We start from the raw sequence: 41,949 nt of genomic DNA on the forward strand, positions 1-41,949 counted from the left end.
AGGAGCGTAACGACGTTCATGCTCATTTACGCACCCTCCTTCGAACCACCGGGACCCGCAATCTTCTTCGGCTCCTTCTTCTTGAACATCTCCAGCATTCGCCGTGTCACGAGGAATCCGCCGAACACGTTCACGGCCGCGAGCGCCACGGCAATCGTGCCGAAGAACTTGCCCGCGCCGCCGACCGTGAGACCGGCCGCAAGCATCGCACCGACGATGACGATCGCCGAAATCGCGTTCGTCACGGCCATCAGCGGCGTATGCAGCGCCGGCGTTACGTTCCACACGACGTGGTAGCCGACGTAGATCGCCAGCACAAATATGATCAGGTTGATCACGGTATGGTTGATGACTTCCATCACCCGTCTCCTTCTTATGCCTTGCGCGTGACTTCGCCGTCGCGTGCCAGCAGCGTGGCCGCGACGATGTCGTCCGCGAGATCGATATTGAGTGCGCCTTCCTTCGTGACGATCAGCTTCATGAAGTCGAGCAGATTGCGCGCGTACAGTGCGGACGCATCCGACGCGACCATCGACGCGAGATTCGTATAGCCCGCGATCGTCACGCCGTGCTTGACGACGACTTTGTCGGCTTCCGTCAGCGGACAGTTGCCGCCGCGGTTGCCTTCATACTCGGCGCCACGTCCGGCCGCGAGGTCGATCAGCACGGAGCCCGGCTTCATCGCCTGCACGGTTTCGACGGAAAGCAGCGTCGGCGCGGGACGGCCGGGAATCAGCGCGGTCGAGATGATGACGTCGGCCTGCTTCGCGCGCTCGTGAACGAGCGCCGACTGGCGCGTGAGCCACGAAGGCGGCATCGGCCGCGCGTAGCCGCCGACACCTTCGGCTGCTTCGCGTTCCTCAGCGGTTTCGTAGGGCACGTCGAGGAATTTCGCGCCGAGCGACTCGATCTGCTCCTTCACGGCGGGCCGCACGTCCGACGCTTCGATCACGGCGCCGAGGCGCTTCGCGGTCGCAATTGCCTGCAGGCCCGCGACACCCGCGCCCAGAATCAGCACGCGCGCGGCCTTCACGGTACCGGCGGCCGTCATCAGCATCGGCATGAAGCGCGGGTAAAGGTCGGCTGCTAGCAGCACCGCCTTGTAGCCCGCGATGTTGGCTTGAGACGACAATACGTCGAGACTTTGCGCGCGCGTCGTGCGCGGCGCGGCTTCCAGCGAGAAGGCAGTAATGCCCGCTGCTGCAAGCTTTGATGAATTCTCCGTATTAAAAGGCTCGAGCATGCCGATCAGCACTGCGCCGCGTTTAAGTAGCGGGAGTTCTGAATCGGTGGGCGTCTGGACCTTGAGAACGATCTCCGCGCCGAACGCTGTCGGCGCATCGGCGATCTCCGCCCCTGCTGCTGAATAGGCATCGTCCAGATAACTGGCTCCCGTTCCGGCGCCGCTCTGTACGGTGACTTTGTGACCCTGCGACACGTACTTCTTGACCGTCTCGGGCGTCGCGGCGACGCGTGTTTCATACGGCCGCGTCTCGGCTGGCACTCCGATGTGCATCGTTAAACCTCCTCGACCATCTTCTGTTATGAAAATCTGGAATCGCCGACGAGGGGCAACGCCGGCAATGCAATAGGGCAAGTGCAACGGCAACGCACGGCTGGGGCTTCAGCCAACGCTGCAACTTTAACCGAAGTCAGGTGACGGATTGAAATCTGTAACGATCCCAGTCTTCAGGAACGCGATCCTTCGTGCTTTTTTTACCGACCTGTGCTAGGTGCGCAGCGTGCTATCTCGCGCGCACCGGCAGGCCCAGCCCATAACCGGTAAAATGCCGTCCCATGAAACCGGAAACTTGGGCCCCGCATGTGACGGTGGCGGCCGTCGTCGAATGCGACGGGCGCTTTCTGCTGGTCGAAGAGCACACGCCCGCTGGACTGCGCCTCAACCAGCCCGCCGGACATCTGGAAGCAGGCGAGACGCTGACGCAAGCTGTCGTCCGCGAAACGCTCGAAGAAACGGCGCAAGCGTTCGCGCCCGAGGCGCTTGTCGGCGTGTACATGACGCACTTCAGCCGCCCGGAAACCGTCGATGGTCCCGCCGATGGCGTCACGTATCTGCGCTTCACGTATTGCGGCTCGACGGAAGGCTTGCCCACCGCGGGCCGCGCGCTCGATCCCGACATCGTCCGCACGGTGTGGATGAGCGCCGACGAATTGCGCGCGTGCCCCGAGCGGCATCGCACGCCGCTCGTGATGCAATGTATCGACGACTACCTCGCAGGCCGGCGTTTCCCGCTCGACTTCGTGCAAACGCATTCAGTCGGGCCCTCCCGATAGAACGCGTGCTTCGGCACGAGAAAGAGCAGTCAGGCAGAACCAGATGAGCAAACAGAAAGTGGTGGTAGGCATGTCGGGCGGCGTCGATTCGTCGGTCACGGCATGGCTGCTGAAGGAACAGGGCTACGAAGTCGTCGGCCTCTTCATGAAGAACTGGGAAGACGATGACGACAGCGAATACTGTTCGACGCGTCAGGACTGGATCGATGTCGTATCGGTCGCGGACCTGATCGGCATCGACGTCGAGGCCGTCAACTTTGCGGCCGAATACAAGGACCGCGTGTTCGCCGAATTCCTGCGCGAATACTCGGCCGGCCGCACGCCGAACCCCGACGTGCTGTGCAACGCGGAAATCAAGTTCAAGGCATTCCTCGATCACGCGATGTCGCTCGGCGCGGAAACCATCGCGACGGGCCACTACGCGCGCGTGCGTGAAGTCGACGGCCGTTTCGAACTGCTGAAGGCGAAGGATCACACGAAGGACCAGTCGTACTTCCTGCATCGGCTGAACCAGGCGCAACTGTCGAAGACGCTGTTTCCGCTCGGCGAAATTCCGAAGACGAAGGTCCGTGAGATCGCCGAACAGATCGGTCTGCCGAACGCGAAGAAGAAGGACTCGACGGGCATCTGCTTCATCGGCGAGCGGCCGTTTCGCGACTTCCTGAACCGCTATCTGCCGACCAAGCCGGGCCCGATGAAAACCACGGAAGGCAAGACGGTCGGCGAGCACATCGGCCTCGCGTTCTATACGTTCGGACAACGCAAGGGCATTGGCCTCGGCGGCAGCAAGGACGGCAGCGGCGAGCCGTGGTTCGTCGCGGGCAAGGACATTCCGTCCAACACGCTGTACGTCGCGCAAGGCCACGATCATCCGTGGCTGCTGAGCCATATGCTGACGGCGGGCAACACGAGCTGGGTCGCGGGCCATGCGCCCGAGGAAGGCCACGCGTGCGCGGCGAAGACGCGCTATCGCCAGGCCGATGCGGCGTGCACGTTCGGTGCCGCCGACGGCGGCAACAGCAAGAACACTCTCTTCTCCCTCCATTTCGCCGACGCCCAATGGGCTGTAACACCGGGGCAATCGGCCGTGCTCTACGATGGCGACGTCTGCCTCGGCGGCGGCATCATCGAGCACGCGGCGACCGCCCAACCGGTCGAACGCCAGCCACAGAAAGCGGCGCTGCTGACGGCGCGCTGAGTGTCGCCGTGACCGGTTCGCGTGAACGATCCGCGAGCCGGTCCGCACCGGCATCGCTGCATCAAGTTCCCGTTCGTTGTATCTTCCGGGCGACGGTTGTCCCGCCGCCGCCATTGCCTGTCGACCGCCGGCTTCGCTCGCGTGATCGTCGGGCCCCGGCACATGCGAGCGCCTGGACAACCCGCCGTATCCGCCGTACCGATCCGCAGCGCGATCCATCCGCGCAAACGCCCGCCGACTTCGCGCAAGGCAAGGCCGATGCAACGGACGCCCAATGCATCGGCGGCAGCGAAATCACTGCAATGGAGTTGTCATGTTCTCTCGACGTTATCTGGCGATGTGGAGTGCCCTTCTGCTGCTCGCGGCCTGCGCGGCGCTCGCCGCAGCCGGTCACATCGCATGGCCGTGGATCATCGTGCCTGTGCTGCTCGTCGCGCTCGGCATCTACGATCTGACGCAGGAGCGCCATGCGATCCTGCGCAACTATCCGCTGTGGGGCCATTTGCGCTTCCTGTTCGAATTCATCCGGCCGGAGATCCGCCAGTACTTCGTCGAAGACGACACGGAAGAAAGACCGTTCTCGCGCGCGCAACGCAGCATCGTCTATCAGCGCGCGAAAAACGAAGTGGACAGCCGCCCGTACGGCACGGAAGTCGACGTGAAGGCGACGGGCCACGAATGGATCAGCCATTCGCTCGTGCCGACGAAGCTCGACGGTCACGACTTTCGCATCGTGGTCGGCGCGGACCGCGCGCAGCCGTATTCGATGTCGATCTTCAACATCTCGGCGATGAGCTTCGGCTCGCTGTCGGCGAACGCGATTCGCGCGCTGAACCTCGGCGCGAAGAAAGGCAACTTCGCGCACGACACGGGCGAAGGCTCGATGTCGAAGTATCACCGCGAGCATGGCGGCGACATCATCTGGGAAATCGCGTCGGGCTACTTCGGCTGCCGCAACGACGACGGCACGTTCAACGCCGAGAGGTTCGCGAAGCAGGCGCGCGAACCGCAAGTGAAGATGATCGAGGTGAAGCTGTCGCAAGGCGCGAAGCCGGGCCACGGCGGCGTGCTGCCCGCCGCTAAGATCACGCCGGAAATCGCCGAAACGCGCGGCGTGCCGATGGGCCGCGACTGCATCTCGCCCGCGACACACTCCGAGTTTTCGACGCCGCGCGGGCTGCTTGAATTCGTCGGGCGTCTGCGCGATCTGTCGGGCGGCAAGCCGACGGGCTTCAAGCTGTGCATCGGCCATCCGTGGGAATTCTTCGGCATCGCGAAGGCGATGCTGGAAACGGGCATCCTGCCGGACTTCATCGTCGTCGACGGCGCGGAAGGCGGCACGGGCGCGGCGCCGCTCGAATTCACCGATCACATCGGCGTGCCGCTGCAAGAGGGGCTGCTGCTCGTGCACAACACGCTGGTCGGCATCGGGCTGCGCGACCGGATTCGCATCGGCGCAAGCGGCAAGATGATCACCGCTTTCGACATCGCGAAGACGCTCGCGATCGGCGCCGACTGGGTGAACGCCGCGCGCGGCTTCATGTTCGCGGTCGGCTGCATCCAGGCGCAGACCTGCCACACGGGCCGCTGCCCGACGGGCGTCGCGACGCAAGACCCCGTGCGCCAGCGTGCGCTGATCGTCACCGACAAGTCGGACCGCGTGTTCAACTTCCATCACAACACGCTGCATGCGTTGCAGGAAATCGTGCAGGCGGCCGGTCTGCGTCATCCGTCCGATCTGCGCGCGCATCACATCGTGCGGCGCGTGTCGTCGTATGAGGTTCGGCTGATGTCGGACCTGCTGAAGTATCTCGAGCCGAACGATCTGATCAACGGCAACTATCGCTATACGCTGTACGAGAAGTGGTGGCCCATCGCGCGCAGCGATTCGTTTTCGCCGAATCTCGAGGCGGCCTTGGCGTAAGCGTTGGTGTCTTTGAAGCGTCAATTAAAAACGCGCGCTGGATGCGAATCGAGCGCGCGTTTTCTATTCGGGAATCGTCGGCTTACTTGTTCGACGCGATCCGCTGCTGGATATGCTGCGCGCGCGCCGCCGACGCCGGATGCGAATCGAGCATGCTCGACTTGCCGCCGTCGAGCTTCGCGAGCTTGTTGAACGACGTGACGAGGCCGGACGGATCAAGGCCTTTCTTCTTCTGGAGATCGAACGAATAGTCGTCGGCAGCCGATTCCTGCGATTGCGAGAACTGTGCGTTGATCAGCTTCTCGGAGAAATCGCCGAGCTGCGACGCCGAGATCGCACCCGTGATGCCGCCCGCCGACGTCGCCACCGACCGCAGCGCCGACGTCGCATACGCGACCTGCATCGCCTTCTTCGTGTGACCGAGCGCGACGTGCCCCATCTCGTGACCGACGACGCCGCGCACTTCGTCGTCCGTCATCATGTCCATCAGGCCGCTATAGACGCGCACACAGCCGTTCGCCATCGCCCACGCGTTGACGTCCTTCGTGATGTAGACCTTGTAGTTGACGGGCACGCTGTTGATGTTGTCGCCGAGCTGCGCGGCGATCTTGTTCAGGCGCTTCGTGTATGGGCTGCCGGCACCCGCGATCTTGTTTTCAGCGTCGAGCTGCGCGCACGACTTGTCGGACAGCGTGCGCACGTCGCCATCGGAGAGCGACGCGGCCTGAAACGCCTGTGAGCCGGATTGAACGAGAGTATTGGGATCGAGGCTCATCCCCGAACAGGCGGCGAGCACGCCGCACGCGGCGGCAGCGAGAGCTACGCGAATCGTTTTCATGCCGAAGGTCTCTTGACGGTTGTTATCGATGGTCATGCGTCATCCAGACAGGCGCCCAAAAGCAAAAACGCCTGACAGGCAGGCGTTTTTAACATGCTGAAAGGCGCTTTCGTGGAAAACGAAAGATTCCTTAACATTCCATCAGTGTGGCTCGACAACGGCACGCGGCATCGATGTTTGCCGGCTCGCCGGGTGCGGTTCAGGTCAATGCCGTATCGATGAACGACTGACGCTGCGACAGCTTCTGATAATGCTTGTCGAGGTTCGGATGCTGCTCGCGCCAGTCCAGTTGCGGCATGCGGAAGTCCAGATAGCTCAGCGCGCAGCCCACGGCCACATCCGCGAGCGTGTACTGATTGCCCGCGCACCACGTCTTCGAGCCGAGCCCTCGCGCCATCGCCTTCAGGCCGTCGTCGATCTTGTGACGCTGGCGCGCGACCCACGCTTCGCTGCGCTGCGCTTCGTCGCGCAGCACGCCTTCAAGACGGATCAGCACGGCGGCATCCATCATGCCGTCGGCGAGCGCTTCCCAGCAGCGCACTTCGACGCGCTCGCGGCCCGACTGCGGCACGAGCTTGCACACGGGCGACAGCGTATCGACGTATTCGCAGATCACGCGCGAATCGAACACAGCCGCGCCGTCTTCCATCACGAGACACGGCACCTTGCCGAGCGGGTTGTAGTCGTGGATGGCCGTATCCGCGGCCCAGACGTTTTCGAGTTCCAGCTTGTAGTCGATTTTCTTTTCGGCGAGCACGATCCGCGCCTTGCGGACGAACGGGCTCGACAGCGAACCGATGAGTTTCATCACATCCTGCCTCGTTTGAAATTGGCCGAAAGTATACGTGCGTTGGCGAGCGTTGGCAGATTTTCAGCGCAGCGCGCGTGGCAGGCGCGTTGCCTGCTTCAAGGCTGTAGACAGATTGCAACAATGCCTGCTTGGCGTCCGTCCGTCTACCAGGCCTGACGGCCAGGCGTTCGCGCATCGATGTCGGATGGCCGCCGCCGCGGATGGCTGAGGCGTGGTTGCCGTTTCGAACCATGGGGGCACGTGGGCGCGACCCGCGATCGTCGAGACGATGGCTGCGCCCGAGGATGCGGGCCACCCGCGCGCGGGCCCGACGGAAGCGATTCCAGTTGGGCGATACAATCGCAGCATTGCGCTGCGGCGTCGAGAGATTGCCTCGCGCGCCGCCATCCAACCCGCACGATGAACCCGCCGACCGAACTCATGACCGACCTGACTCCGGCTATCGACATCTACCGTCAGCGCCGCGCGCGCGTGCTCGATGCGCTGCGCGCGACGGGCGGCGGCGTCGCGATCGTTCCGACCGCGCCCGAAGTCCTGCGCAACCGCGACGCCGACTATCCGTACCGGCACGACAGCTACTTCTATTACCTGACCGGCTTCACCGAGCCCGAAGCGATGCTCGTGCTCGACGCCCGCGCGAAGCAGAACGAGCCCGCGGCAATCCTCTTTTGCCGCGCGAAGAGCGCCGAGCGCGAGACGTGGGAAGGCTTTCGCTTCGGCCCCGACGCGGCGCGCGAAGCATTCGGCTTCGACGCCGCGTTCTCCTTCGACGAGATCGACGCGCAATTGCCGCGCATCATCGCGGACAAGCCGGCGCTGCACTACGCGCTTGGCTCGTCGGAAGCGCTCGACGGCAAGGTGCGCCACTGGCTCGACGCCGTGCGCGCGCAGGGCAGGAGCGGGATCGTCGCGCCGGCGGCCGTACACGACCTGATGCCGCTGCTCGACGACATGCGCCTCGTCAAGGACGAACACGAACTGTCGATCATGCGCCGCGCCGCCGCGATCTCCGCGCAGGCGCACCGGCGCGCGATGGCCGCGTGCCGCCCCGGCGTGCGCGAATACGAACTCGAAGCAGAACTGCTGTACACGTTCCGCAAGCACGGCGCGCAGGCGCCCGCGTATGGCTCGATCGTCGCGGCGGGCGCGAACGCGTGCGTGCTGCACTACCCCGCCGGCGATGCCGTAGCGCAGGACGGCGATCTGATCCTGATCGACGCGGCGTGCGAGCTGGACGGCTACGCGTCGGACATCACGCGCACGTTCCCCGCGAACGGCCGCTTCACGCCCGCGCAGCGCGAGATCTACGACATCGTGCTGGCCGCGCAGCAGGCGGCCATCGACGCGACGCGCGCAGGCGTGAGCTTCGACGCGCCGCATCAGGCCGCCGTGCGCGTGCTCGCGCAAGGGCTGCTCGATACGGGCATTCTCAAGCGCGATCTGTTCGCGGGCGTCGAGGACGTGATCGCGGAGCGCGCGTACACGCGCTTTTACATGCACCGCACGGGCCATTGGCTCGGCATGGACGTGCACGATGCGGGCGACTATCGCGAGCGGGGCGTGAGCGCCGATGAAAGCGGCGCGCAGCCCTGGCGCACGCTGAAGCCGGGCATGACGCTGACGATCGAGCCGGGCCTCTATATCCGCGCCGCCGACGATGTGCCCGAAAAGTATTGGAACATCGGCATTCGCATCGAAGACGACGCGATTGTCACGGCGACGGGCTGCGAGCTGATCACGCGCGACGTGCCCGTCGACGCGGACCAGATCGAAGCGCTGATGCAACAGGCGCAACCTGGGCAACAGGCGCAGCCGGCACACGAGGCGGGCGCCGCCTGAGTGCAAGGAACAGACAAGAAGATGAACGATGTCCATCAGGCGGCGGCCGCGAGCGCGCCGCTCGTCCCCTCGAACACGCAGCCATTCGACTACGACGTGACGATCGTCGGCGCGGGGCCTGTCGGTCTCGCGCTCGCGGGCTGGCTCGCGCGGCGCAGCGCGACGCAGCAACTGTCGGTCGCGCTGATCGACGCGCGCGAGCCGGAAGACTCGATCGCCGATCCGCGCGCGATTGCCGTGTCGCATGGCAGCCGGATGATCCTCGAGCCACTGCGCTGGCCCTCCGACGCCACCGCGATCCAGCGCATCCACGTGTCGCAGCGCGGCCACTTCGGGCGTACGCTGATCGATCACGCGGAACACGGCCTGCCCGCGCTCGGCTACGTGCTGCGCTACGGGTCGATCGTCCACGCGCTCGCCGAGACCGTGCGTACGACGCATGTGCACTGGTTCAAGTCGACGAAGGCCCAGCCGCCGCAACAACTCGAAGACGACGGCGTGCTGCTGCCGATCGAAAGCGCGCATGTGACGCGCACGCTGCGCACGCGCATCCTCGTGAACGCCGAAGGTGGTCTCTTCGGCGAGCAGCAGGCCGGATCGGGCACAACGCGCGACTACGGGCAGACGGCGCTGGTCGGCACGGTGACGCTGTCGGCGCCGCAACCGCACGTCGCGTGGGAGCGCTTCACGCCGCAAGGCCCGATTGCGCTTTTGCCGATGGGCGGCGTGCGCGGCGCGGACTACGCGCTCGTCTGGTGCTGCGCGCCGGAACAGGCGGCGCGCCGCGCGCAATTGTCCGACGAAGATTTCCTGCGCGAACTCGGCGCGGAGTTCGGCGACCGGATGGGCCGCTTCACGCAAATCAAAGGGCGCGCCGCGTTCCCGCTCGGCCTCAATACCGCCGATACGCTCGTCAAGGGCAATGTCGCCGCGATCGGCAATGCGGCGCAGACGCTTCATCCCGTCGCCGGACAGGGGTTGAATCTCGGGCTGCGCGACGCCCATGCGCTCGCCGACGCGCTGTCGCATCACGGCGCGACGCGCGTCGCGCTCGCGGCCTTCGCGCGTCGACGCGCGCTCGACCGGCGCATGACGATCGGCGCCACCGACACGCTCGCCCGTCTCTTCACGATCGACTTCCCGCCGCTCGCGACGCTGCGCGGACTCGCCCTCACCGCGCTCGAATTCGTGCCGCCTGTGAAGACGGCCCTCGCCCGGCAGATGATGTTCGGACAGCGCCGCTAGGCGTCGCGAAAAACGTGTGGCAGTGGCCGCCGTTCTATGACCGCGGCCACTTTCATAGAAGATTTAATGAGTTGCCTCACGGGCCGTTGCGTCTGGCTCTAGCGCGTTAACGCTAAAATAACGGTTTTCCCTCGTATTTTCCGGTACGCGACATGCGCTATTTTGAGCGCATTGGATGCTCGCCGCCGATGTCCGCCATGCCCACTCTCGGCTCCCACACACTGCGCAACAACCTGTTCGTCGCCCCGATGGCGGGCGTGACGGACCGGCCGTTCCGCCAGCTCTGCAAGCGCATGGGCGCGGGCTATGCGGTGTCGGAGATGGTGGCGTCGAACGCGCAGTTGTGGAAGAGCGAAAAGACGATGCGCCGCGCGAATCACGCGGGCGAGGTCGAGCCGATCGCGGTGCAGATCGCGGGCGCGGACCCGCAGATGATGGCCGAGGCCGCGCGCTACAACGTCGCGAACGGCGCGCAGATCATCGATATCAACATGGGCTGCCCGGCCAAGAAGGTCTGCAACGTCGCGGCGGGGTCGGCCCTGCTGCAGAACGAGCCGCTCGTGCAGCGGATCGTCGAGGCGGTGATGGGCGCCGTCGGTGTCGGCCCGGGCGCCGTGCCCGTCACGCTGAAAATCCGCACTGGCTGGAACCGCGAAAACCGGAACGCGCTGAACGTCGCGCGGCTCGCCGAGAACGCGGGCATTTCGATGCTGACGGTCCACGGCCGCACGCGCGCCGACCTGTACCACGGCGAAGCGGAATACGAAACGATTGCTGCCGTGAAGGCCGCGGTGAAGATTCCCGTGGTGGCGAACGGCGACATCACGTCGCCGCAGAAGGCACGCGACGTGCTGGCCGCGACGGGCGCGGACGCGATCATGATCGGCCGCGCGGCACAGGGACGCCCGTGGCTCTTCCGTGAGATCGAATATTTCCTGCGCACGGGCGAGCTGATGGAAGCGCCGCGCATCGACGAAATCCAGCAGGTGATGAACGAACACCTGGAAGATCACTACGCGTTCTATGGCGAATTCACGGGCGTTCGGACTGCGCGCAAGCACATCGGCTGGTACACTCGCGGCCTTTCCGGTGCCAATGTGTTCCGCCATCGCATGAATACGCTGGACACGACGCGCGAACAACTGCTCGCCGTCAACGAATTCTTCGACGCGCAAAAGGCGATTTCGGACCGCCTCGTGTACGTCGGCGACGAAGTCAACAACAACGGCGAGCCGGACCAAACCGACCGACTAGCAGCATGAGCAAGCACAATATCGAACAATGTGTCCGCGATAGCCTGGGGATGTACTTCCAGGATCTCGACGGCTCCAATCCGCACGATGTCTACGACATGGTGATTTCGTGTGTCGAAAAACCGATGCTCGAGGTGGTGCTCGAGCAGGCCGGCGGCAATCAGTCGCTGGCAGCCGAGTATCTCGGCATCAACCGCAATACGCTGCGCAAGAAACTGCAACAGCACGGCCTGCTGTAGTTTCAGCGCCCTGCCACGCCTTTCATCGGCTTTTGTTCCCATCATGATCAAGCAAGCGCTCATCTCCGTTTCCGACAAGTCCGGCATCGTCGATTTCGCGAAATCGCTGTCGGACCTCGGCGTCAAGATCCTGTCGACGGGCGGCACCGCGAAACTTCTCGCGGATGCCGGCCTTTCCGTTACCGAAGTGGCCGATTACACCGGCTTTCCGGAAATGCTGGATGGGCGCGTGAAGACGCTGCATCCGAAAGTGCACGGCGGCATCCTCGCCCGCCGTGATCTGCCGGAGCACATGGCCGCGCTCGAAAAGCACAGCATTCCGACCATCGACCTGCTCGTCGTGAACCTGTATCCGTTCGTGCAGACCGTGTCGAAGGAAGAATGCACGCTGGAGGACGCGATCGAGAACATCGACATCGGCGGCCCGACGATGCTGCGCTCGGCGGCGAAGAACCACCGCGACGTGACGGTCGTCGTCGACCCGGCCGACTACGCGAGCGTGCTCGAAGAAATGCGCGCGAACGGCAACAAGGTCGGCTACAAGACCAACTTCCGTCTCGCGACCAAGGTGTTCGCGCACACCGCGCAGTACGACGGTGCGATCACGAACTATCTGACGAGCCTCACGGAAGAACTACAGCACCGCGATCGGAACACGTACCCGGCCACGCTCAACATGGCGTTCGACAAGGTTCAGGACCTGCGCTACGGCGAGAACCCGCATCAGAGCGCCGCGTTCTACCGCGACATCGCGGTGCCCGCTGGCGCGCTCGCGAACTATCGCCAGTTGCAGGGCAAGGAACTGTCGTACAACAACATCGCCGACTCGGATGCCGCGTGGGAATGCGTGAAGACCTTCGACGCGCCCGCCTGCGTTATCATCAAGCACGCGAATCCGTGCGGTGTGGCCATCGGCGCGAACGCACACGAAGCGTATTCGAAGGCGTTCCAGACCGATCCGACTTCGGCGTTCGGCGGCATCATCGCGTTCAATCGCGAAGTGGATGAAACGGCCGCTCAGGCGGTCGCGAAGCAGTTCGTCGAAGTGCTGATCGCGCCGTCGTTTAGCGAAGCGGCCAAGCAGGTGTTCGCGGCCAAGCAGAACGTGCGCCTGCTCGAAATCGCGTTGGGCGAAGGCCACAACACGTTCGATCTGAAGCGCGTGGGCGGCGGCCTGCTGGTGCAGTCGCTCGACGCCAAGAACGTTCAGCCGCACGAACTGCGCGTCGTCACGAAGCGCCACCCGACGCCGAAGGAAATGGACGATCTGCTGTTCGCATGGCGCGTCGCGAAGTTCGTGAAGTCGAACGCCATCGTGTTCTGCTCGAACGGCATGACGATGGGCGTCGGCGCGGGCCAGATGAGCCGCGTGGATTCGGCGCGCATCGCGAGCATCAAGGCGCAGAACGCGGGCCTGACGCTGTCGGGTACGGCCGTGGCGTCGGATGCGTTCTTCCCGTTCCGCGACGGTCTCGACGTGGTCGTCGCGGCGGGCGCAACCTGCGTGATCCAGCCGGGCGGCTCGATGCGCGACGACGAAGTGATCGCCGCCGCCGACGAGCACAACATCGCGATGGTCGTGACGGGCGTCCGCCACTTCCGCCACTGATCGGCTGACTCGCTTCTTCTGGAACGGCCCGGCGGTTTGCAACTGCCGGGCCGTTTTGCATTTGATTCGTTGTAGTATCGCAGGCACTGAACACGCACGGCACCTATGAGAATTCTCGGCATCGACCCAGGCTTGCGCGTCACCGGCTTCGGCGTGATCGATCAGTCCGGCCACCAGCTCACCTACGTGACGAGCGGCGTCATCAAGACGGCCGATGCCGATTTGCCGACGCGCCTGGGCACCATCTTCGACGGAATCTCGACGCTGATCCGTCAGCATGGGCCGGATCAGGCGGCAATCGAAAAGGTGTTCGTGAACGTCAATCCGCAATCGACGCTATTGCTCGGCCAGGCGCGCGGCGCGGCGATTTGCGGGCTGGTGTCGGGTGGCGTGCCCGTCGCCGAGTACACGGCGCTGCAGTTGAAGCAAGCCGTGGTCGGCTACGGACGCGCGACCAAGGAGCAGATGCAGCAGATGGTCGTGCGGCTGCTGAGCCTCTCGGGCATCCCCTCCACCGATGCCGCCGATGCCCTCGGCATGGCGATCTGCCATGCGCACGGCGGCGGCACGCTGAACACGCTGGGCGGCATCGCGCCTGCGCTGGCGAAGAAGGGTTTGCGGGTGCGGCGCGGACGGCTGGTGGGTTGATCCTCTCGACGCACGACGCTTGAAGCAACACGCTCGACGCAGGGTTTGACGGTCAGCCCGGCCCGGCTCGCGAAAGCTGTTCACGCTGCGCTACACTCGCGCTTTCCCTCACGATAGAACCTGCCATGATCGGTCGCATCGCCGGCGTCCTGCTGGAAAAGAATCCGCCTCACCTTCTGATCGACTGCAACGGTGTCGGCTACGAAGTCGATGTGCCGATGAGCACGTTCTACAACCTGCCCTCCACAGGCGAAAAGGTCGTGCTGCTCACGCAGATGATCGTGCGCGAGGACGCGCATCTGCTGTATGGCTTCCTCACGCCGCAAGAGCGTTCGACGTTTCGCGAGTTGTTAAAGATCACGGGCATCGGCGCGCGCATGGCGCTTGCCGTGCTGTCTGGCATGAGCGTGCAGGAACTGTCGCAGACGGTGACGATGCAGGACGCCGCGCGCCTCACGCGCGTGCCCGGCATCGGCAAGAAGACGGCGGAGCGGCTCCTGCTCGAACTGAAGGGCAAGCTCGGCGCCGACATTGGCGCGGTGGCGGGCGCGGCATCGCCGTCCGATCATGCGTCCGACATCCTGAATGCATTGCTCGCATTGGGCTACTCCGAAAAGGAAGCGTTGGCTGCTATCAAGAATGTGCCGGCCGGCACCGGCGTTTCAGAAGGCATCAAGCTCGCGTTGAAGGCACTGTCGAAGGGCTGAGCGGGCTTTCCACAGCGGAGATGGATGAAGCTTCGCACGCCGCTTGTCTGCGCGCACCCTGGCCGTTCGGCCAGGTCGTCGAACGGGCCGCGCGCGGTACAATGCCCGCATGATCGAACACGACAAACTCGCCGCCGAACGCATCATCGCCGCCACGCCCGTGTCGCCGAATGAAGAAGCATTCGAGCGCGCGTTGCGCCCGCGCCAGCTCGACGAATACGTCGGCCAGGAAAAGGTGCGCGGCCAGCTGGAAATCTTCATCGAGGCGGCGAGGCGCCGCTCGGAATCGCTGGATCACGTGCTGCTGTTCGGGCCGCCGGGTCTCGGCAAGACGACGCTCGCGCATATCATCGCGCGCGAAATGGGCGTCAATCTGCGGCAGACGTCCGGGCCCGTGCTCGAACGCGCGGGCGACCTCGCCGCGCTGCTGACCAATCTCGAAGCCAACGACGTTCTCTTTATCGACGAGATTCACCGGCTGTCGCCCGTCGTCGAGGAAATCCTGTACCCGGCGCTCGAGGATTATCAGATCGACATCATGATCGGTGAGGGCCCGGCCGCGCGCAGCGTGAAGCTCGATCTGCAACCGTTCACGCTGGTCGGCGCGACGACGCGCGCGGGCATGCTGACCAACCCGTTGCGTGACCGCTTTGGAATCGTCGCGCGGCTGGAGTTCTACAACGCAGAGGAACTGGCGCGCATCGTCAGCCGCTCGGCATCGCTGCTGGGCGCGCACATTCATCCCGATGGCGCGCTGGAAATCGCGAAACGCTCGCGTGGCACGCCGCGTATCGCGAACCGGCTGCTGCGGCGCGTGCGCGACTTCGCCGAGGTCAAGGCAGACGGCAAGATCACTGCCGAGGTCGCGGATGCGGCGCTGAAGATGCTCGACGTCGACCCGGTCGGCTTCGATCTGATGGACCGCAAGCTGCTCGAAGCGATCCTGCACAAGTTCGACGGCGGGCCAGTCGGCGTCGACAATCTGGCGGCCGCCATCGGAGAAGAGCGCGACACGATCGAAGACGTGCTCGAACCGTATCTGATCCAGCAAGGCTTTCTGCAACGCACGCCGCGCGGACGCGTCGCGACGCTGCTTACTTATCGGCACTTCGGCCTCGCTGCGCCGGACTCGGCGAGCCCGGTGAGCGGTCTATGGGATTCGGAGCCGACCTAAGCGGCTCCTCGATGAGAAGCACGGCGCGCGATGTCGTGCATGGTTCTTATGTTCGCCGCCGTGTCGATCAGATTCAGCGCGCCGCTGCGGGCGCCTTCTTGAAGCTGTCGTCTTCGCTGCGTCCGTCGAGATGCGCGATGTCGGCCCATGACGCGACCGTCGCGCGCCCGTCTGCGTAATCGACCACATTCACGCTCGTGTTCAGCAGCGCGTAGTTGCGCGGCGCATCCAGCGGCAGGCCGTTCGCGAAGCGATACACGCAGTCCAGCACGCCGCCATGCGCGACACACGCGATACGTCCGTTCGGATGCGCGGCGACGATCGGTTCGATCGCGTGCAACACACGGTGATAGAACACGCGCTGCGACTCGCCCTCGGGCGGCGAGAAACCCGGATCACGCGTCTGCCATTGCGCATACTCGTCGGGAAAGCGCCGCGCGATCTCTTCGCTGTCGTGCCCCTGGAACGCGCCGTAGTTGCGCTCGCGCAGCCCTTCGCTCAGTTGCAACGACAGCCCGAGCACGTCGGCAAAAGGCCGCGCCGTTTGCTGCGCGCGCAACAGATCGCTCGAATAGACGGCATCGAGCCGCGCGCCGCGATCCGCCTCGCGTGCGAAACGTTCGGCGAGACGCTCAGCCTGTTCGACACCGCTCGTCGCGAGCGGAATATCGATGTGCCCTTGAATCCGCTTGATGCGGTTCCAGTCGGTTTCGCCGTGTCGGATGAAGAGGATTTGTGTGGCCATGGAATCGTCGTCGTTGAACGATGTGAAGCGGGGCGAAAAAGAACGCGCGCTCAGGCACGCGTCTGCAGCCAGAACGTGACGGGGCCGTCGTTGACGAGCGACACCTGCATTTCCGCGCCGAATTCGCCCGTTTCAACGACGGGATGCTTCGCACGCGCCGCCGCGACGAAGTAGTCGAACAGGCGCTTGCCCTCGTCGGGCGGCGCGGCGGGCGTGAAGCTGGGACGCAGGCCGCTGTTCGTGTCGGCCGCAAGCGTGAACTGCGAAACGAGCAGCAGGCCGCCCGCGCGACCCGCGCCGTCGATGCTCTGCACGGGCAGATTCATCTTGCCCGCGGCGTCGCTAAACACGCGGTAGCCGAGCACTTTCGCCAGCAGCTTGTCGGCGACGGCGTCCGTGTCGCCGCGTTCGGCGCACACCAGCGCAAGCAGGCCCGCGTCGATTGCGCCCGTCACGCGGTCGCCGACGCGCACTTCCGCGCGCCGCACGCGTTGAATCAGCGCGATCATGTGGCGGGCCTCCGCTGCGGAAGGCCGAGAGCTGCGCGGATCATCACGCCGACAGCGTCACGCGCGCAAAGCGGCGCTTGCCGACCTGCACTACGAATTCACCTGCTTCGACCTTCAGCGCCTTGTCCGACACGGTCGCGCCGTCGATCTTCACGCCGCCTTGCTCGATGTTGCGCAGCGCTTCGCTCGTCGACGGCACGAGGCCCGCCTGCTTCAGCAGTTGGCCGATTGCAAGCGGCGCGCCCGCGAGCGACACGGACGGAATATCGTCCGGCACGCCGCCTTTCGCACGGTGATTAAAGTCTTCCAATGCGCGCTCGGCGTCGGCCTGCGAGTGAAAGCGCGCGACGATTTCCTGCGCGAGCATCACCTTGAAGTCACGCGGATTGCGCCCGCCTTCTGCGTCGCGCCTGAACCCTTCGATTTCCGTCATCGGCCGGAACGACAGCAATTCGAAGTAGCGCCACATCAGCACGTCGGAGATGCTCATCAGCTTGCCGAACATCTCGTTCGGCTTTTCGCTGATGCCGACGTAGTTGCCCTTCGATTTCGACATCTTCTCGACGCCGTCCAGCCCTTCGAGCAGCGGCATCGTCAGAATGCACTGCTGTTCCTGGCCGTACTGCTTCTGCAGTTCGCGGCCGACGAGCAGATTGAACTTCTGATCCGTGCCGCCGAGTTCGAGGTCCGCGTTCAACGCAACGGAGTCGTACCCCTGCATCAGCGGATACAGGAATTCGTGGATCGAAATGGGAACGCCGCTCTGGAACCGCTTCGTGAAGTCTTCGCGCTCCAGAATGCGCGCGACGGTGTAGCGCGACGCGAGCTTGATCATGCCGTCGGCGCCGAGCGGCATCGACCATTCGCTGTTGTAGCGGATTTCCGTCTTTGCGCGGTCGAGCACGAGCGCGGCCTGCTCGAAGTACGTCTTCGCATTCGATTCGATCTGCTCGCGCGTGAGCGGCGGGCGCGTCGCGTTGCGGCCTGACGGATCGCCGATCAGCGACGTGAAATCGCCGATCAGGAAAATCACCGTATGGCCGAGGTCCTGCAACTGGCGCATCTTGTTCAGAACGACGGTGTGGCCGATGTGGATGTCGGGCGCCGTCGGATCGAGACCGAGCTTGATGCGCAGCGGCGTGCCCGTGGCCGCGCTCTTCGCGAGCTTCTGCGCGAACTCCTCTTCGATCAGCAGTTCGTCGATGCCGCGCCTGGTGACTTCGAGCGCGTGGCGGACTTCGTCGGTGATCGGATAGGCGGAATTGGGCTTGTCGTTGGACTCGGTGCTCATGCTGGAACGGGAGATCGCAAAAAGGGAAATTGTCCCATAGTTGCGGGACATTGCGCCCTCATCTCACGCGAAACGCATCCAACTCACGTCGCCATACGGAGCGAACGGAGACGTCACGCGCTCGTGCGCAACCGGCCCGGTTGTTTCGCGGCGCAGCATTGAGCGACAATCGTCGTGAAGGGCGCGCCCGAAGCGCCCGTGATGCGCGACGAACGACGATGGGAGGAGCACAGCGTGGCGAAAGACGCAGCAGACGGCGTGTATTTCGGATTGATGTCGGGCACGAGCATGGACGGTGTCGATGGCATCGCGGTCGAGTTCGCGAAGGGCAAGGCGCCCGTCGTGCGGTCCCAGGCTTTTGTGGGCTTTTCGGAGGGCCTGCGCGACGCACTGTTCGCGCTTCAGCAGCCCGGCGACAACGAAATCGAGCGCGAGGCGCTGGCCGCGAATGCGTTGGCCGCACGCTACACGGTGTGCTGCCACGAGTTGCTGCGCGCGGGCAACCTGTCTGCCGCCGACGTCCGCGCGATCGGCGTGCACGGACAGACAGTGCGGCACCGCCCCGAAAAGGGCTATACGCGGCAGATCAACAACCCGTCGCTGCTGGCGGAAATGACGCATATCGACGTAATCGCCGATTTCCGCAGCCGGGACGTCGCGGCGGGCGGTCAGGGCGCGCCGCTCGTGCCCGCGTTCCACGCGACGGTTTTCGGCGCGCAGAATGAGACACGGGTGGTCTGCAATCTGGGGGGGATCAGCAATATCACGATCCTGTCGGCGAACGGTGCCGTGCGCGGCTTCGATTGCGGCCCCGCGAACGCGCTGCTCGACGAATGGGCGCACCGGCACCTGCACAAGCCATACGACGAGAACGGCCAGTTCGCGGCGAAGGGCCAGGTGCATCGTCCGTTGCTCAATGCGTTTCTCGACGAGCCGTTTTTCGAGGCGCAGCCGCCGAAAAGCACGGGCCGTGACCTGTTTAACGCCGGATGGCTCGACGCCAAGCTCCAGGAATTCGCCAACGTGAGCCCCGCTGACATCCAGGCTACGCTGGTCGCGCTGACGGCCGTGACCGTCGCGCGCGAAATCGAGCGTCATGCGCCCGATTGCAAGGCCGTGTACGTCTGCGGCGGCGGCGCGCGCAATCCGGAAGTGATGAAAGCACTGGAGGGCGCGCTGGCCGAGAGCGGCTGCAGCGGCGTGCCCGTGCTGACGACGGACGCGCTTGGCGTGCCGCCACATCAGGTGGAGCCGCTGGCTTTTGCGTGGCTGGCGATGCGCTGCGTGGCGCGCGAGCCGGGAAATCTGTCGTCGGTGACGGGCGCGGCCGGCGAGCGCGTGCTGGGAGCGATTTATCCGCGGTGATCCGCTATTTTCCATGGCGCGCCGAAGCGGGAAATGAAAAACGGGGCCGAGGCCCCGTTTCCTGTGCAACTTGCGCGAAGTACGGTGTCGATTACACCGAGAACGACGAACCGCAGCCGCAGGTAGTGGTCGCGTTCGGGTTCTTGATGACGAACTGGGCGCCGTTGATGTCGTCCTTATAGTCGATTTCCGCGCCGACCAGATACTGGTAGCTCATCGAGTCGATCAGCAACTGGACGCCGCTCTTGTTCATCACGGTGTCGTCTTCGTTGATCGCTTCGTCGAACGTAAAGCCGTACTGGAAGCCCGAGCAGCCGCCACCCTGCACGAACACGCGCAGTTTGAGGTCCGGGTTGCCTTCTTCGTCGATCAGTTGCTTGACCTTTTCTGCCGCTGCGTCGGTAAAGACGAACGGGGCCGGCATCTCGGTCACAGGGGTGTCGGTCACTGCGTTCATACGAACTCTCCAAAATAGCTTCTAGCCGGTATTGTATTGCTGATCTCGATATCGTGCTAAAGCCCATGAAATCAATAGGTTCTTAGGCGGAAAGAAGCAGGGGCGAGAAAGCGTGAGCCGCGCCGTCGCACGGCCGCATGCGATGGGAGCCATCCGCACCGCGAAAAACAAAAAAGCCGCCTTCGCATGCGCGTTGGCGGCTTTTTGTTGCAGGCTCTGCCCGAAAACAGAGCCGGCGCGAAACGATTAACGCTTCGAGAACTGCTTGCGGCGACGTGCCTTGTGGAAACCGACCTTCTTACGCTCGACTTCACGTGCGTCACGCGTCACGAAGCCTGCGTTCGACAGAGCCGGCTTCAGCGTCGCGTCGTAGTCCATCAGCGCGCGCGTGATGCCGTGGCGAACTGCGCCTGCCTGACCCGTTTCGCCGCCGCCCGACACGTTCACCTTGATGTCGAACGTCGAAGCGTGGTTCGTCAGTTCCAGCGGCTGACGCACGATCATCAGCGAGGTTTCGCGCGAGAAGTACTCGGAGATGGGCTTGCCGTTGACGACGATGTCGCCCTTGCCTGCCTTGATGAAGACACGAGCAACGGCGCTCTTGCGGCGGCCCGTACCGTAATTCCAGTTACCGATCATGTGGGCTCCCCTTAGATCTCGAGCGCCTTCGGCTGTTGTGCCGAGTGCGGATGCGTTGCGTCTGCGTAGACCTTCAGCTTCTTGATCATCGCGTAGCCGAGCGGGCCCTTCGGCAGCATGCCCTTGACCGCCTTCTCGAGCGCGCGGCCCGGGAAGCGTTCCTGCATCTTGCCGAACGTCGTTTCATATATACCGCCCGGGTAGCCCGAGTGGCGATAGTACTTCTTGTCCGTGGTCTTGTTGCCCGTGACCTTCAGCTTGCCGGCGTTGATAACGATGATGAAATCACCGGTGTCGACGTGCGGGGTGAACTCAGGCTTGTGCTTGCCGCGAAGACGGTGTGCCACTTCGCTGGCGACACGGCCGAGAACTTTATCCGTCGCGTCAATCACGTACCATTCGCGCGTCACCTCATGGGCTTTTGCGGAAAACGTCTTCATGATCGATCCAAAAAATAGTGCTGCGCCCTGTTTTTTTCCTGCTTGTAAGTGCGCATCGAGGCGCGTGCAGGCTCTCCCTGTTCTTCCTCCGCGGGCACGAATGCGGAAAAGCTATGAATTATAAAGGAATTTGCGTTGAGGAGTCAAAGCGTCCGAAGCAATCGGAAAACCAGGGACGAAAAAAAGCCCGAACTGGCAGTTCGGGCTTAATCCACCTTAGGAGGAGGGTGGAGGAGACATGCGGAGGTTGCCGAACTTCGACAACCAATGAACAGATTATATGGCCAACGCTTGTGCGACGCAAGAGTATTTGCAATGTGAAATTGAATTTCATGATTTGGAATTCACACACCGATGCATGCGTCCAAGATTAATTCTTTCAAAACAGTCCGTTAGCGATCAACAGCGGAAAACGCACCAAGACAGAGCTAGAGCAGATCGCCTGATTTTGTCCGTGCTATCCCCTACGCGCGCAGCATGATGCAGCGCAACATACAACCCCCATGCGACATAAGTCGCTGCCGATGTCGCTCCGGGCGAGCCATCATCCGTCGGGCTACAATGACGCGTTTCTCAAATTCTAGGCAAGCGAGCCGGAGTACACGCATGGAATGCAAAGTCAGCTGGATGGGTCAGGACGGCATGGCATTCGCCGCCGAAACGGGTAGCGGCCACCTCGTCGCCATGGATGGCGCGCCCGAAGGCGGCGGCCGCAATCTGGCGCCGCGCCCGATGGAAATGGTGCTGCTCGGCACGGGCGGCTGTACGGCGTACGACGTCGTGATGATCCTGAAGAAGAGCCGTCAGGAAATCATCGGATGCTCGGTGACGCTGAAAGCCGAGCGCGCCAGCGAAGACCCGAAGGTCTTCACCAAGGTCCACTTCCATTTCACGGTGACGGGCAAGAACCTGAATCCGGCCACTGTCGAACGCGCGATCAACCTGTCGCACGACAAGTACTGCTCGGCGTCGATCATGATCGCGAAGACGGCCGAACTGTCGCATTCGTTCGATATCGTCGCGGCCTGAGTCTGAGCCGACGGCCGGACGTACCGAAGCAACGCGCAAAAAGAAAAATGCCGGCGTCCCAACGGACGCCGGCATTTGTCGTGTGAGCGGCAAAGCAGGCCGATAAGCCGGATTCTGTGCACGCGATGCGCCCGAAGATGCCTCACGCGTGGCAGCCATTCCTCTAGGCGCGCCATTGCTGACGCGCTCAAGCTTCCTACCCGCAGACGAGACGGGGGCCCCGTCCTGCATCGCGAAGATGCGCGCCTGCCTACTTGGAATTGCTCCGGGTGGAGGTTACCGTGCCGGTCTGCGTCGCCGCAGCCGCGGTGCGCTCTTACCGCACCGTTTCACCCTTGCCTGATCCCGGCTTGCGCCGGGCCATCGGCGGTTTGCTTTCTGTTGCCCTGTTCCGCGTGTCGCCACGGATGGCTGTTAGCCATCACCCTGCCCTGTGGAGTCCGGACTTTCCTCGCCCTCGCCGGCCGAAACCGTCGAGGCCGCGACTGCCTGACCTGCTTTGCAACCGCGCATTTTACCATCCGGCGTCACGTTGGACCGCCTTCCGCTGCGAAACACGGCGGCATCGTCATAAAACGACGGGGTCTCGTTCCCCGCCCACCAGCCCGGAACGCCAAGCACCGGGAGCGGCGCGAACATCCTGCCGCTGAACTCGCTGCCTTCGATCAGCGCATCGGCGATGCTCTCGTCCAGAAACGCGTCGCGGGCAGCGCGCGTCCACGAGAAATACGCCAAAGGCACGTCGACGATCCACGCGTGCGCCGTACACGCCTTGTACGGCGTGACGAGCTTTTCCAGCAGCGCATGCCCGAAACAGCGCACCTCGCAGCGCTCGCCCCACGCCGCGCGGTTGTCGATGAACAGCGTTTTCCAGTCGAATGCCCGCAGTGCCGTGCACAGTTCGCGCTCGGCGCACGCGAACAGCACGGCGTTCTCGTCGAACAGCGTCAGCGCGTCGCGCATGCCGCCACGCGTCGGGCCGACACCCAGCGCATCGACGGCGGCCGATCCGCGCGCGCTCAGCGCGGCCTTGATGCGCGGATACTGGAACCACATCAGCGCGTTAAAAAAATCGTGCAGATTGTGTCGCGTGGGCACGCAGCCTGTCGCGGCGATATGAGCTTCGTACGCCGTGTCGGAAGGCAGATCCTCTTGCGGGATGAACGCGAGACGCCTTCCGCGCCCCGTTGTCTGTACTGTCGACGCGGCGTCGGCGTTCATCTCTCGCAGCAGGTCCGCCGCGCTGAGCAGCGCGGCCTGTTGCCAGCGCACGCCGCGCGCGGCGACCTGCGCGAACCATGGCCGCGACCAGTCGATATCCGCAAAACCCGGCGCGGCGCGTTTCAGCGCGCCGCCCGGCGAAACGACATCACGCGACATTCCGTCAGTCAGCCTTCAAACGAACCGTCAAACGAGCCGTCAAACGAGCCGCCAGCCGATCGCCTCGCCGCCCCGCAGCGGCACGACGGGCGTATCGCCGGCAGCCACTTCCGCCGGCAGCGTCCATTGCTCGCGGCGCAGCGTCACCTTCTCCTCGCTGCGCGGCAGACGGTAGAAGTCCGCGCCGTGGAAGCTGGCAAAACCTTCGAGCTTGTTGAGCGCGCCGGCCTTGTCGAAGGCTTCCGCGTACAGTTCGAGCGCGTGCAACGCCGTATAGCAACCCGCGCAGCCGCATGCATGCTCTTTCAGGCCCTTCGGATGCGGCGCGCTGTCCGTGCCGAGGAAATAGCGCGGATTGCCCGAGGTCGCCGCTTCGACGAGCGCCACGCGATGCGTTTCGCGCTTCAGCACAGGCAGGCAGTAGTAATGCGGGCGAATGCCGCCCTGAAAAATCGCATTGCGGTTGTACAACAGGTGATGCGCGGTGATCGTCGCGCCGAGCAGTTCAGGCGGCGCACCCGCATCGCGGATGTACTCGACGGCATCCTTGGTCGTGATGTGCTCGAACACGACCTTGAGCGCTGGGAAATCGCGGCGCAACGGCGTCATCACACGATCGATGAACACCTTTTCGCGATCGAACAGGTCGATCGACGAATCCGTCACTTCGCCGTGCACGAGCAGCGGCATGCCGACTTCCTGCATCATGTCGAGCGTCTTCGCGCATTTGCGGATGTCCGTGACGCCTGCGTCCGAGTTCGTCGTCGCGCCCGCCGGATATAGCTTCACGCCATGCACGAAACCGCTTTCGCGAGCGCGGCGGATTTCCTCGGGCGGCGTGTTGTCGGTCAGATACAGCGTCATCAGCGGCTCGAACTTCACGCCCGCCGGAATCGCCGCGACGATGCGCTCGCGATAGGCGCGCGCCATCTCCGTTGTCGTGACGGGCGGCTTCAGGTTCGGCATGATGATCGCGCGGCCGAACTGGCGCGCGGTATGCGGCAGGACGGCGGCGAGCATGGCGCCGTCGCGGACGTGCAGGTGCCAGTCATCGGGACGGGCGAGCGTGAGGGTATCGACGGAAGCAGCGGTAGATGCGGTCATGGCGGTGAGTCACGAGAGGCCGATGCGGCAAATGACAATTGGCGGCAGAAAATGGCGAGGTCTCCGCAAAAATGCAGCCAAAACACTCGTCAATTTTGCGTTTTGCCGTTTCTGGCTCGGTGATATGCTTGGAAAATCATCATTGTAACGGGTTGGCTCACCTGGGCTCATACCCCGTTCATAAGGCTTGTCTTCCGGATCATGTGCCAACTACTCGGAATGAATTGCGCCGCGCCCACGGACGTCACGTTCTCGTTCACCGGCTTCGCAGCGCGCGGCGGCGTCACCGACCACCACTCCGACGGCTGGGGCATCGCCTTCTTCGAGGACAAGGCCTGCCGCCTCTTTATCGACCACCAGTCGTCGGCCACGTCGCCGATCGCCGAAATGGTCAAGCGCTATCCGATCAAGTCGAAAAACACGATCGCGCATATCCGCAAGGCGACGCAGGGGCACATCGTGCTCGAGAATTGCCATCCGTTCATGCGAGAGTTGTGGGGACGCCATTGGATCTTCGCGCACAACGGCGATCTGCAGAACTACAGCCCTGTGCTCTCGGGCGTCTATCAGCCCGTCGGCAACACGGATAGCGAGCTCGCATTCTGTGCGCTGCTGCAAGGCTTGCGCAAGGCGTTCCCCAGCTCGCAGCCGCCGCTCGACGAACTCTTCGGCGCGCTCGAATCGCTGACGCGCGAGATCACCCAGTTCGGCGTGTTCAACTTCCTGATGTCGAACGGCCAGGCGCTGTTCGCGCACTGCTCGACGCACCTGCACTACCTCGTTCGCAGCTGGCCTTTTTCAACGGCGCATCTCGTCGACGCCGATGTTTCGATCGACTTCGCCAAATACACGACGCCCGAAGACCGCGTCGCGGTCATCGCCACGCAGCCGCTCACCGACAACGAAGTGTGGACCGCCTTCGAGCCCGGCGATCTGCTGATGTTCCAGCATGGCGAAGTGATTGCGCGCGCCAATGTGCCCGTGCCGCCGGCCGTGCTGGAAAAGGCGCGCAACCCTGCCTGCGATCCGAGCGCGTCGGCGAGCATGCTGCCCGCCGCCACGGCGCTCGACCTCGAATCCGACGACGCCGCCGCGTACGAATCGTGACCGGCTGACGCGCCGGGTTGGCGACGGATGTCGTTACTCGTTGCCCGCCTTGGCACAACCGCCGATACATCCTTGCTCGCCGGCCGATTCTGACGGCTGCGGCATGTCTGCCGTGCAGATAAGCAATCGCAGCACGGCGGGACAACTCAAGCCGCCCGTCGCGAACGGCGCTGTCGGGTCCTTTTCTGCGGAAAGCGGGCCACAATCGCACAGCTTGTTGCGGCAGACTTCCAGACTGGCGGCGAGTGCATTCGCGCTCAGCGGATCGGCATAGTTGACGACGGGAATATCCAGAAAAAGCCGCCTCAACGGCGAGCCTTCCGTCATGACCGCGCACTCCTTCATCAGGCGTTCCGCGATCTGAATGGCCTCTGTCTCCAAGGTCCGCATAATCAATTCGGATAATTGATCTTTAGGCGCATGACGGGAAGCCCAAAGACGTGCAGACTCGGAGAATTGCTCCGCTGTCAGCCATTTCCCCTCCAACTGCATCGATACCAGTTCGTGAACGACCATGTCGCTCAGCAAAAACACTTTCATGAATTGTCTCTTGTCGATCGAAAACAAATGACGGCAACGCACACCGCTTATCGTCATCGAATTTTTCGTCCCAAGCTTATGCTTATATCACCATTCCTCACATGAGACGATTCCGATTAACTAACATGACAATGAGTGACATTCCTAACGATTAGGATAACCACTTAACCATCAAAAAACGGACTGCCAAGCAATTGTAGATATATAAAAAAAGCCGCTTCCGGGGAAGCGGCTTTACCTGCAATCGATACTTAAACTTAATGCAGAATTTTCGCGAGAAAATCCTTTGCGCGATCCGACTTCGGATTTGCAAAGAAGTCTTCCTTGCGGTCGTCTTCGACGATGAGGCCCTTGTCCATGAAGATCACGCGATGCGCGACCTTCTTCGCAAAACCCATTTCGTGCGTCACGCACATCATGGTCATGCCTTCCTGCGCAAGTTCGACCATCACGTCGAGCACTTCGTTGATCATCTCCGGATCGAGCGCCGACGTCGGCTCGTCGAACAGCATCGCGATCGGGTCCATCGACAGCGCCCGCGCAATTGCCACGCGCTGCTGCTGACCGCCCGACAACTGACCCGGGTACTTGTCCGCATGCGCGCGCAGGCCGACGCGATCGAGCAGCTTCATGCCTTTCGTCGTCGCTTCCTCCTTCGAGCGGCCGAGCACCTTGGTCTGCGCGAGCGTCAGGTTCTCGGTGATCGACAGATGCGGAAACAGCTCGAAGTGCTGGAACACCATGCCGACCTTCGAGCGCAGTTTCGACAGGTTCGTCTTCTTGTCGGTCAGCGACTGGCCGTTGATCACGATGTCGCCCTGCTGAAACGGCTCCAGGCCGTTCACGGTCTTGATGAGCGTTGACTTGCCCGAACCCGACGGGCCGCACACGACGACCACTTCACCCTTTTTCACTTCCGTCGTGCAGTCGGTCAGCACCTGGAACTGGCCGTACCACTTCGAGACATTCTTAATGGAGATCATCTTGCGACCTTTTTCTGAAGACTTTTGACGAGGCTCGACGCGACCACGCAGATCACGAAATAACACGCACCGGCGAACAGTACCATTTCGACATTCGTACCGTCACGGTCACCAATATTCGTGGCCGTGCGGAAGAAGTCGGCGAGGCTGATCACGTAGACGAGCGACGTATCCTGAAAGAGCACGATGGCTTGCGTCAGCAGCAGAGGCACCATCGCGCGGAACGCCTGCGGCAGCACGACGAGGCGCATCGCCTGTGCGTAGTTCATGCCGAGCGCGAACGACGCATTCACCTGCCCGCGCGACACGGCCTGAATGCCCGCGCGGATGATTTCCGAGTAGTACGCGGCTTCGAACAGCGAGAACGCGACCATCGCGGACGCGAGACGGATGTCGATGTCCGCGGAAAGTCCCAGCACGTTCTGCAGCACTTGCGGCACGATCAGGAAGAACCACAGCAGAACCATCACAAGCGGGATCGAGCGGAAGAGCGTCACGTAGAGCTTCGCGAACCACTCGAGCGGCTTGAACGACGACAGCCGCATGATGGCGAGCAGCGTGCCCCACACGATGCCGATGACGATCGCGAGAATGGTGATCTTCAGCGTGACGACGGCACCCGTCCACAGTGTCGGCAGCGCGCCCGGAATGCCGCTCCAGTCGAAATGATGCATCACTTGCCTCCGATGTAGCCAGGCAGCCGGCTCTTGTGCTCGACGATACGCATCAGCGTCATCACGATCAGGTTGATCAGCAGGTACGCCACGGTGACGGCGATGAACGACTCATACGTCTGCGCCGTATAGTCGACGAGCTGGCGCGCCTGCGCGGACAGATCGAGCAGGCCGATGGTCGACGCGACGGCCGAGTTCTTGAATATGTTCAGAAACTCGGACGTGAGCGGCGGCACGATGATCCGGTACGCGACGGGCAGCAGCACGTAGCGATACGTCTGCCATTGCGTGAAGCCGAGCGCGAGACCCGCGCCGCGCTGGCCGCGCGGCAGCGCGTTGATGCCCGAGCGCACCTGCTCGCACACGCGTGCGGCCGTGAAGAGCCCGAGACAGATGATCGACGACGAGAAGAACTGCGTGCCCGGCGGCAGCTGCTTGAACCATGTACCGATCGAAACGGGCAACAGTTCCGGTATCACCAGATACCAGATGAAGAACTGAACGATCAGCGGGATGTTACGGAAAATGGCGACGTAGACGGTGCCGATCGCCGAGGCCGTCTTGTTCGGCACCGTGCGCAGCACGCCGAAGAACGACCCGACGATGAGCGCGATCACCCACGCGGAAAGCGAAACGGTGACCGTCACCCATAGGCCGGACAGCAGCCAGCCGAGATAGGTGGTCGGCTCGCCGGTGGAAACCGGACTTAGCAGAATGCCCCAGTTCCAGTGGTATGACATGACGAAGACTCCAACAAAAAGAAACGGAAGAAGCGCCTGCCCCTTCCGTTCTGTTCAACACGTTGACTGATCTGCTAACGGTTGTTCGAGGGTTAGTCGATTGCCTTGTCGTTCGGTGCCTTGTACAGCGTCTTCATGTCGTCGCTTTCCGGGAAGGCCAGGTTCAGGCCCTTCGGCGGAATCGGCGATTCGAACCACTTCTTGTAGATCTGCGATGCGTCGCCCGACGTCTCGACCTTCGCGATCGCATCGTCGACGACCTTCTTGAACTCCGGATCGTTCTTGCGCAGCATGCAGCCGTACGCTTCATGCGATTGCGGCGTGCCGACGATCACGAAATCGCCCGGGTTGTTCGACTTCGCGCGCTCGCCTGCGAGCAGCGCATCGTCCATCATGAACGCGGCGGCACGGCCCGTCGACAGCGTCAGGAACGATTCCCCGTGATCCTTCGCGCTGATGATGTTCATGCCCATGCTCTTGTCCTGGTTCATCTTGCGAAGCAGGCGCTCGGACGTCGTGCCGGCCGTCGTCACGACGGTCTTGCCCTTCAGGTCCGCCCAGTCCTTGATGCCCGAATCCTTCTTCGTCATCAGGCGCGTGCCGATCACGAAGATCGTGTTCGAGAACGCGACCTGTTGCTGGCGCTCGGCATTGTTGGTGGTCGAGCCGCATTCCAGATCGACGGTGCCGTTCTGCACCAGCGGAATGCGGTTTTGCGACGTGATCGGCGTGAGCTTGACCTTCAGGTTCGGCATGTTCAGCTTCTGCTTGACGGCGTCCACGACTTTCAGCGCGAACTCCTGCGAGTAGCCGACCACGTTCTGCTTGTCGTCATAGTACGAGAACGGAATCGACGATTCGCGGTGGCCCAGCGAGATGACCCCCGTGTCCTTGATCTTCTTCAGCGTACCGGCGTCCTGCGCATGCGCGCCTACCGTGAACAAACCCAGAGTCGCGAGAACGAGCGCAGCTTTTTTAACCTTCATTTGTGATCTCCTTGGCAAGAACCGGCGCCAGTGTATCTCAGTAATTATTCTGAAAGTATGGTTGTTAACCATGTTCCGCGTGCAGTGTTGCATAAAGCCACCATTTGCGCGACACAGCGCCGGTATTGGCTTGCAGCGGCCTTGCAGCGGCTCGACGCGATGATGCGCGCGTCATTGGATGCGTCGTTTTTGCCGGTCACGTTCAACGCCTTCCGGCATCAACTGCGCAAAAGCGGACGGCACCCAAAGATGCCGTCCGCCCGTTATTCTGCGCGAGTCCGTGGAATCGCGCAGACAAAGACATGGGTGAAACATTTGTTGCGAGGCGCCCGTCTCGATGACAGGCGCCGCGTCGGCCGGGTATCGGACAGGATACGGGCCGCGCCGCTGTATCAGGGATACAGGCCGCGCATTTCGCGCGCTTGCAGGATGCGCTTGCACGCGACGATGAACGCTGCCGTACGCACCGACACCTTCTGCTCGCTCGCCACCTGCCACACGGCTGCGAACGCTTCGCGCATCACGCGCTCGAGACGCTCGTTGATCTCGTCTTCAGTCCAGAAGAAGCTCGAGAAGTCCTGCACCCACTCGAAGTACGACACCGTCACGCCACCCGCATTCGCGACGACGTCGGGGATCACGAGAACGCCCTTGTCGTGCAGGATGTCGTCGGCGGCCGTCGTGGTCGGGCCGTTCGCGCCTTCGACGATGATCTTCGTGCGAATCCTGCCAGCGTTCTTTTCGGTGATCTGGTTTTCGAGCGCAGCCGGAATCAGGATGTCCGACTCGACCGTCCAGAAGTCGTCGTTGGCGATCTTGTCCGCTTCCGGATAACCGCCGACACCGCCATGCTTCGCGACGTATTCGAGCAGCGCGACTGCGTCGATGCCCGATTCCTTGTACAGCGTGCCCGTGTGATCCTGCACGGCGACAACCTTCGCGCCCGCTTCCTGATACAGACGCGCAGCGATGCCGCCCACGTTGCCGAAGCCCTGCACGGCGATGCGCGCGCCTTCGATGTCCATGCCGATACGGCGAGCCGCCTCGCAGCCGACGACGAACACGCCGCGGCCCGTCGCCTCGCGACGGCCAAGCGAACCGCCGAGCGTGATCGGCTTGCCCGTCACGACGCCCGTCGACGTCTGGCCCTGGTTCATCGAGTACGTGTCCATCATCCACGCCATGATCTGCTCGTTCGTGTTCACGTCCGGCGCGGGGATGTCGGTGTTCGGTCCGATGATGATGCCGATCTCGCTCGTGTAGCGGCGCGTCACGCGCTCCAGCTCGCCGCGCGACAGCGTGCGCGGATCGACGCGGATGCCGCCTTTAGCGCCGCCATACGGCACATTCACGGCTGCGTTCTTCACCGACATCCACGCGGACAGCGCCATCACTTCCGACAGCGTCACGTCCTGGTGATAACGCACGCCGCCCTTGCCCGGACCACGCGATACGTTGTGCTGCACGCGATAGCCTTCGAAGTGCGCAACGGTGCCGTTATCGAGTTCGATGGGTACGTCGACGACGAGAATGCGCTTCGGGCGCTTCAGCGTTTCGAGCCAGCGCGACAGCGAGCCGAGATACGGCGCGACGCGATCGACTTGACGGAGATAGTTGCCCCAGGGGCCGAGATCGTCCTGATGAAGGTAGGACGGGATGGACTGCACATTTGCCGCGGTAGACATGAACGCTCCAGCGTTTTATCGGGTGACGCCATTGTCGAAAAAAAGCGCCGAAAGGGTCCAATGCCGATTGTTCATCCCGTTATGTTTTTCTTGCATAAGGCTGTGGAAAGGGCAATTGCATGTCGCAAAGGTATATTCGCGCGTGTTCCCGTCTGCGCTCAGCGGCTCAGCTTCAGCGCGCGTTACTTCGAGCCTTGCGCGAGTTCCGCGCTCACCACGTCCCACAGCGCGCGCACGAGCTGCTGGCGCGCGTCGTCGGCTTGCGCCGCGAGCTTGTCGCGATAGAGACGGATCTCCATCGTCAGCGTGAGCTGGCCTTGCGCGACGCCGCGCGATGCGCGATCGAGGCGTAGCAGGCGGCCATCGGCGACGGCATCTTCGACGGCGCTATGCGGCAGGAACGCGACGCCGTGTCCGGCTAGCGCCATCGCCTTCAGCCCTTCCGCCATGTCCGTCTCGTACACGCGATCGAGATAGAGCCGCCCCGGCGCGGTCGCGAAGATCACCTCCGTCATGCGGCCCAGGTACGCGTTCGGCGTGTACGAGAGATACGGCGTCGGCGCTTCGGGCGTGCCCGGCAGCGTGTAGCGCGGGCGCCCGCCTTTGCCCGGCGCGGAGAACGGACTGATCGATTCGATGCCGAGCGTCAGCATGTCGTAGCGTGCGGGATCGAGCGCGACGGGATGGCTCGGATGGTGATAGCCCATCACCAGATCGCAGCCGCCTTCGACCAGCGACAGCACGGCATCGTGCACGTTCAGCGCGCGCAGCCGCGTGTGGATCGAGCCGAGTCGCGCTTCGATGCGTTGCAGCCAGCTCGGAAAATACGTCAGCGACAGCGTATGCGGCACGGCGAACTCGATCGTCGCGGCGGGCGTCGCCGTGTGGCCGCGAAGCAGCGTGCGCGCCTCGTGAAACTGCGACAGCATCGCCAGTGCCTGCTCGTAGAACACCTGGCCCGCTGCCGTCAGGCGCGTCGGGTAAACCGAACGATCGATCAATTCCGTCCCGAGCCACGCCTCGAGCGCCTGAATGCGCCGCGAAAAGGCGGGCTGCGTGACGTGCCGCAGTTCGGCCGAGCGGCTGAAGCTGCGCGTCTCCGCGAGCGAAACGAAGTCTTCGAGCCATTTCAGTTCCATAGCGACTCAGTGCTCCAGCGATGACAGAAAGCCCGCATTCTAGCGGCGTCGCACGCACAAGAGGGCAAGCGCGAGGCAAGCACGCGCCGGGCCGCATGTCGTGAAGTGGTAAAATTCCCGGTTCTCCCCGCTGCTATCTGTCACCCGATTCTTCACCGTTGCCGCCCCTCCCATCATGTCCGACACCCGCCCCGACTCCCTCTTCGCGTTGACCGCCCTGTCCCCGCTCGACGGCCGTTACGCATCGAAAACCGAAGCCCTGCGCGACTGGCTCTCGGAAGCCGCGTTCATGCGCCATCGCGTGACGGTGGAAATTCACTGGCTGATCGCGCTGTCGCACGCCGGTTTCGCCGAAGTGCCGCGCTTCTCCGAAGCGTCGGAGCAATTCCTGCTGCAACTGGTCGAGCGCTTCACCGCACATGACGCCGCGCGCATCAAGGAAATCGAGCGCGTGACGAATCACGACGTGAAGGCCGTCGAGTACTGGCTGAAGGAATCGGTGAAGGGCCAGCCGGAACTGGAGCGTGCGAGCGAGTTCATCCATTTCGCGTGCACGTCCGAGGACATCAACAACACCTCGCACGGCCTGATGCTCGCAGGCGCGCGCGAACACGTGATCCTGCCCGCGCTGCGCTCGGTGCATCAGCGTCTCGTCGCGCTCGCGCATGCGCAGGCCGATCAGCCGATGCTCTCGCGCACGCACGGCCAGCCCGCGAGCCCGACCACGCTCGGCAAGGAAATCGCGAACGTCGCGGCGCGCCTCTCGCGCGCGATCGACCGCATCGCGAAGGTCGAACTGCTCGGCAAGATGAACGGCGCCGTCGGCAACTTCAATGCGCATCTGTCGGCGTATCCGGAATTCGACTGGGAAGCGTTCTCGAAGGAAGTCGTCGAGCAGCGCCTGAAGCTGACGTTCAATCCGTACACGATCCAGATCGAGCCGCACGACTACATGGCCGAGCTGTTCGATGCGGTTGCGCGCGCAAACACGATCCTGCTCGACCTCGACCGCGACGTGTGGGGCTACATCTCGCTGGGCTACTTCAAGCAGAGGACGAAGGCAGGCGAGATCGGCTCGTCGACGATGCCGCACAAGGTCAACCCGATCGATTTCGAAAACTCGGAAGGCAACCTCGGCCTTGCAAACGCGACGCTGCGCCATCTCGCCGACAAGCTGCCCGTTTCGCGCTGGCAGCGCGACCTGACGGACTCGACGGTGCTGCGCAATATCGGCGTCGCGTTCGGCTACGCGCTACTTGCGTATGACGCGCTCAATCGCGGCCTCGACAAGCTCGAAGTGAATCCGCAGCGTCTGAACGACGACCTCGACGCGACGTGGGAAGTGCTCGCCGAGCCGGTGCAGACAGTGATGCGCCGCTACGGCATCGAGAACCCTTACGAGCAGCTCAAGGAACTGACGCGCGGCAAGGGCATCACGCGCGAGGCGCTGCAGACCTTCATCAACGGTCTGGCGATTCCCGCCGATGCGAAAGAGCGTCTGCTCGCGATGACGCCCGCATCGTACATCGGCAAGGCAGCGGAACTGGCGAAGCGGATCAGCTGATCCGCTTGCTCGCTTGACGCATCACCCGACGATGCGGATATGAAAAAGGCGCCTGTGAAGGCGCCTTTTTTACGACTGCTGCAAAGGCAGACTCACGCGTTATCGCAGCTTGATCTTCGCGAGCGTCTCATCGACGATCTGCTCCGGCGTCAGCTCGATGCTCACCGTGATCGCTTCGTCCTCACCCGGCTCTTCCAGCGTATCGAGCTGGCTTTGCAGCAGCGAGGGATCGAAGAAATGCCCGGTGCGCGTTTGCAGACGCTGCGCCAGCAGTTCGCGCGTGCCCTTCAGATAAACGAAGCAGACATCCTTGTCTTCCTTGCGCAGGATGTCGCGATACGAGCGCTTGAGCGATGAGCACGTGAACACGGCCGTCTCGTTCGCCTTCTGCTTTTCCTCGATTGCGGTACGGATCGCTTTGAGCCACGGCCAGCGGTCATCGTCCGTCAGCGGAATGCCGTGGTGCATCTTCTCCTTGTTGGCGGCGCTGTGAAACGCGTCGCCATCGGTGAACGAGCAGTTGAGCCGCTCCGCCAGCAATTCGCCAATGCGGGTCTTGCCGGCACCCGACACGCCCATCGCGATCAGAATCATTTGAAACTCCTTACAGGACCGCCGCCAATGCGAAGGTCAAGCCGAGGCCCATCAACGAAATGATGGTTTCGCAGAGCGACCACGTCTTGAACGTCTGCCCCACCGTCATTCCGAAATACTCCTTGATCAGCCAGAAGCCGCCGTCGTTGACGTGCGAGAAAATCAGCGAGCCCGAGCCCGTCGCGAGCACCAGCAGTTCCGGCTTCACCTGGACGCCGCTCGCGGCCGCGATCGGCGCGACGATGCCGCAGGCAGTCGTCATCGCAACCGTCGCGGAACCCGTCGCGAGACGAATCAGCGCCGCGACGAACCAGCCGAACAGGAGCGGCGACAGGTGCGCCGCCGTCGCCGTCGCGACGATTTCCTTCGAGATGCCGCTATCCATCAGCACGCGGCCGAAGCCGCCGCCCGCGCCGACGATCAGCGTAATGCCCGCAATCGGCGCAAGACATTCGCCGCAGAACTTCTGGATCTGCTCGCGATTGAAGCCGCGGCTCGCGCCGAACGTCCAGAAGCTCACCAGCACCGAGATCAGCAATGCGACATCCGAGGTGCCGATGAATTTCAGCAGGTCGTTCGGCGTCGTCTTCGGGGCGAACACGAGGTCCGCCCAACTCCCGACCAGCATCAGGATCACAGGCAGCAGAACCGTGAAGAGCGTGATGCCGAAGCCGGGCAGCTCACGCGTGCCCGCCTCGTGCTCGACATCGACGAATTGCGCGGCGAGCGGATTGTTATTCGCCAGCTTGACCTGACGATGGATCAGGAGCGCAAACAGCGGACCCGCCACGATGGCCGTCGGCACGCCGACGAGCAGACCGTACGCGATCGTGCGGCCGATGTCGGCGTGATACGCCTGCACGGCGAGCAGCGCGGCCGGGTGTGGCGGAATCAGACCGTGCACGACGGAGAGGCCCGCGACCATCGGCAGGCCGATCAGCAGCAGCGATTTGCCCGTGCGCTTCGCGACGTTGAACGCGATCGGGATCAGCAGCACGAAGCCGACTTCGAAGAACACCGGCAAGCCGACGATGATCGCGACGAACATCATCGCCCAGTGGATGTTCTTCTCGCCGAACCAGTTGATCAGCGTGGTGGCGATGCGCTCGGCGCCGCCCGACTCGGCCATCATCTTGCCAAGCATCGTGCCCAGGCCGACGACGATCGCGATATGGCCCAGCGTGTTGCCGTTACCCGTTTCGAACGACTTCACGATCGTGCCAGCAGGCATGCCGACGGCAAGGCCCAGCAGCAGCGAAACGATGATGAGGACGAGGAACGGATAGACCTTGAAGCGCGTGATCATCAGGATCAGCACCGCAATGGCGATCACGGCGTATATCAGCAGCATGCTGCCGTGGACAGCTTCCATGAAGCTCCTCCTTTGCTTTGTTGGTTTGAGTTGCAAAGTGCTGCTGCACTCGCCCGCTTCCGGATGCTGAAAACGCCTTCAAAAGAGGCGTGTTCGCGGACGCTGAATTTTACTGTCTGTTGACGTTCGTGGCGCGCGAAGGCCCCGCGCAATAAACAAAAAGCCTCGCCGCCAAAGCCTTTCAAGGCTAAAACGGCGAGGCTGTGTCGAGCCTGTTGTGCGCTTCGTCAAAACGCCATGCTGCGAATCAATGCGCAGGGGCAGCCAGTTCGCTTGCAGCGTGTGCGAGGCGCGTGACTTCGTCCCAGTTCTGCGCGGCGAGCGCAGCCTTTGGCGTCAGCCACGAACCGCCGACGCACACGACGTTCGGCAGCGCGAGGAAGTTCGGCGCCGATTCCGCCGTGATGCCGCCCGTCGGGCAGAACTTCAGCGTCGGGAACGGGCCGTGGAAGGCCTGCAGCATCGGCACGCCGCCCGCCTGCTGCGCGGGGAAGAACTTGACGATTTCATAGCCGAGTTCCAGCGCGACGATGATGTCGCTCGGCGTCATCACGCCGGGCAGCAGCGGGAGACCCGCATCCTGCGCGGCCTTGTGCATCTCTTTCGTGAGGCCCGGCGACACGCCGAACTGCGCGCCCGCCTTCTTCGCCTGCTCGCAGTGCTCCGGCTTCGTGATCGTGCCGACACCCACGACGATGTCTTCGGCAAGCTGGCTCGCGCGCTCGATCACCTTGATGCCGGCGGGCGTGCGCAGCGTGATTTCGAGCACCTTCACGCCGCCTGCATGCAGCGCGCGCGAAACGTGTTCGCCTTGCTCGACGGTATCGAATGCGAGGACGGGAATCACCGGTCCCAAGCGGACGATTTCGCTGACTGTTTTCGACGTCATCTTCAGACTCCTTATCGCTTCATTTCTGCATTGCGTGACTGGCTTCGCTCGATACGGCGCTTGCTGTTTGACCTGCGTGCTGCGGCGCTTCGCCGACGAGCGGCCCGAACACCGACGCGCCCAACTCCGCCGGCGCAGCCGCCGAGCGGAACACACCGAACAGCTCGCGGCCGAAGCCCACTTCGTTTTCCGCCTGGTGCTGCGACACGGCGATCGGACGCGCAGCCCATTCGGCATCTTCGATTTCGACGTCGAGCACGCCCGCTTCCGCGTCGATGACGATCGTATCGCCCGTGCGCACCTTGCCGAGCGGGCCTTGCAGCAACGCTTCCGGCGACACGTGAATGACGGCGGGCACCTTGCCCGATGCGCCCGACATACGGCCGTCGGTCACGAGCGCGACGTGGAAACCTTGATCCTGCAACACGCCGAGCAGCGGCGTCAAACGATGTAGCTCGGGCATGCCGTTTGCGCGCGCGCCCTGGAAGCGCACGACGGCGACGAAGTCGCGTTTCAGCTCGCCGTTGTCGAAGGCTTCCTGCACGGCTTCCTGCGAATCGAACACGATCGCGGGCGCCTTCACCGTGCGATGCTGCTTCGCGACGGCCGAAATCTTGATCACGCCTCGTCCGAGCTTGCCCTGCATCAGACGCAGACCACCGTCCGGCTGGAACGGCTCGTCGATGGGGCGCAGCACCGCCGCATCCTGGCTTTCGGCGACGCCCGGCACCCATGTCAGCTTGCCGTCGAGCAGCTTCGGCTCTTCCGCGTAGCGCGCGAGACCCTTGCCGGCGACGGTGTTCACGTCGTCGTGCAGCAGGCCGCCTTCGAGCAGATTGCGGATCAGGAACGCCATGCCGCCCGCCGCGTGAAAGTGGTTCACATCGGCCTTGCCGTTCGGATAGACCTTGGCCAGCAGCGGCACCGACGCCGACAGCGTATCGAAGTCGTCCCAGTCGATGATGATGCCCGCCGCCCGCGCAATCGCGACGAGGTGCAGCGTGTGATTGGTCGAGCCGCCCGTCGCCAGCAAGCCGACGATGCCGTTGACGATCGCCTTCTCGTCGATCACATGACCGATCGGCATGTACTGGCCTCGGTCGACGGTGAGGTCGAGCACGCGGCGCGCGGCTTGTGCGGTCAGCGCGTCGCGCAGCGGCGTATGCGGATGCACGAACGCCGAGCCCGGCAGATGCAGGCCCATGATTTCCATCAGCATCTGGTTGCTGTTGGCCGTGCCATAGAACGTGCAGGTGCCGTGGCTGTGATACGCGGCGGCCTCGGATTCGAGCAGCGCGTCGCGGCCACATTGGCCCGTTGCGAACTGCTGGCGCACTTTCGCCTTGTCGTCGTTCGAGAGGCCGCTCGTCATCGGGCCGGCGGGCACGAAGATGGTCGGCAGATGGCCGAATTGCAGCGCGCCGATCAGCAGGCCCGGCACGATCTTGTCGCACACGCCGAGGCACAGCGCAGCGTCGAACATGTTGTGCGTGAGCGCGACGGCCGTGCTCATCGCGATCACTTCGCGCGAGAACAGCGACAGCTCCATGCCCGCGTTGCCCTGCGTGATGCCGTCGCACATCGCCGGGACGCCGCCCGCGAACTGCGCGACGCCGCCGCTTTCGCGTGCGGCGGCCTTGATGATGTCGGGGAAATCCTTGTATGGCGCATGCGCCGAGAGCATCTCGTTGTACGACGAGACGATGCCGATATTCGGCTGGCGGATCTGCTTGATGACGAGCTTGTCGTTGCCTTCGAGGCCGGCAAAGCCGTGCGCGAGGTTCGCGCAGGACAGCGCGCCGCGCGCCGGGAACTTGCCCTGCGCCTTGTCGATGCGCGACAGATAGGCGTCACGCGTCGGCTTGCTGCGCTCGATCACGCGCTTCGTGACTTTCATCAGTTGCGAATGCGGGGAAACCATCGATGCTCCTTCGTCGCTGGCTCGCGCGCACGCGCGCTTGCGCCAGATTGATATCGCGGGGAACGGCATGGAACGCCGGCAATCGGGATATTAGTAGAAAAACTACACGCACACAATGTTGCAGTTGCTGAATCTGCCGGGCGGCCGAATTCACGTTTGAGCTTTATACGCCGGAGCTTTCATGAATTCGCCAATCAACCTCAGGGTAATCACCTACGGTGAAAATGTAGTTTTTGTACCAGATTCATCTATCAGCTATAGTCCACGCATTCTTCAGCATAGTGCGAGATTCCCGATGATGCTGTCCCAGGTGGAAGCGATGCGCGACCAGTTGCGCCCGTCCGAACGCAAGCTCGCCGACTACGTGATCGAAGCGCCGCGCGAAGTGCTCGACCTGTCGATGACGGAGGTCGCCGCGCGCGCGGGCGTGAGCCAGCCGACCATCGCGCGCTTCTGTCATGCGCTCGGATTTTCAGGCTTCCGCGAGTTCAAGATCCGGCTCGCGCAAGGCATAGCAACCGAGGTGCCGGCCGTCTATCGCGATGTTCGGCCCGACGAGCCGGCGCCGGGCGTCGCCGCGAAGGTGCTCGACCGCACGATCGGCGCGCTGATCCAGGTGCGCAACAATCTGTCGACTGACAGCGTGGCAGCCGCGATTCAGGTGCTCGCGCGCGCGAGACGCATCGAGTTCTACGGCGCGGGCGGTTCGGGTATCGCCGCGCTCGACATGCAGCACAAGTTCTTCCGGCTCGCCATGCCGAGCGTCGCTTATTCTGATCCGCATACGTTTCTGATGTCAGCGGCGTTGCTCGGCGAAGGCGATGTCGTCGTGGCGATTTCGAATACGGGCCGCACACGCGACATCATCGACGCGGCGAAGTCAGCGCTCGCAGCGGGCGCGAAAGTGATTGCGGTCACGCATGGGAATTCGCCGCTCGCGCGCATTGCGTCGATCGGCCTGTTCGCCAATGTCGACGAAGACACGGACATCTTTTCACCGATGACGTCGCGCACGTCGCATCTCGCGATCGGCGATATCCTCGCGGTCGGCGTCGCGCTTCAGCGAGGACCGGAACTGGCCGAAAAACTGGCGGGCGCGAAGGATCTGATCGCGCAGCGAAGAGTTGTGACGTAGCGAAGCGCTAGCGGATTCGTTGATGGCGGCCGTTTGGCGAACGCGTGCGACAAGCGACGGATGGGCGAATTGCGTTTGTGCGTCCGCTGCGGCAACGATCGCAAATGCTAGCGCACGGGCAGACGTGTTCCGGGACGAAGCCGGGTAGCACTCGCCGAACTGATCGCGCGCATGAGCTGCAAAAACCACAAAACGGAAAATGCAAAACGGGCTCCCTTCAGCAAGGGAGCCCGTTTCGTTTGAAGCGTATTGCTTGTGAAGGCTGCGCTCGGGCGGCGGTTACTGCACCGCCCTTGCGCTCACTTCCCGATGCTTACCACTGATACGACGCACCAGCCCCGACCGTCGTGCCCTGCGCGCTGATGCCTGCGCCGAGCTTGATCTTGACGTTCTGCGTGATGCGTGCCGAAGCACCCAGCGCAGCGGCCTGATAGCCGTGGTACGAACCACCGCCGACACCGACCGCGATCGTCTTGCCCTGATCGACGTCCGGGATCATCGTCAGCGCGGTGGCTGCCGCAACGCCCGAGTAGGCGTTACGCGCCACGCTGTTGACGCCCTGCTGGACCATGTTGATCTGCTTGTCGGTGTACTGCTTCGAAGTCGTACCCGCCGGCAGGTCGCCCACAGCGGCAGCAATCGAGTCGTTAAGCTGGCCGACGTTGACGGCATCCGTCGTCGCGGTGCCCGCAGCGACGTTGGCGATCTGGCGTTCCTGACCGGCCGAGCCCACCGACACCGTGTTCGCACGATCGGCCACCGAGCCGTCACCCAGTGCGACGGCATGATCCGCCGTTGCCTTTGAGTTCGCGCCCATCGCGATCGAGCTGTTGCCGCTTGCTTGCGCGTTGTAGCCGCCTGCGATCGACTGGTTGCCGCTCGCGTTCGCGGTCGGGCCCATCGCAGTGGCGTGCGTCCCGCTGGCGTTCGCTGCTTCGGTATTGCGGTCGCCGTTGGACGTGAACATCGGATCGATTGCGTTGTTCGCGATGTTCGTCACGTTCTGAATGGCCGCGTTCAGTTGGGTGACGTTCACTGCGTCCGTGCCGTCGGTGCCGGCTGCGACGTTGTGGATCGTCGTGCCTCCAGCGACGCCGTTACCCATAGTGATGCTGCTGTAGTTGACGGTGCCGTCGGCGTTCTTGTCGTACGTGACAGCGCTCGAATTGCCGTTCGAGTCGATGACGCCGGCGGCCTTCAGCTGGGCGACGTTGACAGCGTCGGTGTCGGCCGTGCCGGCCTTCACGTTCGTGATCTGGCGTTCGTTGCCTGCCGAGCCCACGGATACGGAGTTAGCGCGATCCGCCACCGAGCCCTGACCCAAGGCCACCGAGTTGGTCGCCGATGCCGTCGACTTGCTCCCGATCGCCGTCGAGTTTTCACCCTGGGCTTGTGCACCGCTGCCGATTGCCATCGAGTAGCCACCCTGCGCCAACGCAGCACCGCCGATTGCCACCGACTCCTGACCCAGCGCCGACGAGTCCGCCAGCGTCGAGTTGGCGTGGAAGTACGTGATACCAGAACCGTTCGTGATGTTGTTCAACGTGTTGTTGATGTTCGTCACGTTGCTGCTCAGGTTGCTGATGTCCGTCGTGTTCTGCGTCACGCGGCCGTCGATGTTGGTGATCGCGCCCGCCACGTTGTTATACGTGCTGCCGCCGATCACGTACGTCGGGTTCGTGATCGTCCCCGTTGCCGGATCGTAGGTCGAGCCGCCGCCGATCGCGTTCGCTGTCGACTGCGCCACGTTGTAAAGCTGCGAGCCGTTCACCGCGTCCACGCTCGATGCGTTCACGTCACCGTTGGCCACGCCCGTCAGCTTGCGTGCGCCCGCCGTACCCGTGAAGTCCACCAGCGTGCCAGCCTTGTCCTTCGCCACCG

Annotated in this window: 39 protein-coding genes, 1 other RNA gene and 1 pseudogene; 16 read left to right on the forward strand and 25 right to left on the reverse strand. The window is 63.3% G+C overall.

The genetic code is table 11. From position 1 onward, the window contains the following. Positions 1-26: 26 nt before the first annotated feature. The gene (locus BN2476_RS40275) at positions 27-359 is read right to left on the reverse strand and encodes an NAD(P) transhydrogenase subunit alpha part 2 (protein ID WP_087739730.1); all 333 of its coding nucleotides are present in this window, start codon (positions 357-359) and stop codon (positions 27-29) included. Between the two features lie 14 nt (positions 360-373). Further along, positions 374-1,516: a Re/Si-specific NAD(P)(+) transhydrogenase subunit alpha gene (locus BN2476_RS40280; protein WP_087739731.1), complete on the reverse strand. Its 1,143-nt coding sequence runs from the start codon at positions 1,514-1,516 to the stop codon at positions 374-376. Between the two features lie 281 nt (positions 1,517-1,797). Between BN2476_RS40280 and BN2476_RS40285 the strand changes: the two genes are divergently transcribed. The 3 genes from BN2476_RS40285 (at position 1,798) to BN2476_RS40295 (ending at position 5,417) form a co-directional block, all read left to right on the forward strand. Then, complete coding sequence (locus tag BN2476_RS40285) at positions 1,798-2,295, forward strand: NUDIX hydrolase (protein WP_087739732.1); 498 nt, start codon at positions 1,798-1,800, stop codon at positions 2,293-2,295. A 43-nt stretch (positions 2,296-2,338) separates the two neighbouring features. Then, positions 2,339-3,493: a tRNA 2-thiouridine(34) synthase MnmA gene (mnmA, locus tag BN2476_RS40290; protein WP_087739733.1), complete on the forward strand. Its 1,155-nt coding sequence runs from the start codon at positions 2,339-2,341 to the stop codon at positions 3,491-3,493. A gap of 313 nt (positions 3,494-3,806) precedes the next feature. Then, entirely contained in the window at positions 3,807-5,417 is a 1,611-nt protein-coding gene (locus BN2476_RS40295; protein WP_087739734.1) for an FMN-binding glutamate synthase family protein, read from the forward strand. An 82-nt stretch (positions 5,418-5,499) separates the two neighbouring features. Here the strand turns inward: BN2476_RS40295 and loiP are convergent, their stop codons facing one another. Then, positions 5,500-6,255 (reverse strand): metalloprotease LoiP, encoded by a 756-nt coding sequence (gene loiP, locus BN2476_RS40300; protein WP_087739765.1) that lies wholly within the window; start codon positions 6,253-6,255, stop codon positions 5,500-5,502. A gap of 199 nt (positions 6,256-6,454) precedes the next feature. Further along, positions 6,455-7,063, reverse strand: coding sequence for a glutathione S-transferase C-terminal domain-containing protein (locus tag BN2476_RS40305; protein ID WP_087739735.1), 609 nt, complete (start codon positions 7,061-7,063; stop codon positions 6,455-6,457). A 402-nt stretch (positions 7,064-7,465) separates the two neighbouring features. On the opposite strand from BN2476_RS40305, the gene BN2476_RS40315 reads away from it, so the two are divergent. The 8 genes from BN2476_RS40315 to ruvB all read left to right on the forward strand — a co-directional run bounded on the left by BN2476_RS40315 (position 7,466) and on the right by ruvB (position 15,780). Continuing rightward, positions 7,466-8,905 carry an aminopeptidase P N-terminal domain-containing protein gene (locus BN2476_RS40315; protein ID WP_173819717.1) on the forward strand — a complete coding sequence of 480 codons (1,440 nt, stop codon included), beginning with the start codon at positions 7,466-7,468 and terminating at the stop codon, positions 8,903-8,905. A 21-nt stretch (positions 8,906-8,926) separates the two neighbouring features. Further along, positions 8,927-10,150: a UbiH/UbiF/VisC/COQ6 family ubiquinone biosynthesis hydroxylase gene (locus BN2476_RS40320; protein ID WP_087739737.1), complete on the forward strand. Its 1,224-nt coding sequence runs from the start codon at positions 8,927-8,929 to the stop codon at positions 10,148-10,150. Positions 10,151-10,347: 197 nt separating this feature from the next. After that, positions 10,348-11,412 carry a tRNA dihydrouridine synthase DusB gene (gene dusB, locus BN2476_RS40325; RefSeq protein ID WP_087739767.1) on the forward strand — a complete coding sequence of 355 codons (1,065 nt, stop codon included), beginning with the start codon at positions 10,348-10,350 and terminating at the stop codon, positions 11,410-11,412. After that, positions 11,409-11,642 (forward strand): Fis family transcriptional regulator, encoded by a 234-nt coding sequence (locus BN2476_RS40330; RefSeq protein WP_087739738.1) that lies wholly within the window; start codon positions 11,409-11,411, stop codon positions 11,640-11,642. The genes dusB and BN2476_RS40330 overlap by 4 nt, the downstream gene beginning before the upstream one ends. Positions 11,643-11,685: 43 nt before the next feature. After that, a complete protein-coding gene (gene purH / locus BN2476_RS40335) occupies positions 11,686-13,251 on the forward strand; it encodes a bifunctional phosphoribosylaminoimidazolecarboxamide formyltransferase/IMP cyclohydrolase (RefSeq protein ID WP_087739739.1) in 1,566 nt (521 codons plus the stop codon). A 105-nt stretch (positions 13,252-13,356) separates the two neighbouring features. After that, on the forward strand, positions 13,357-13,899 hold the full coding sequence (ruvC, locus tag BN2476_RS40340) for a crossover junction endodeoxyribonuclease RuvC (protein WP_087739740.1): 543 nt from the start codon (positions 13,357-13,359) through the stop codon (positions 13,897-13,899). Between the two features lie 125 nt (positions 13,900-14,024). Continuing rightward, complete coding sequence (gene ruvA / locus BN2476_RS40345) at positions 14,025-14,606, forward strand: Holliday junction branch migration protein RuvA (protein WP_087739741.1); 582 nt, start codon at positions 14,025-14,027, stop codon at positions 14,604-14,606. Positions 14,607-14,715: 109 nt separating this feature from the next. Further along, positions 14,716-15,780: a Holliday junction branch migration DNA helicase RuvB gene (ruvB, locus tag BN2476_RS40350; RefSeq protein ID WP_087739742.1), complete on the forward strand. Its 1,065-nt coding sequence runs from the start codon at positions 14,716-14,718 to the stop codon at positions 15,778-15,780. Positions 15,781-15,853: 73 nt separating this feature from the next. On the opposite strand, the gene BN2476_RS40355 is transcribed toward ruvB, so the two are convergent. From BN2476_RS40355 to tyrS, 3 genes are read right to left on the reverse strand one after another with little or no spacing between them, the layout of a single operon-like run. Then, positions 15,854-16,525, reverse strand: coding sequence for a histidine phosphatase family protein (locus tag BN2476_RS40355; protein ID WP_087739743.1), 672 nt, complete (start codon positions 16,523-16,525; stop codon positions 15,854-15,856). A 50-nt stretch (positions 16,526-16,575) separates the two neighbouring features. Next, positions 16,576-17,034: a D-aminoacyl-tRNA deacylase gene (gene dtd / locus BN2476_RS40360; RefSeq protein ID WP_087739744.1), complete on the reverse strand. Its 459-nt coding sequence runs from the start codon at positions 17,032-17,034 to the stop codon at positions 16,576-16,578. A 43-nt stretch (positions 17,035-17,077) separates the two neighbouring features. Further along, the gene (gene tyrS, locus BN2476_RS40365; RefSeq protein ID WP_087739745.1) at positions 17,078-18,325 is read right to left on the reverse strand and encodes a tyrosine--tRNA ligase; all 1,248 of its coding nucleotides are present in this window, start codon (positions 18,323-18,325) and stop codon (positions 17,078-17,080) included. Between the two features lie 234 nt (positions 18,326-18,559). Here tyrS and BN2476_RS40370 point away from each other — a divergent pair, with 234 nt between their 5' ends. Then, positions 18,560-19,690, forward strand: a complete 1,131-nt coding sequence (locus tag BN2476_RS40370) for an anhydro-N-acetylmuramic acid kinase (protein WP_087739768.1) — start codon at positions 18,560-18,562, stop codon at positions 19,688-19,690. A 91-nt stretch (positions 19,691-19,781) separates the two neighbouring features. On the opposite strand, the gene erpA is transcribed toward BN2476_RS40370, so the two are convergent. The 3 genes from erpA to rplM all read right to left on the reverse strand — a co-directional run bounded on the left by erpA (position 19,782) and on the right by rplM (position 21,226). Next, positions 19,782-20,147, reverse strand: coding sequence for an iron-sulfur cluster insertion protein ErpA (gene erpA / locus BN2476_RS40375; protein WP_087739746.1), 366 nt, complete (start codon positions 20,145-20,147; stop codon positions 19,782-19,784). Positions 20,148-20,393: 246 nt separating this feature from the next. Further along, on the reverse strand, positions 20,394-20,786 hold the full coding sequence (gene rpsI, locus BN2476_RS40380; RefSeq protein ID WP_087739747.1) for a 30S ribosomal protein S9: 393 nt from the start codon (positions 20,784-20,786) through the stop codon (positions 20,394-20,396). Positions 20,787-20,797: 11 nt separating this feature from the next. Further along, positions 20,798-21,226, reverse strand: coding sequence for a 50S ribosomal protein L13 (rplM, locus tag BN2476_RS40385; protein WP_087739748.1), 429 nt, complete (start codon positions 21,224-21,226; stop codon positions 20,798-20,800). 606 nt (positions 21,227-21,832) lie between these two features. Between rplM and BN2476_RS40390 the strand changes: the two genes are divergently transcribed. Continuing rightward, on the forward strand, positions 21,833-22,255 hold the full coding sequence (locus BN2476_RS40390) for an OsmC family protein (RefSeq protein ID WP_087739749.1): 423 nt from the start codon (positions 21,833-21,835) through the stop codon (positions 22,253-22,255). A gap of 87 nt (positions 22,256-22,342) precedes the next feature. Here the strand turns inward: BN2476_RS40390 and rnpB are convergent. The 3 genes and pseudogenes from rnpB to pyrC all read right to left on the reverse strand — a co-directional run bounded on the left by rnpB (position 22,343) and on the right by pyrC (position 24,739). After that, positions 22,343-22,756, reverse strand: an RNA gene (gene rnpB / locus BN2476_RS40395) — RNase P RNA component class A. A gap of 51 nt (positions 22,757-22,807) precedes the next feature. Then, positions 22,808-23,635: pseudogene (locus BN2476_RS40400) on the reverse strand (DUF3025 domain-containing protein); the annotation flags it as partial. 39 nt (positions 23,636-23,674) lie between these two features. After that, on the reverse strand, positions 23,675-24,739 hold the full coding sequence (gene pyrC, locus BN2476_RS40405; protein WP_087739750.1) for a dihydroorotase: 1,065 nt from the start codon (positions 24,737-24,739) through the stop codon (positions 23,675-23,677). Between the two features lie 201 nt (positions 24,740-24,940). On the opposite strand from pyrC, the gene BN2476_RS40410 reads away from it, so the two are divergent. Continuing rightward, on the forward strand, positions 24,941-25,846 hold the full coding sequence (locus tag BN2476_RS40410) for a class II glutamine amidotransferase (protein WP_087739751.1): 906 nt from the start codon (positions 24,941-24,943) through the stop codon (positions 25,844-25,846). Positions 25,847-25,879: 33 nt separating this feature from the next. On the opposite strand, the gene BN2476_RS40415 is transcribed toward BN2476_RS40410, so the two are convergent. The 7 genes from BN2476_RS40415 to BN2476_RS40445 form a co-directional block, all read right to left on the reverse strand. After that, complete coding sequence (locus tag BN2476_RS40415) at positions 25,880-26,386, reverse strand: hypothetical protein (RefSeq protein ID WP_143811171.1); 507 nt, start codon at positions 26,384-26,386, stop codon at positions 25,880-25,882. Between the two features lie 257 nt (positions 26,387-26,643). Then, positions 26,644-27,369 carry an amino acid ABC transporter ATP-binding protein gene (locus tag BN2476_RS40420; protein WP_087739753.1) on the reverse strand — a complete coding sequence of 242 codons (726 nt, stop codon included), beginning with the start codon at positions 27,367-27,369 and terminating at the stop codon, positions 26,644-26,646. Continuing rightward, on the reverse strand, positions 27,366-28,043 hold the full coding sequence (gltK, locus tag BN2476_RS40425) for a glutamate/aspartate ABC transporter permease GltK (RefSeq protein ID WP_087739754.1): 678 nt from the start codon (positions 28,041-28,043) through the stop codon (positions 27,366-27,368). Before gltK ends, BN2476_RS40420 begins: the two co-directional genes overlap by 4 nt. Next, the gene (locus BN2476_RS40430; RefSeq protein WP_087739755.1) at positions 28,043-28,783 is read right to left on the reverse strand and encodes an amino acid ABC transporter permease; all 741 of its coding nucleotides are present in this window, start codon (positions 28,781-28,783) and stop codon (positions 28,043-28,045) included. The genes gltK and BN2476_RS40430 overlap by 1 nt, the downstream gene beginning before the upstream one ends. Before the next feature lie 92 nt (positions 28,784-28,875). Then, positions 28,876-29,769 carry a glutamate/aspartate ABC transporter substrate-binding protein gene (locus tag BN2476_RS40435; RefSeq protein WP_087739756.1) on the reverse strand — a complete coding sequence of 298 codons (894 nt, stop codon included), beginning with the start codon at positions 29,767-29,769 and terminating at the stop codon, positions 28,876-28,878. Positions 29,770-30,161: 392 nt separating this feature from the next. After that, on the reverse strand, positions 30,162-31,454 hold the full coding sequence (locus BN2476_RS40440; protein WP_087739757.1) for a Glu/Leu/Phe/Val family dehydrogenase: 1,293 nt from the start codon (positions 31,452-31,454) through the stop codon (positions 30,162-30,164). Between the two features lie 182 nt (positions 31,455-31,636). After that, positions 31,637-32,593 (reverse strand): LysR family transcriptional regulator, encoded by a 957-nt coding sequence (locus BN2476_RS40445; protein WP_087739758.1) that lies wholly within the window; start codon positions 32,591-32,593, stop codon positions 31,637-31,639. A gap of 175 nt (positions 32,594-32,768) precedes the next feature. On the opposite strand from BN2476_RS40445, the gene purB reads away from it, so the two are divergent. Then, on the forward strand, positions 32,769-34,157 hold the full coding sequence (purB, locus tag BN2476_RS40450) for an adenylosuccinate lyase (protein WP_087739759.1): 1,389 nt from the start codon (positions 32,769-32,771) through the stop codon (positions 34,155-34,157). 99 nt (positions 34,158-34,256) lie between these two features. Here the strand turns inward: purB and BN2476_RS40455 are convergent, their stop codons facing one another. From BN2476_RS40455 to edd, 4 genes are all read right to left on the reverse strand, one after another. Further along, a complete protein-coding gene (locus BN2476_RS40455; protein WP_087739760.1) occupies positions 34,257-34,751 on the reverse strand; it encodes a gluconokinase in 495 nt (164 codons plus the stop codon). A 10-nt stretch (positions 34,752-34,761) separates the two neighbouring features. Next, a complete protein-coding gene (locus tag BN2476_RS40460; protein WP_087739761.1) occupies positions 34,762-36,123 on the reverse strand; it encodes a GntP family permease in 1,362 nt (453 codons plus the stop codon). Between the two features lie 247 nt (positions 36,124-36,370). Continuing rightward, positions 36,371-37,012, reverse strand: coding sequence for a bifunctional 4-hydroxy-2-oxoglutarate aldolase/2-dehydro-3-deoxy-phosphogluconate aldolase (eda, locus tag BN2476_RS40465; protein WP_087739762.1), 642 nt, complete (start codon positions 37,010-37,012; stop codon positions 36,371-36,373). A gap of 19 nt (positions 37,013-37,031) precedes the next feature. Then, on the reverse strand, positions 37,032-38,933 hold the full coding sequence (edd, locus tag BN2476_RS40470; RefSeq protein ID WP_087739769.1) for a phosphogluconate dehydratase: 1,902 nt from the start codon (positions 38,931-38,933) through the stop codon (positions 37,032-37,034). Positions 38,934-39,228: 295 nt separating this feature from the next. Here edd and BN2476_RS40475 point away from each other — a divergent pair, with 295 nt between their 5' ends. Further along, a complete protein-coding gene (locus BN2476_RS40475; RefSeq protein WP_087739763.1) occupies positions 39,229-40,068 on the forward strand; it encodes a MurR/RpiR family transcriptional regulator in 840 nt (279 codons plus the stop codon). 313 nt (positions 40,069-40,381) lie between these two features. On the opposite strand, the gene BN2476_RS40480 is transcribed toward BN2476_RS40475, so the two are convergent. Then, positions 40,382-41,949, reverse strand: a 1,568-nt coding sequence (locus BN2476_RS40480; protein ID WP_173819718.1) for a YadA family autotransporter adhesin, incomplete at its 5' end; no start/stop codon positions are given.

The sequence above is a fragment of the Paraburkholderia piptadeniae genome (assembly GCF_900007165.1).
Classification (GTDB): Bacteria; Pseudomonadota; Gammaproteobacteria; order Burkholderiales; family Burkholderiaceae; genus Paraburkholderia; species Paraburkholderia piptadeniae.

What these genes read in the sequence shown, in the direction of transcription:
- BN2476_RS40460 (WP_087739761.1), bottom strand. Translation starts at nt 36,123, where the DNA reads ATGGAAGCTGTCCACGGCAGCATGCTGCTGATATACGCCGTGATCGCC.
- ruvA (WP_087739741.1), top strand. Translation starts at nt 14,025, where the DNA reads ATGATCGGTCGCATCGCCGGCGTCCTGCTGGAAAAGAATCCGCCTCAC.
- BN2476_RS40355 (WP_087739743.1), bottom strand. Translation starts at nt 16,525, where the DNA reads ATGGCCACACAAATCCTCTTCATCCGACACGGCGAAACCGACTGGAAC.
- dtd (WP_087739744.1), bottom strand. Translation starts at nt 17,034, where the DNA reads ATGATCGCGCTGATTCAACGCGTGCGGCGCGCGGAAGTGCGCGTCGGC.
- erpA (WP_087739746.1), bottom strand. Translation starts at nt 20,147, where the DNA reads ATGAACGCAGTGACCGACACCCCTGTGACCGAGATGCCGGCCCCGTTC.
- BN2476_RS40280 (WP_087739731.1), bottom strand. Translation starts at nt 1,516, where the DNA reads ATGCACATCGGAGTGCCAGCCGAGACGCGGCCGTATGAAACACGCGTC.
- ruvC (WP_087739740.1), top strand. Translation starts at nt 13,357, where the DNA reads ATGAGAATTCTCGGCATCGACCCAGGCTTGCGCGTCACCGGCTTCGGC.
- purB (WP_087739759.1), top strand. Translation starts at nt 32,769, where the DNA reads ATGTCCGACACCCGCCCCGACTCCCTCTTCGCGTTGACCGCCCTGTCC.
- BN2476_RS40305 (WP_087739735.1), bottom strand. Translation starts at nt 7,063, where the DNA reads ATGAAACTCATCGGTTCGCTGTCGAGCCCGTTCGTCCGCAAGGCGCGG.
- loiP (WP_087739765.1), bottom strand. Translation starts at nt 6,255, where the DNA reads ATGAAAACGATTCGCGTAGCTCTCGCTGCCGCCGCGTGCGGCGTGCTC.
- BN2476_RS40420 (WP_087739753.1), bottom strand. Translation starts at nt 27,369, where the DNA reads ATGATCTCCATTAAGAATGTCTCGAAGTGGTACGGCCAGTTCCAGGTG.
- BN2476_RS40455 (WP_087739760.1), bottom strand. Translation starts at nt 34,751, where the DNA reads ATGATTCTGATCGCGATGGGCGTGTCGGGTGCCGGCAAGACCCGCATT.
- dusB (WP_087739767.1), top strand. Translation starts at nt 10,348, where the DNA reads ATGCCCACTCTCGGCTCCCACACACTGCGCAACAACCTGTTCGTCGCC.
- ruvB (WP_087739742.1), top strand. Translation starts at nt 14,716, where the DNA reads ATGATCGAACACGACAAACTCGCCGCCGAACGCATCATCGCCGCCACG.
- BN2476_RS40390 (WP_087739749.1), top strand. Translation starts at nt 21,833, where the DNA reads ATGGAATGCAAAGTCAGCTGGATGGGTCAGGACGGCATGGCATTCGCC.
- BN2476_RS40285 (WP_087739732.1), top strand. Translation starts at nt 1,798, where the DNA reads ATGAAACCGGAAACTTGGGCCCCGCATGTGACGGTGGCGGCCGTCGTC.
- rpsI (WP_087739747.1), bottom strand. Translation starts at nt 20,786, where the DNA reads ATGATCGGTAACTGGAATTACGGTACGGGCCGCCGCAAGAGCGCCGTT.
- tyrS (WP_087739745.1), bottom strand. Translation starts at nt 18,325, where the DNA reads ATGAGCACCGAGTCCAACGACAAGCCCAATTCCGCCTATCCGATCACC.
- BN2476_RS40320 (WP_087739737.1), top strand. Translation starts at nt 8,927, where the DNA reads ATGAACGATGTCCATCAGGCGGCGGCCGCGAGCGCGCCGCTCGTCCCC.
- pyrC (WP_087739750.1), bottom strand. Translation starts at nt 24,739, where the DNA reads ATGACCGCATCTACCGCTGCTTCCGTCGATACCCTCACGCTCGCCCGT.
- eda (WP_087739762.1), bottom strand. Translation starts at nt 37,012, where the DNA reads ATGACGTCGAAAACAGTCAGCGAAATCGTCCGCTTGGGACCGGTGATT.
- BN2476_RS40440 (WP_087739757.1), bottom strand. Translation starts at nt 31,454, where the DNA reads ATGTCTACCGCGGCAAATGTGCAGTCCATCCCGTCCTACCTTCATCAG.
- BN2476_RS40295 (WP_087739734.1), top strand. Translation starts at nt 3,807, where the DNA reads ATGTTCTCTCGACGTTATCTGGCGATGTGGAGTGCCCTTCTGCTGCTC.
- BN2476_RS40430 (WP_087739755.1), bottom strand. Translation starts at nt 28,783, where the DNA reads ATGTCATACCACTGGAACTGGGGCATTCTGCTAAGTCCGGTTTCCACC.
- BN2476_RS40330 (WP_087739738.1), top strand. Translation starts at nt 11,409, where the DNA reads ATGAGCAAGCACAATATCGAACAATGTGTCCGCGATAGCCTGGGGATG.
- purH (WP_087739739.1), top strand. Translation starts at nt 11,686, where the DNA reads ATGATCAAGCAAGCGCTCATCTCCGTTTCCGACAAGTCCGGCATCGTC.
- BN2476_RS40410 (WP_087739751.1), top strand. Translation starts at nt 24,941, where the DNA reads ATGTGCCAACTACTCGGAATGAATTGCGCCGCGCCCACGGACGTCACG.
- BN2476_RS40415 (WP_143811171.1), bottom strand. Translation starts at nt 26,386, where the DNA reads ATGAAAGTGTTTTTGCTGAGCGACATGGTCGTTCACGAACTGGTATCG.
- BN2476_RS40275 (WP_087739730.1), bottom strand. Translation starts at nt 359, where the DNA reads ATGGAAGTCATCAACCATACCGTGATCAACCTGATCATATTTGTGCTG.
- edd (WP_087739769.1), bottom strand. Translation starts at nt 38,933, where the DNA reads ATGGTTTCCCCGCATTCGCAACTGATGAAAGTCACGAAGCGCGTGATC.
- BN2476_RS40445 (WP_087739758.1), bottom strand. Translation starts at nt 32,593, where the DNA reads ATGGAACTGAAATGGCTCGAAGACTTCGTTTCGCTCGCGGAGACGCGC.
- BN2476_RS40315 (WP_173819717.1), top strand. Translation starts at nt 7,466, where the DNA reads ATGAACCCGCCGACCGAACTCATGACCGACCTGACTCCGGCTATCGAC.
- rplM (WP_087739748.1), bottom strand. Translation starts at nt 21,226, where the DNA reads ATGAAGACGTTTTCCGCAAAAGCCCATGAGGTGACGCGCGAATGGTAC.
- BN2476_RS40475 (WP_087739763.1), top strand. Translation starts at nt 39,229, where the DNA reads ATGATGCTGTCCCAGGTGGAAGCGATGCGCGACCAGTTGCGCCCGTCC.
- BN2476_RS40435 (WP_087739756.1), bottom strand. Translation starts at nt 29,769, where the DNA reads ATGAAGGTTAAAAAAGCTGCGCTCGTTCTCGCGACTCTGGGTTTGTTC.
- gltK (WP_087739754.1), bottom strand. Translation starts at nt 28,043, where the DNA reads ATGCATCATTTCGACTGGAGCGGCATTCCGGGCGCGCTGCCGACACTG.
- mnmA (WP_087739733.1), top strand. Translation starts at nt 2,339, where the DNA reads ATGAGCAAACAGAAAGTGGTGGTAGGCATGTCGGGCGGCGTCGATTCG.